The sequence below is a fragment of the Paucibacter sp. Y2R2-4 genome (genome assembly GCF_025717535.1).
Taxonomy (GTDB): Bacteria; Pseudomonadota; Gammaproteobacteria; order Burkholderiales; family Burkholderiaceae_C; genus Paucibacter_A.
In genome coordinates this window covers 225,730-282,611 of record NZ_JAJIRO010000006.1, presented here as the reverse complement: position 1 = coordinate 282,611, position 56,882 = coordinate 225,730, and the positions used below count along the sequence as shown (strand labels likewise).

The 56,882-nt window shown below is 63.4% G+C and carries 47 protein-coding genes (2 of these 47 only partly in view); 27 read left to right on the top strand and 20 right to left on the bottom strand.

The features are described from left to right. Both LNV06_RS22215 and LNV06_RS22210 read right to left on the bottom strand, forming a co-directional pair. Positions 1-2,010, bottom strand: the 5' portion of a protein-coding gene (locus LNV06_RS22215) for a 3-hydroxybutyrate oligomer hydrolase family protein (protein WP_263540554.1). The gene continues 132 nt to the left of window position 1, outside the view; the window shows 2,010 of its 2,142 coding nt (coding positions 1-2,010); the start codon lies at positions 2,008-2,010; its stop codon lies off the left edge, out of view. A gap of 295 nt (positions 2,011-2,305) precedes the next feature. After that, positions 2,306-3,802 carry a sigma-54 interaction domain-containing protein gene (locus LNV06_RS22210; RefSeq protein ID WP_263540494.1) on the bottom strand — a complete coding sequence of 499 codons (1,497 nt, stop codon included), beginning with the start codon at positions 3,800-3,802 and terminating at the stop codon, positions 2,306-2,308. Between the two features lie 185 nt (positions 3,803-3,987). Between LNV06_RS22210 and LNV06_RS22205 the strand changes: the two genes are divergently transcribed. The 3 genes from LNV06_RS22205 to LNV06_RS22195 are packed head-to-tail and all read left to right on the top strand — an operon-like array spanning position 3,988 to position 7,159. Further along, positions 3,988-5,517 carry a malonate--CoA ligase gene (locus LNV06_RS22205; protein WP_263540493.1) on the top strand — a complete coding sequence of 510 codons (1,530 nt, stop codon included), beginning with the start codon at positions 3,988-3,990 and terminating at the stop codon, positions 5,515-5,517. After that, positions 5,514-5,729, top strand: a complete 216-nt coding sequence (locus tag LNV06_RS22200; protein ID WP_263540492.1) for a cysteine-rich CWC family protein — start codon at positions 5,514-5,516, stop codon at positions 5,727-5,729. Before LNV06_RS22205 ends, LNV06_RS22200 begins: the two co-directional genes overlap by 4 nt. Then, on the top strand, positions 5,726-7,159 hold the full coding sequence (locus tag LNV06_RS22195) for an aminotransferase-like domain-containing protein (RefSeq protein ID WP_263540491.1): 1,434 nt from the start codon (positions 5,726-5,728) through the stop codon (positions 7,157-7,159). Before LNV06_RS22200 ends, LNV06_RS22195 begins: the two co-directional genes overlap by 4 nt. On the opposite strand, the gene LNV06_RS22190 is transcribed toward LNV06_RS22195, so the two are convergent. The 3 genes from LNV06_RS22190 to LNV06_RS22180 all read right to left on the bottom strand — a co-directional run bounded on the left by LNV06_RS22190 (position 7,114) and on the right by LNV06_RS22180 (position 10,610). Beyond that, the gene (locus tag LNV06_RS22190; RefSeq protein ID WP_263540490.1) at positions 7,114-8,358 is read right to left on the bottom strand and encodes a benzoate/H(+) symporter BenE family transporter; all 1,245 of its coding nucleotides are present in this window, start codon (positions 8,356-8,358) and stop codon (positions 7,114-7,116) included. The two genes, LNV06_RS22195 and LNV06_RS22190, sit on opposite strands and share 46 nt — an antisense overlap. Before the next feature lie 116 nt (positions 8,359-8,474). Then, entirely contained in the window at positions 8,475-9,845 is a 1,371-nt protein-coding gene (locus LNV06_RS22185) for an NRAMP family divalent metal transporter (protein ID WP_263540489.1), read from the bottom strand. 18 nt (positions 9,846-9,863) lie between these two features. Beyond that, positions 9,864-10,610: a TetR/AcrR family transcriptional regulator gene (locus tag LNV06_RS22180; protein WP_263540488.1), complete on the bottom strand. Its 747-nt coding sequence runs from the start codon at positions 10,608-10,610 to the stop codon at positions 9,864-9,866. 223 nt (positions 10,611-10,833) lie between these two features. Here LNV06_RS22180 and LNV06_RS22175 point away from each other — a divergent pair, with 223 nt between their 5' ends. Both LNV06_RS22175 and LNV06_RS22170 read left to right on the top strand, forming a co-directional pair. Beyond that, positions 10,834-12,231 (top strand): parallel beta-helix domain-containing protein, encoded by a 1,398-nt coding sequence (locus LNV06_RS22175; RefSeq protein ID WP_263540487.1) that lies wholly within the window; start codon positions 10,834-10,836, stop codon positions 12,229-12,231. A 36-nt stretch (positions 12,232-12,267) separates the two neighbouring features. Beyond that, positions 12,268-13,494 carry an SO2930 family diheme c-type cytochrome gene (locus LNV06_RS22170; protein ID WP_263540486.1) on the top strand — a complete coding sequence of 409 codons (1,227 nt, stop codon included), beginning with the start codon at positions 12,268-12,270 and terminating at the stop codon, positions 13,492-13,494. 51 nt (positions 13,495-13,545) lie between these two features. On the opposite strand, the gene LNV06_RS22165 is transcribed toward LNV06_RS22170, so the two are convergent. Next, on the bottom strand, positions 13,546-13,986 hold the full coding sequence (locus tag LNV06_RS22165; RefSeq protein ID WP_263540485.1) for a universal stress protein: 441 nt from the start codon (positions 13,984-13,986) through the stop codon (positions 13,546-13,548). Positions 13,987-14,089: 103 nt separating this feature from the next. Between LNV06_RS22165 and LNV06_RS22160 the strand changes: the two genes are divergently transcribed. After that, positions 14,090-16,717, top strand: a complete 2,628-nt coding sequence (locus LNV06_RS22160; protein WP_263540484.1) for a diguanylate cyclase domain-containing protein — start codon at positions 14,090-14,092, stop codon at positions 16,715-16,717. A 16-nt stretch (positions 16,718-16,733) separates the two neighbouring features. On the opposite strand, the gene LNV06_RS22155 is transcribed toward LNV06_RS22160, so the two are convergent. Then, on the bottom strand, positions 16,734-17,270 hold the full coding sequence (locus tag LNV06_RS22155) for a 3'-5' exonuclease (protein WP_263540483.1): 537 nt from the start codon (positions 17,268-17,270) through the stop codon (positions 16,734-16,736). 104 nt (positions 17,271-17,374) lie between these two features. Further along, positions 17,375-17,953 carry an EcsC family protein gene (locus LNV06_RS22150; protein WP_263540482.1) on the bottom strand — a complete coding sequence of 193 codons (579 nt, stop codon included), beginning with the start codon at positions 17,951-17,953 and terminating at the stop codon, positions 17,375-17,377. 299 nt (positions 17,954-18,252) lie between these two features. Here LNV06_RS22150 and yfiR point away from each other — a divergent pair, with 299 nt between their 5' ends. The 3 genes from yfiR (at position 18,253) to yfiB (ending at position 20,840) form a co-directional block, all read left to right on the top strand. Further along, positions 18,253-18,897 (top strand): regulatory sequestration protein YfiR, encoded by a 645-nt coding sequence (gene yfiR, locus LNV06_RS22145; protein ID WP_263540481.1) that lies wholly within the window; start codon positions 18,253-18,255, stop codon positions 18,895-18,897. Between the two features lie 10 nt (positions 18,898-18,907). Next, the gene (locus LNV06_RS22140; protein WP_263540480.1) at positions 18,908-20,287 is read left to right on the top strand and encodes a sensor domain-containing diguanylate cyclase; all 1,380 of its coding nucleotides are present in this window, start codon (positions 18,908-18,910) and stop codon (positions 20,285-20,287) included. An 85-nt stretch (positions 20,288-20,372) separates the two neighbouring features. Then, positions 20,373-20,840, top strand: coding sequence for an outer membrane lipoprotein YfiB (yfiB, locus tag LNV06_RS22135; protein WP_263540479.1), 468 nt, complete (start codon positions 20,373-20,375; stop codon positions 20,838-20,840). Between the two features lie 53 nt (positions 20,841-20,893). Here the strand turns inward: yfiB and LNV06_RS22130 are convergent, their stop codons facing one another. The 3 genes from LNV06_RS22130 to LNV06_RS22120 form a co-directional block, all read right to left on the bottom strand. Continuing rightward, positions 20,894-23,869, bottom strand: coding sequence for an adenosylcobalamin-dependent ribonucleoside-diphosphate reductase (locus LNV06_RS22130; RefSeq protein ID WP_263540478.1), 2,976 nt, complete (start codon positions 23,867-23,869; stop codon positions 20,894-20,896). Between the two features lie 238 nt (positions 23,870-24,107). Beyond that, positions 24,108-25,136: a 2-dehydropantoate 2-reductase gene (locus LNV06_RS22125; protein WP_263540477.1), complete on the bottom strand. Its 1,029-nt coding sequence runs from the start codon at positions 25,134-25,136 to the stop codon at positions 24,108-24,110. Positions 25,137-25,185: 49 nt separating this feature from the next. Next, positions 25,186-25,731: an Mpo1 family 2-hydroxy fatty acid dioxygenase gene (locus tag LNV06_RS22120; RefSeq protein ID WP_263540476.1), complete on the bottom strand. Its 546-nt coding sequence runs from the start codon at positions 25,729-25,731 to the stop codon at positions 25,186-25,188. 121 nt (positions 25,732-25,852) lie between these two features. On the opposite strand from LNV06_RS22120, the gene LNV06_RS22115 reads away from it, so the two are divergent. From LNV06_RS22115 to LNV06_RS22065, 11 genes are all read left to right on the top strand, one after another. After that, positions 25,853-26,593, top strand: a complete 741-nt coding sequence (locus LNV06_RS22115; protein ID WP_263540475.1) for a YceI family protein — start codon at positions 25,853-25,855, stop codon at positions 26,591-26,593. A 214-nt stretch (positions 26,594-26,807) separates the two neighbouring features. Next, positions 26,808-28,082, top strand: a complete 1,275-nt coding sequence (locus tag LNV06_RS22110; RefSeq protein WP_263540474.1) for an efflux RND transporter periplasmic adaptor subunit — start codon at positions 26,808-26,810, stop codon at positions 28,080-28,082. A 40-nt stretch (positions 28,083-28,122) separates the two neighbouring features. After that, positions 28,123-28,845: an ABC transporter ATP-binding protein gene (locus LNV06_RS22105; RefSeq protein WP_263540473.1), complete on the top strand. Its 723-nt coding sequence runs from the start codon at positions 28,123-28,125 to the stop codon at positions 28,843-28,845. Between the two features lie 14 nt (positions 28,846-28,859). Next, positions 28,860-30,239 (top strand): TolC family outer membrane protein, encoded by a 1,380-nt coding sequence (locus LNV06_RS22100; protein ID WP_263540472.1) that lies wholly within the window; start codon positions 28,860-28,862, stop codon positions 30,237-30,239. After that, positions 30,236-31,546: an ABC transporter permease gene (locus LNV06_RS22095; protein ID WP_263540471.1), complete on the top strand. Its 1,311-nt coding sequence runs from the start codon at positions 30,236-30,238 to the stop codon at positions 31,544-31,546. Before LNV06_RS22100 ends, LNV06_RS22095 begins: the two co-directional genes overlap by 4 nt. Before the next feature lie 33 nt (positions 31,547-31,579). Then, positions 31,580-32,800, top strand: a complete 1,221-nt coding sequence (locus LNV06_RS22090) for an ABC transporter permease (RefSeq protein WP_263540470.1) — start codon at positions 31,580-31,582, stop codon at positions 32,798-32,800. 18 nt (positions 32,801-32,818) lie between these two features. After that, positions 32,819-34,183: a sigma-54-dependent transcriptional regulator gene (locus LNV06_RS22085; protein WP_263540469.1), complete on the top strand. Its 1,365-nt coding sequence runs from the start codon at positions 32,819-32,821 to the stop codon at positions 34,181-34,183. 1 nt (position 34,184) lies between these two features. Next, positions 34,185-35,624, top strand: coding sequence for a sensor histidine kinase (locus LNV06_RS22080; RefSeq protein ID WP_263540468.1), 1,440 nt, complete (start codon positions 34,185-34,187; stop codon positions 35,622-35,624). Between the two features lie 79 nt (positions 35,625-35,703). After that, a complete protein-coding gene (locus LNV06_RS22075; RefSeq protein WP_263540467.1) occupies positions 35,704-36,381 on the top strand; it encodes a GGDEF domain-containing protein in 678 nt (225 codons plus the stop codon). A 109-nt stretch (positions 36,382-36,490) separates the two neighbouring features. Further along, positions 36,491-36,946 carry a hypothetical protein gene (locus LNV06_RS22070; protein ID WP_263540466.1) on the top strand — a complete coding sequence of 152 codons (456 nt, stop codon included), beginning with the start codon at positions 36,491-36,493 and terminating at the stop codon, positions 36,944-36,946. Positions 36,947-37,061: 115 nt separating this feature from the next. Then, positions 37,062-37,370, top strand: coding sequence for a PilZ domain-containing protein (locus tag LNV06_RS22065; protein WP_318013551.1), 309 nt, complete (start codon positions 37,062-37,064; stop codon positions 37,368-37,370). Between the two features lie 40 nt (positions 37,371-37,410). Here the strand turns inward: LNV06_RS22065 and LNV06_RS22060 are convergent, their stop codons facing one another. Continuing rightward, a complete protein-coding gene (locus LNV06_RS22060; protein ID WP_263540465.1) occupies positions 37,411-38,259 on the bottom strand; it encodes an alpha/beta fold hydrolase in 849 nt (282 codons plus the stop codon). 373 nt (positions 38,260-38,632) lie between these two features. Here LNV06_RS22060 and LNV06_RS22055 point away from each other — a divergent pair, with 373 nt between their 5' ends. Next, positions 38,633-38,839 carry a cold-shock protein gene (locus LNV06_RS22055; RefSeq protein ID WP_058720877.1) on the top strand — a complete coding sequence of 69 codons (207 nt, stop codon included), beginning with the start codon at positions 38,633-38,635 and terminating at the stop codon, positions 38,837-38,839. A 406-nt stretch (positions 38,840-39,245) separates the two neighbouring features. Beyond that, positions 39,246-39,464, top strand: a complete 219-nt coding sequence (locus LNV06_RS22050; protein ID WP_263540464.1) for a hypothetical protein — start codon at positions 39,246-39,248, stop codon at positions 39,462-39,464. A 405-nt stretch (positions 39,465-39,869) separates the two neighbouring features. Here the strand turns inward: LNV06_RS22050 and LNV06_RS22045 are convergent, their stop codons facing one another. The 3 genes from LNV06_RS22045 to LNV06_RS22035 are packed head-to-tail and all read right to left on the bottom strand — an operon-like array spanning position 39,870 to position 45,654. After that, on the bottom strand, positions 39,870-41,261 hold the full coding sequence (locus tag LNV06_RS22045; protein WP_263540463.1) for an efflux transporter outer membrane subunit: 1,392 nt from the start codon (positions 41,259-41,261) through the stop codon (positions 39,870-39,872). 3 nt (positions 41,262-41,264) lie between these two features. Then, the gene (locus LNV06_RS22040) at positions 41,265-44,393 is read right to left on the bottom strand and encodes an efflux RND transporter permease subunit (RefSeq protein WP_263540462.1); all 3,129 of its coding nucleotides are present in this window, start codon (positions 44,391-44,393) and stop codon (positions 41,265-41,267) included. A 16-nt stretch (positions 44,394-44,409) separates the two neighbouring features. After that, positions 44,410-45,654 (bottom strand): efflux RND transporter periplasmic adaptor subunit, encoded by a 1,245-nt coding sequence (locus tag LNV06_RS22035; protein ID WP_263540461.1) that lies wholly within the window; start codon positions 45,652-45,654, stop codon positions 44,410-44,412. Between the two features lie 251 nt (positions 45,655-45,905). Between LNV06_RS22035 and LNV06_RS22030 the strand changes: the two genes are divergently transcribed. Further along, a complete protein-coding gene (locus LNV06_RS22030) occupies positions 45,906-46,646 on the top strand; it encodes a TetR family transcriptional regulator (protein WP_263540460.1) in 741 nt (246 codons plus the stop codon). Positions 46,647-46,775: 129 nt separating this feature from the next. Then, positions 46,776-49,196 (top strand): YgiQ family radical SAM protein, encoded by a 2,421-nt coding sequence (locus LNV06_RS22025; RefSeq protein WP_263540459.1) that lies wholly within the window; start codon positions 46,776-46,778, stop codon positions 49,194-49,196. A 1-nt stretch (position 49,197) separates the two neighbouring features. On the opposite strand, the gene LNV06_RS22020 is transcribed toward LNV06_RS22025, so the two are convergent. Continuing rightward, positions 49,198-49,449, bottom strand: coding sequence for a hypothetical protein (locus LNV06_RS22020; protein WP_263540458.1), 252 nt, complete (start codon positions 49,447-49,449; stop codon positions 49,198-49,200). Between the two features lie 2 nt (positions 49,450-49,451). Further along, a complete protein-coding gene (locus tag LNV06_RS22015; RefSeq protein WP_263540457.1) occupies positions 49,452-49,853 on the bottom strand; it encodes a phage holin family protein in 402 nt (133 codons plus the stop codon). Positions 49,854-50,039: 186 nt separating this feature from the next. Here LNV06_RS22015 and LNV06_RS22010 point away from each other — a divergent pair, with 186 nt between their 5' ends. After that, the gene (locus LNV06_RS22010) at positions 50,040-52,292 is read left to right on the top strand and encodes a GGDEF/EAL domain-containing response regulator (RefSeq protein ID WP_263540456.1); all 2,253 of its coding nucleotides are present in this window, start codon (positions 50,040-50,042) and stop codon (positions 52,290-52,292) included. Between the two features lie 66 nt (positions 52,293-52,358). Here the strand turns inward: LNV06_RS22010 and LNV06_RS22005 are convergent, their stop codons facing one another. Continuing rightward, positions 52,359-52,670 carry an ElaB/YgaM/YqjD family protein gene (locus LNV06_RS22005; protein ID WP_411970148.1) on the bottom strand — a complete coding sequence of 104 codons (312 nt, stop codon included), beginning with the start codon at positions 52,668-52,670 and terminating at the stop codon, positions 52,359-52,361. A 122-nt stretch (positions 52,671-52,792) separates the two neighbouring features. After that, entirely contained in the window at positions 52,793-53,908 is a 1,116-nt protein-coding gene (gene ald, locus LNV06_RS22000) for an alanine dehydrogenase (protein ID WP_263540455.1), read from the bottom strand. A 181-nt stretch (positions 53,909-54,089) separates the two neighbouring features. On the opposite strand from ald, the gene LNV06_RS21995 reads away from it, so the two are divergent. Then, a complete protein-coding gene (locus tag LNV06_RS21995; protein WP_263540454.1) occupies positions 54,090-55,307 on the top strand; it encodes a 6-phosphofructokinase in 1,218 nt (405 codons plus the stop codon). A 58-nt stretch (positions 55,308-55,365) separates the two neighbouring features. Beyond that, positions 55,366-56,028, top strand: a complete 663-nt coding sequence (locus LNV06_RS21990; protein ID WP_263540551.1) for a dienelactone hydrolase family protein — start codon at positions 55,366-55,368, stop codon at positions 56,026-56,028. A 5-nt stretch (positions 56,029-56,033) separates the two neighbouring features. Here LNV06_RS21990 and LNV06_RS21985 read toward each other — a convergent pair whose 3' ends face one another. Further along, positions 56,034-56,882: the 3' portion of a hydroxymethylglutaryl-CoA lyase gene (locus LNV06_RS21985; RefSeq protein WP_263540453.1), read on the bottom strand. 66 nt of this gene lie beyond the right edge of the window; 849 of the gene's 915 nt are visible here — the last part of the coding sequence; its start codon lies off the right edge, out of view; the stop codon is at positions 56,034-56,036.

Sequence of the window (56,882 nt, the reverse complement as noted above, 5' to 3'; positions counted from 1 at the left end):
GCGCACCACTTGGCTGGGCGGCAGCGCCTTGCCGTTCTTAAGCTTGTCATAGACCGCGTCCAAGGCCCGATTCAGATACACATGCAGGGGGATGTAGCGACTGTCGTAACCCGGCAGCGCGGCAGGCAGGCCAATAAAGGTGTCGAAATGCTGGGCATTGGTGACCTCCATATAGCTGAGCTGGCTGGCCGCCCCCTCCACCGTCTTGTTCAGCGCGGTATAGGGCCGCGAGGTGTGGTTCACCGGCAGCAAGGCGTCATTGCGGCCATGCACGATGACGGCGGGGCGGCCCCGCAAATTGCCATTGCGGCGGGTTTCATCCACACCGGTCTGCACCGCGCGGGCCGCGGTGTCGGTACCGGTCAGCAGATCACGCAGGCATTTGGCGCCGTCGGTATTCAAGTCCGGCACGGTGTTGCTGGCCGAGATCGAGAATTGATTACGGGCCGGTCCGCCCAGGGCGTTCTCATTGATCAGGGTCACGCCGGCCGACGGCGGCACGCCATTGCCCTTGGCAAACATATCGGCCAAGGCTGCGGGTGCCACCACGGTCGGCAGGCCGGCGGCGGTGGCCGCGGCAAAACCATAGCCACAGAGCTTGTCTTTCACGCTGGCGCGCGAGTAGGCCATGGCATAGGTGGCAGCCACTGCCGCCGACACCTCATAGTCAGCATGCGAGGCATGCAGGGCATCGGATTCCGCCTCCCAGCCATGGTCACGCAGCTTTTGCAGCGCATCGGCCGCCAGCTCGGCGGTGTTGTTGCCGCTGATCAAGCCCTTGGCCTTGAGCGCTGCACAACGATTGGCGTTCCAGGCGCCATAAGCCCCGACGGCGCCCGGCGAGCCTACAGTCGCCAAGCCGGCGCAGTTCTGAAACAGATTGGCCTGGGTGATGTAGTCGTACAGCGGCTTGCCAAAGGTCTTGGGCGTTGTGCTGCCGCGCTGCACCGAGACCGTCAAGCTGCTGGGCATTTGCACTGCCGGCTCGGACACGGCCACGCCGTCGATCAGGCCGGCATTGTCCAACTCAGCCGCAGCCACCGCAGCGCCGCCACCGTTCGACAGGCTGGAGGCGATCACCAGCGTATTGGCAGGCGTGATCGTGACCCGCTTGCGGCCGTCGCTCTGGGCTTCGCCGAACTGTTCATTCAAAACATAGAAAGCAAACTGCACGGCATGCAGGGTGAAAGTGCCCCAGTCCTTCTCAGGATTGCGTTGCGAATGCGCATGCTTGAAGGCCAGGCGATTCGGCGTGGCACTGTTGATGGCAGCCAGTTCGGCCGCGCTCAGCTTGGCCTTGAAGGCCGCGCCGGTGCCGGCGGCGCTGGCAGTGGCACGGGTGCCGTCGATCAGCGGCACGGTGTCGGTGGCCAGGTCATGGCCGGCGGCATGCGTGCCCTTGTCGGAATAGGCCACCGCACAGCCCTTCTTCAAGCCCCATTCGCCGGTCGAGATCGCACCGTAAACGCTGCGCGAGCCGCTGGAGGTGGCGGTGATGATGCACGGCTCCGCCGGGTTGAAACTGGCAGGCACCTGCACCATCAAGCTCACATTGCGCTCGCCGCTGCCGTCGTCGCTGACGCCGATGTACTCGGTCCCGGCGATCTTGCCCTCACCCGAGCCAACCGTGCCATCGGCGCCCACATTTGGCCCGTACAGCAAGCCATAGCCGCCATTGGCCGTCATGTCGACGATGGCGCGGTAATTGGTATGGATGGCGCTGCGGCGCAACTCGGCGGCCGTGGGCTTCAAGGGGTCGGCGTAGGCCGGTGGCGCTGCGGCGGCCAGGCCTGTCTTGCCCAAGCCTGCGGTCAGCAAATCGTCGCTATTGCCGTCGTAGCTGGCGGACTTCATGCTGGCGAGGAAGTCGGGCTTGAGATTGATCTCGATCGACTCGTCGCTCTTGGAGCAGGCGGCCAAAGCTGCCATGGCCGCCATAGCCAAAAGACTCAGCGGGATCAGGCGTCCGCCTTGGCGCGTTTGGGCGCGGGAGAAATGCGATGGGCTCATCTTCACAGCGTGCTCCTCTAAAGGGTGTCAAGAAACTCAATGCGCCTCGTACAGCACCTGGCAAGGCTTGGAAAAGGCGGCGAGACTTTGGCACTTGCACGCAAAGAGCATGCCTTGATGCCCAACCCTGGTGCAAACACTGAGCTTCATCGGTGACAAGCAGATGACGCCGCGGCAACTTGGTGCATCTGCACCATAACGAAACAGCGAGACGGTACGCACCAACCCCGGAAACGCCCAGGTTTCAGGCGCCCTGCGGGGCAAGACTGTCTATTTCTTGAACACTGTCTTTTTTTCAGGCAGCAAAAGACGCCTGCGCCAGCTCGGGCCAGCGGGCCAAGCGCTGGTAGAGCGAGGCGCGCGAGATTTGCAGCAGTCGAGCAGCGGCCATGCGATTGCCTGCCGTAGCGCTGAGTGCCTTGGCGATGGCTTCACGCTCCACCCGGTCGATCAACTCGGGCAAGGCCCGCATGGGAGATTCAAGCGCGCGCCCCGCTGGTGGCATCGAGCCGGCTGAGTTGCTGGTCTGCAAGCGGCTGGTCGCGGCAAAAGCTGCGTACGCTGTAAAGCTGACCTCAGTCAGCTCGACCTCGTCGCTCATCAAGGTCGCCTGCTCCAGCGCATTGCGCAATTCACGGGTGTTGCCCGGCCAGGGCTGCGCCGCCAGCCAACGCAGGGCGCCAGGGCTCAGCAGCTTGTGCGGCAAGCCGCTGCGGCGAGCGATGTCTTCCCCAATGGCATCGACCAAAACCTCGATGTCCTGCGCGCGTTCGCGCAGTGGCGGCACATGGATGGGCACGACGCTGAGGCGGTAGTACAGATCCGCCCTGAACTGCCCGGCGGCCACCATCGCCGCCAGATCGCGGCTGGTGGCGGCGATGACTCGCACATCCACCTGCACAACCTGGTTGCTGCCCAGTGGCTCCAGTTCTTGCTCTTGCAAAACCCGCAGCAGCTTGCTTTGCAGCGCCAGCGGCATATCGCCGATCTCGTCCAAAAACAGAGTGCCGCCGTCCGCAATCTTGAATTTACCGTCGCGGCCCTTGCGCTCAGCGCCGGTGTAGGCACCCGGCGCCACGCCGAAGAACTCGGCCTCCAACAAGCTGTCCGGAACGGCGGCGATATTGACGCTCACCAAGGGCTTTTGGGCGCGCCGCGACGCCGCATGGATGGCGTGGGCCAGCAACTCCTTGCCGGTACCGGTTTCGCCCAGCAGCAGCACGCTGGCATCGGTCTGCGCCACCCGCCGGGCTTGGCGCTTGACCTCCATCGCCGCCGGGCTACTGCCGATGAAGCTGGCGATGGTGTGCTTGGGGCGACGTTGCGCGGCGAGCTGCTGGCGGGCCTCGCACAGTTCGTGCTGCAAGGCCGCGAACTTGCCCATCAGCGGCTGCATGGTGGTCTCCGGATGATCCAAAAGTACCAGGCCCACCGCGCCGACCACCTCCCCCTGCGGATTGCGCAGCGGCAAGCGGCTGACCAAAAACGTGCCCGCCTTGTTGCTGAGCAGATCCACCAAGATGGCCTGCCCGCTGTCCACCACCTGCGGCATCAAGGAGTTAGGCACCACCTCGACAATCCGGCGGCCGATGATTTCATGCACATCGGCAAAGCCCAGGGCCGGCAAGAGGCGTTGATAGCCTTCGCTCATCCAGACGATGCGGTGCGCCCGGTCCACCACCAACATGCCCTCGGTGCTGCGGGCAAAGGTGTCAAACATGGACTGCGCCGCCAGGCGCAAGACGCCGTCGACGTCAAAGGGCAGCTGTGGCAAGCCAGAGGTGGAATCCATGATCAGAGGCAGCCTCGCGAAAAGAACCGAGCAAAGCAAACATTCGGGCCAGCGCAATGTAGCAGCGCCCCAGTAAAGCGCGCACCGCTGAATCCCGAAGTCAGCATCTTGGCTCCCCCACGCTTGGAGACACAATCGGGGCTGAAACCCATTGCCAAAGCACAGATCACCCTTCGCTTCCTGCCATGAACGCCAATCTCTTTGCCGCCCTGCAATCGGCCTTCCCCCAAGATCTGGACGCCTGCGCCATCGAATGCGCAGACGGCGCAGAGTTGCGCTACAGCTGGCGCGACCTGGAACGCGGCACCGCCATGCTGGCCAATCTGCTGGTCTCGCTGGATCTGCCGCCCGGCAGCCGTATTGCCGCGCAGACCGAGAAGAGCGTCGAAGCCCTGATGCTCTACCTGGCCGTGCTGCGAGCCGGTTATGTCTATCTGCCGCTGAACCCCGCCTACCAGGCGGCCGAGCTGAGCTACTTCATTGAGAACGCCGAGCCTGCCGTGCTCGTTTGCTCAGGCCAGCATTTCGGCTGGGTCTCCAAGCTCGCCTTTCTGGCGGGCACAAGCTATGTGTTCACGCTCAACGAAGACCGCAGCGGCAGCCTCTTGGACCGCGCCGCGCAGATGAGTGACCAGCACACCGTGGCGGAAAAGGCCCCGGACGATTTGGCCGCCATTCTCTACACCAGCGGCACCACCGGGCGCAGCAAGGGCGCGATGCTGAGCCACCGCAATCTGCTCAGCAATGCGCAGATGCTGAAGGACTTCTGGGCTTGGCGCAGCGACGATGTGCTGATCCATGCCCTGCCCATCTTTCATGTGCACGGGCTCTTTGTCGCCTCCCATGGCGCGCTCTTGGCCGGCGCCAAGATGATCTGGTTCGCCAAGTTCGAGCCGCGGGCGGTGATCCGTCGCTTGGCCGAGGCCAGCGTCTTCATGGGCGTGCCTACGCTGTATGTGCGTATGCTCAACGAAGCGGCGCTGACGCACGAGGCCTGCCAGCACATGCGCTTGTTCATCAGCGGCTCGGCGCCTTTGCTGATCGACACCTTCAGCGACTGGCAGACCCGCACGGGCCACACCATTCTGGAGCGCTACGGCATGAGCGAGACGCTGATGCTCAGCTCCAACCCCTGCCGCGCGCTGGACGGCGAACGCATCGGCGGTACCGTGGGCCCGGCCCTGCCCGGCGTGGAGATCCGTGTCGTCGACGACGAAGGCAAGCCCTGCGCCAGCGACGAGATCGGCCATGTGCAGGTGCGCGGGCCCAATGTTTTTGCCGGCTACTGGCGCATGCCCGAGAAAACGCAGGAAGAGTTCACCGCCGACGGCTGGTTCAAAACCGGCGATGTGGGTCGTTTCGATGCGCAGAATTACCTCACCATCGTTGGACGAAGCAAGGACCTGATCATCTCCGGCGGATTCAATGTCTACCCGGCCGAAATTGAGTCCTTTTTGAACGAGATGGAGGGCGTGGCCGAGTCGGCCGTGGTCGGCGTGCCGCACCCAGATTTTGGCGAGACGGTGGTAGCCGTGCTGGTGGCCCAAGCGGGTGCACAGGTGGACGGCGCCGCTCTGATAGCCACGCTGAAACGCCAGATCGCCGGCTTCAAAGTGCCCAAGCACATCTTTGTGGTGAGCGAGTTGCCGCGCAATGCCATGGGCAAGGTGCAAAAAAACTTGTTGCGCGAGCAGCACCGGAGCTTGTTCGCATGAATGACTCTTCGGCCTTGAAACCAGTGCTGGACGACCGCTGCCCACGCTGCGGCGGCAGCTTTCATTGCGGCGCAGCCGACGCGCATTGCGACTGCTTTGACCTGCAGTTGAGCCCCGCCTTGCGCCAACAATTGGCGGCGCAGTACAGCAGCTGCTTGTGCATTGCCTGCCTGAAGAGCCTTGCGCAAGCCGAGGGCGAGTCGGGCCGATGAAAGGCAGGCCAGTGCTGCGTTACCAAGCCCTGGCGCAAGACCTGAGCCTGCGCATCCATCAGGGCGAATGGGCGGCCGGTGAGCGCCTGCCCTCGCTGCGCGACATCTGCCTCGCCCATGGCGTCAGCATGGCCACGGCCAAGCGCGCCTTGGAGTGCTTGCTCGATGAGGGGCGGGTAAAGGTGCGGCCTCAGTCGGGTTTCTTTGTGACGGAGCCGGCCGATCCGGGTGGTGCCTCCGAGCCGGCCAAAGCCTGCCTGCCCGACCTGGACCAACTGCGCCACCAACGTGAGCGCATGCTGAGCTTGATGCAACTGGCCGAACAGCCACTGCCGGTCTCGCTGCAAATGGCCGGGCCAGCCGCCAGCCTGCTGCCTACCGAAGCGATGGCGCGCCAAGTCGGCCGCCTGCTGAAGCGCGCACCCGAACTCTTGGCCGAAAGCGCCCCGCTGGCCGGGGTGGCGATGCTGCGCGAAGCCTTGTGCGAGCGCTACGCCGCGCTGGATGTGCAGGCCTCGGCCGATGACTTGCTGATCACCCAAGGCGCCACCGAGGCCCTCAGCCTGGCCCTGCGAGCGCTGACTCAGCCGGGCGACAAGGTGCTGGTGGAAAGCCCGGTGTACTTTGGTCTGCATCAAACGCTGGCCACCTTGGGCCTGCTGCCGGTAGAGCTGCCCTGCCCGGCCGAGGGTGGGCTGAGCCCGGAGGCGGTTGACCAGGCTCTGCAGGATTGGCCCGAGATCCGCTGCCTGATCGTCTCGCCCAACTACCAAAACCCGACCGGGGCCTTGATGCCGGACGAAGCCAAGCGCCGCTTGCTGAAGGTCGCTGCGGCGCACAAGCTGACCATCATCGAGGACGACATCTTTGGCGATCTGCACTTTGGCAGCGCCCGGCCGCGCCCGCTGAAGGCCTGGGACCGCCATGAGCAAGTCATCCTCTGCGCCTCGGTCTCCAAGACCCTAGGCCCCAGCTTTCAGATTGGCTGGTGCCTGAGCCGGCCTCACGCCAAGCGCTTGCGCAGCCTGAAGTTGAGCGCCAGCCTCGGGGGCGGCGTTCTGATGCAGCGCGCGCTGGCCGAGTTCATCCGCGATGGCCAGTACGAGGCCCAATTGCAGCGGCTGCGCCGGGCGCTGGCCGAGAGTGCCCGGCAGTACTTGCAGGCCCTGCATCGCCATTTCGGCGCCGCGGTCGACATCGTGCCGCCGAGCGGCGGCATGCTGCTCTGGGTGGGACTGCCCCGCGGCGTCGACAGCGTCGCCCTGCTGGACCGTGCCCTGCCCTTGGGTCTGGCCTTCAGCCCCGGCACGGTGTTCTCCAGCCAGGGCCGGCATGCCCATTACCTGCGGCTGAACATCGGCCGGCCCTTTGATGCCGAGCTTGATCAGGCCTTGGCGCGGCTGGCGGAATTGGTGGGCGCAGCCAACTGACCGGGTCGCTGTGGACCCCGCCAGGCCATCACCGCATGGGTCAGCAAGCCCAGAGCCAGGCCCCAAAACGCCGCTGACAGGCCCAGCAGAGACAGGCCCGAGGCGGTGGCCAGCAGCGTCACCAGGGCCGCCTCGCGCTGCGTCGGCTCGGCCATAGCGCCGCTGAGCCCACCGGCAATCGCCGCCAGCAAGGCAAGCCCCGCCAGGGCGGCAATCAAGGCCGGCGGCAGGGCCGCAAACAACTGCGCCAGCGTGGCTCCGAAGCTGCCGATCAGCAGATAGAAAACTCCACAGGCCAGACCCGCCACATAACGGCGACTCGGATCGGCATGCGATTGCGGGCCGGTGCAGATGGCGGCGGTGATGGCGGCCGGGTTGATCGCATGGGCGCCAAAGGGTGCGAGCAACAGCGACACCAGCGCGGTGCCCCCGACCAGGGCTTTGGCCGGCGGGGCGTAACCTTCACTGCGCAGCACGGCCAAACCAGGCACATGCTGACCGCTGAGCGTGACCAGGGCCAGCGGCAGGGCCAAATTCAAAAACGCATCGACCGTGAAGCGCGGCCAGACCGGCAGCGGCGTGGCCAGATGCAGGCTCAGGTCTGCCAGCTGCAGCTGCCCTTGCGCGGCGCACAAGCTGAGTCCGACACCCAAGACCCAGACCACCGCATAGCGCGGCTGCAGGCGCCGCGCCAGGATGTAGACGCCAAACATCAGGCCCACCAAGACAGGCTGGCCCTGCATCCCATTGAACACATTGAGCCCGAAACGCAGCAGAATGCCGGCCAACATGGCGGCCGCCAGCGGCTTGGGCAGCCAATCCATCCAGCGGTCAAACAAACCGCTGAAGGCCAGCAGCGCGATCAGGCCATTGGCCATGATGAAGGCCCCGACCGCTTCGGCAAAAGGCAGGTTCGGCAGGGCCACCAACAAGAGCGCCGCGCCCGGCGTCGACCAGGCGGTGATCACCGGCATGCGAAGCCGCCAGCTGAGCAGCAGGCCCGACAGACCACTGCCGATGCTGATGGCCCAGATCCATGACGCCGTTTGCGCTGCACTCAGATGCGCCGCCTGCGCGGCCTGCAGCACGATCACCAGCGGCCCGGCATAGGAAATCAGCACGGCAATCAGGCCGTTAATAAGCGCAGGTGAGTAGCCGGCCAGGCGGCTGGCTCTTGCGGATATGGGTTTGTTCGACATCGCGGCTCCTGTTGAGCCTCGAGACTAGGGCTGGAGCGCGATGCGCAACAGGACCAGCACAGTGACGCAGGATGTCGGCGCCGCAACTGTGCTGCAGCACAGTCGGGCTAAGCGCATCAACGCAAAAGCCCCGCTTCGCTCGCCGCCAAGGCCGCCACACAGGCGATGATCAAGGCCACACTGACCCAACCGGCCATGGCGGCCCAACGGCCGCTGCGCGCCTCGCCCATCACCCGCACATCCCGCGCCAGCAATTGCAGCGCGATCACATGCAGCGGTAGCAACACTGCGTTGACGACCTGGCTGCTGTAGATCAGCGGAATCAAGGGCAGGCCTGGCAGCGAGACCACAGCAGCGGCGGCCACCGTGAGACCGACAAAGGCGGCGTAAAACCATTGGAAGTGGCGCGAGTCCAGATCCAGCGAGGCCGGCGCGCCGACGCCCTCGGCGATTGAATAAGCCGTGGCCAAAGGCACGATGGCCGCTGCCAGCAGCGAGGCGCCCAAAAGCCCAGCACCGAAGAGCACGGTGGCGAACTGAACGGCCAGCGGCTGCAGCGCGGCAGCGGCATCGCGCGCGTCTTGGATATGCACGCCGGCGCGGTGCAAGGTGGCCGCACAAGCCACCGCGATGGCCAGACCAATCACCCCGGTCAAGACCGAACCAATCACCACATCGACCCGCTCCCAACGCAGCTGAGCCACGCTGATTTTCTTGTCCACCGCATAAGACTGGATGAAGGCCAGCCCCCAAGGCGCCAGGGTCGTGCCCAAGGTGGCGGCAATCACCACCCAGCCGGCCGGGCTGTCGGGCAGATGCGGCACGAGCGAGTGATGCCAGACCAAGCCCCAGTCGGGGGCGGCCAGAATGCCGTCAATGATGTAGAGCGCCAGCGTCGAGGAGATCAGCAACAAGACCCGTTCGACACGGTGGAAGGAACCCAGCACCACCAGCAGCGAGATCAAAACCGCCGCGATCGGTGTACTCAGCCAGTTCGGAACGCCGATCAGCGAGCCCGCAGCAGCAATGCCGGCGTACTCGGCGCAGATGGTGCCGAAGTTGGCGAACAGCAGGCCCAAGACGGCCAAATAGCCCACAAGCTTGCCCCAGCGCAGCCGAATAGCGCCGACAAAACCCAGGCCGGTGACGGCGCCAATCCGCACCGCCAGCAAATGGAACTGCACCAGCAAGAGCGTGGACGCGGGCACGATCCAGAGCAGGCGGTAGCCGAAGTCCGCCCCCAAAACAGAGTAGGTGGTGATGCCGGCCGGATCATCATCCGACAGCCCCGCCAACAGTCCCGGCCCCAGGACCGCCAGAAAAGCAGCAAACGCGCCAGCGCCGGCCTGGCGGAAGCGCTCAAAGCGTTGGCCGATGCCGCGCCGGTGATGAGCCAGCGCATGCGGTGGTGCGCCAACCCGCTGACGGCGCTGAGATGCGGCTTGATGGGCTTGCTGAACCCGGTGGGCCTTGTGGTGGGCTGGCATCGATTCAGCGTCTGAGCACTAAGTGCGCGCCCGGGCCTTGGGCTTAGGCTTGGGCGCGGCCTTGCGCGGCGCGGGCGCTGAAACTCGCAGCCGCATCATCTGCCCACTGACCATCTCAGCCATGGTGCGAGCGACGGCTTGTGGGTCCAGGCTGGGGTCATCAAAAAGCAGTTCTTGCGCGGCGTAGAGCGCGTCAATGGCCAAACGAATGGTCAGCCGCGCTTGCGCCGGCTCGGCCTGCGGCCAGGCTTGCAAAAAAGGCTGCAAAAGCAAGTCGGTGACCCCATCATGCGAACGGTTGCGCACCTCTTGCAAAGACGGCACCGCACGCAGGGCACGCGTGACCCAAACGCCGGCCGGCATCTGCTCGGTGATCAGCAAGGTCTGCATGAAGAGATCGGCCACGCTGGCCGCGAACTCGGCCTCGGGCAGTGCCATGGTTTCGGGCAGGGCCCAGGGCATCAACAACTCGTTTTGCACTTGCATCAGGCGCTGGCCCAACTCATGCAGGATGGCGTATTTGTTCGGGAAGTATTGGTAGAGCGCCGGCGGCGAGATCGCCAGACGCTGGCAGATCAGATTGGTGGAGAGCCGCTCGATCCCCACTTCCCCCAACAGTTCGGCGCAAGCGCCGAGGATGCGTTCATAGGTTTCTTGGGCACGCTTTTGCGTCGGCTGCTTCTTCGGCTCCAAAACCGGTGGCGGGGCTTGTGGACCCTCGGCCTCTTTGCCGGCATCCAACAAGCGCTCTTCAACTCTGTTCATGAAGCCAGTCTAGCCCGGCCACAAGTCAGCGGCATGCACTGAATCAAAAGCACTGCGGGATGTTGCGCCGCGAGCGGTCGTACAGGGCTTTCCATATTAGCGAAACCCCCTGTTCATCTTCTATTCATGTATACATAGTATTCACTAGCTTTTAAACCAAAAGGCTGAGCCACGGGCAAGCGCGACTTGCCCGACTCGTGGACTCAAGCCAGGAGACACAACGATGCATCGAACCCTTCCTCCCTACCGGCTGAAAGCCCTGGGCGCGCTCGTGGCGCTGCTCAGCCTGGTGTCTTGCGGCGGCAATGACAACCCCGCGCCCGGGCCGACTGTGACCGCGCCCTCGGAGATCCGCGTGGTGACGGCGGCCGAAATGAACGACGAGGACCTGAACACCATCTTGTTCCAGGCCCGCGCAGGCCAGACCATTTCGCTGCCCAGCGGCCGCTATGTGTTCAAGAAGCCGCTGAAGTTGAACGTCAACAAGATCACCGTGGAGGGCACGGGCAACGGCAGTGACCCCGCCAAGGACACCATCTTGTCCTTCAAAAACGCCAGCGAGGGAAATGGCTTCGAGGCGCGCTTCGTCAAAGGCATCACCTTGCGCGGCTTCGCGGTGGAAGACGCGGTGGGCGACGCCATTCTGGTGGCCGACTCCACCGATGTGTTGATGGACCGGGTGCGTGCGGAGTGGACCACCGACCCCGTGCACACCTCGCGCATGGCTTACGGCCTCTACCCGGTGGCCTCGGACAACGTCACCATCGTCAACAGCAAGGCCATTGGCACCCGTGATGCGGGCATCTATGTGGGCCAGTCCAAGAACATCACCGTCTCGGGCAATGAGGTCTATTACAACGTCGCCGGGATTGAGATCGAGAACTCGCAAAACGCCGTCGTCGAGAAAAACAATGTGCACGACAACTCGGGCGGCATCTTGGTCTTCGCCCTGCCCGGCACCTATCGCTTCAAAGACAATATCAACACCGTGGTGCGCGACAACCAGGTGCGCTCCAACAACCAGGCCATCGCCGACAACGCCACCGGTTTTGTGCGTTCGGTGCCGCCCGGCACCGGCATCATGGTGCTGGCCTCACAAAACACCGAGGTCAGCAACAACATCATCAGCGACCACCAGACCACCGCCTTGCTGGCGGTGAGCTTCCAGGCCACCGGCATTTACTTCGACCCCAAGGTCTACGACCCCTATCTGCGCGGCTACCAGGCGCGCGGCAACATCATCACCAACTTCGGCAGCAAGCCGGGTGGCGCTTTCGCCGACCCCGCCGGTCTGGGCCAGGTGGTCAGCGGCCTGTTCACTAACCTGAAATCCAATCTGATGCCGGAGAAGCTCCCCGCCGTGGTCTGGGACGGCATCGTCGACCCCGCCACCGGCAGCACCGGCAGCCAAGGCCAGGGCGGCAACTACAGCGGCAACCAAAAGATCTGCGCCGGCGGCAACACGCTCGACACGCCGAATCTGCCCGGCCTGATCTCGTACGAAACCATCGACCTCGACTTGCTGGCCTTGCTGCAAGGCCTGTCGGCGGCGCCTAACTTCCCCTTCCCGGAGCGCATGAACTGCACGATCACGCTGCCCACCGTCACAGGCAAGCCCTGATCTCTGCACATCCGAGGACCTCGAGGAGACCCCATCATGAACAGCCCATCGACCCTACGCCGCCCCATCGCCCTGCAATGGATCTTGAGCCTCAGCCTCAGTATCAGCGCCAGTGCCCTATTGGCCGCCTGCGGCGGTAGCAGCAGCAACACCGAAGAAGCTGCCGCCAGCAGCAAGCCCCAGGTCTTTGAGCAAAGCACCGCGCCGAAGAAACTGTCCGAGTGGCGCCTGCTGATCAATGACGGCAAGACGCTCAGCTTGAACGCCGGCCTGGTGCCTTATGACCTGAACTCGGCCCTGTTCTCTGACTACTCCAGCAAGCTGCGCTCGATCTATGTGCCGCCCGGCAAGCAGATCGCCTACAAGGCCGATGGCACGCTGGAATTCCCCATCGGCTCGGTCATCACCAAAACTTTCTACTACCCCAAAGCCACGCCCAGCGATGCGGCCAATCTGGGCGTCGCCAAGCAAAGCGGCAAGGCCCAGGGCAGCAGCCTCGATTTGGCCAGCAATGTCTTGATCGAAACCCGCATCTTGGTCTTGCAGCCGGACGGCACGTGGTCGGGCCTGCCCTATGTGTGGGACGCCGACCAGAAGGACGCGCAACTCAAGGTCGGCGGCAAAGATGTGGCGATGGAATTGGTCAGCGCCGGTGCTCCGAACCAAAAGTTCACCTACAGCGTGCCGACGGCACAAAGCTGCCAGCAATGCCACTCCACCGCCACCGCCGGCGGCGCCGGCATCCTGCCGATTGGCCCCAAGGCGCGCAATCTGAACAAGAGTTATGAGTACAGCGCCGGTGTCAGCAAGAACCAACTGGTCAATCTGGATGAGCTCAAGCTCTTGAGTGGCTTCACCGGCTTGGCCGCAGCGCCGGTCAATGCCGACTGGCGCGACAGCGGCCAAACGCTGGAAGCGCGCGCCAAAGCCTATCTGGATGTCAACTGCGCGCATTGCCACAGCTCACGCGGCGCGGCCTTCCAAAGTGGCTTGATGCTGGACTTCAACAGCGTAGGCCAGACCACCGCCTCCACGGTGCAATGGGGCGTGTGCAAAAAACCGCTGGCCTATGGCGGCCCCGGTGCGCCCTACCTCTACGGCATTGAGCCCGGCCAGGCCGATGTGTCCTTGCTGCTCTACCGCATGAGCCACACCACGACCGGCGATGTGATGCCCGCCATCGGCCGCCACCTCAACCATGAGGAAGCCAATAGCGTCGTCAAGGACTGGATCAACAGCCTCAAGCTGCCGGCCTGCCTCTGATCGCCAAGCCCTCATCAAAGCCAGTCGGGTGAGCACCTGACTGGCTTTTTCTCATTTCACGACCAGGACCGGCACTTTGGCCAGAGTCAGCACTTTTTGCGCCACGCTACCCAGCAGTACCGCATCCATGCCGCGTCGGCCATGCGAGCCCATCACGATCAACTGGCTGCCGCTGCTCAGCGCATGCTCACAGATCGCCTGAGCCGGCCCATGCTCGCGCAAGACATGGCTTGAGAAGGGCAAACCAGCGGCCCGCGCACCCGCTTCCGCCTGGGCAATGCCTTGCTTGGCCGCGGCCTCGGCGGCGTCTTGGTAGCAGGCCATGGCTTCGGCCCCGCCGCCACCGTCCGCAAAGTAGACGAAGGGCAAGGGATCAACCACGCTGACAATCTCCAACTGCGCCTGGTACCGGCCAGCCAGATCCATGGCCACTTGCAGCGCCCGCGCTGCGGTTTCAGACCCATCGGTGGGCAAAAGAATTTTTGTGAACATCGGGGACTCCTGGCCATGAAATTTGGGATGATCATCCATGGCAGCGCGGGTGCACGACTTGCCCCAAGTCAAAGCAGAGACAGCCGGCGCTGACCGATATCGAATGAACCCGACTCCACTGCCTCCCTCCAACGAAGCCAGTTTTTTCGCCAAGCAAGGCCGCTATGAGACCCTGGGCCCGTTTGCGGCCATCGGTCTGGTGCTTTTGCTGCTGTGGAGCTTTGTCGCCTGGTTTATCTGGGTCTACCCAGAAGCGCTGCTCAATGCCAAGCGCCAGGAGTTGGCCAGCGACACCCAAACCGCCACGGTGCAGACCGAGACGGTCTTGCATCATGCCGAAGACGGCCTGCGCACCGTCGACCTCTGGCTGCTCACCCGTGGACGCAACGCCCCCTTGCAGGACGTGTCCCTGGCGCAACTGGCCGAGACCTTGCGCGATGGTTCACGCGGCTTGGTGGACATCATGCTGGTCGACCGGCAAGCCCAGGTCTACCGTATCCCTTCGATCAATGGCCAGCCCTATGCCAGCATTGCCGGGCAAGAGTTGTTCGAGCTGATGACGCGCCCCTCGACAGAGGGTGTGACGATTGGCGTGCCCTTCCGGCTGCGCGAAGGCCTGCCCATGGTCTTGCCCATCGCCATGCGCTTGAGCGCTCCGGCCGAGGGTTTGCAAATTGCCCTGGCCTTGATTGACCTGGACCGCCTGGGGCAGATGCATCAGCTCTTTGCCCATGGACAGGACGGTGCGGTAGCCTTGCTGCGCGGCGATGGACTGGCACTGTCGCGGGTGCCCGCGCTGCCCAATTTCGTCGGCCGGGATGTGTTTGCCAACGCGAAACCAGGGCGCCGCGAAGCCTTCAATGGCCCCGAAGGTTGGTTCGTCACCGATGGCCTGGCCAGCGATGGCGTCCGCCGCATCGGCGCCTTTCGAGCCCTGGAGGGCTATGGCGCCAAGCTCTTGATTTCAGAAGCCGAAGGTGCCAGCCTGACTGAGTACTTCCAGCAGCGACGCGTGGTGCTCTTGTTCAGCAGCTTGGTCAGCGCCGCCGCCTTGGCCTTGACCTGGATGCTGGCCCGCTTGCTGAAACGCGCCCGCGTCGAGAAGGCGCTGCAGATCGCCGCGTCTGACGCCTCACCGTTGGGCCTGTTCCGCTGCGATGCGCAAGGCCAGGTCATCTACAGCAATCAAACCTATTTGAATCTGCAAACCCTCCAAGCGGAGGAGAAGGCCTGGGGATGGCTGCAAGTCGTGAGCCCAGAAAAGCGTGAGGCCGCCAAGGCCAAATGGCAGGAACTGATTGCCAAGGCGGAGCCTTTCAGGACGGTGGGTCGCATCACGCGGCGCGACGGTGTCAGCCGGCTCTTGTCGGTGCGCACCGCACCGCTGCGGGTGGACGGCCGCTTCCTGGGCCAAGTAGGCACGGTGGAAGACATCACCGAACTGGCCGAGCAGCAGCGCGCGGTGCGCGCGCTCAGCGACATCTTGGACCTCACACCCGAGTACGTGGCCCAATTCGATCGGCAAGGCCATATGGTCTACCTCAATCCGGCAGCGCGGCAGCGCCTGGGCGTGGCCAAGGATGCCGACCTGGGCTCGCTGGACCTGCGGCGCTTTTTGAACGCCGAAACCCTGCATGACTTCCGCCAAGAGGTGCTGCACAGCACCCAAGAGTCTGCCCAGTGGCAAGGCCGGCGCACGCTGATCGACGGCCAAGGCCAAACCATGGTCTGCGAATGCACGGTCTTACGCCATCGTGGCTCTAGCAGCAGCGGCAGTGCGGACGCCAGCGCCAGCCTGTCGGTGATCCTGCGCGACATCAGCAGCGAATTGCAACACCAGCGCGAGCGCCAGCGCAGCGAGGCCTTGCTGGCCGCCATTGCCCACACCTCGGAAGCGCTGATCTCGGTGGTCGATCTGGACGAACGGCTCTTGTTCGTCAACCAAGCCTATCTGCGTCGCTTCCAAATCGAGGCGGAAGCTTGGACCGGTCGGCCTTTGCGCGAATTTCTGGGCGAGCAAGAGTACGCCCGGCGCCAACCCGCCTTGCTGCGGGCCCTGGCTGGCGAAAGCCTGGGCCTGGAGTTGGACTACGGCGAACGTGGCGAAACCACAGTCTTCGACCTGCAATACGCCCCCTTGCGCACCGCCGGTGCGGCCGTGGAAGGGGCCATCTGCATTGCCCGCGACATCAGCAGCGCCAAGCGCGAAGAGCAACGCCTGCGCGACGCCTCCATGAGCTGCCCCTTGACCGGTTTGTTGAATCGCGCCGGTTTTGCAGATCATGTGCAAACCAGCCTGCAGCAAGCTCGCCAGAGCGGGCTGCCGGTGGCTTTGCTGTATCTGGACTTGGACAAGTTCAAGCCGGTGAATGACCAATTTGGCCACCCAGTCGGCGATGCCTTGCTGCGCGCGGTGGCTTTGCGCCTGCGCAATGTGCTGCGTCCCCAAGACTTGGTGGCACGCCTCGGTGGCGATGAGTTTGCAGTCTTCTTGCCGACGATTCACCAAGCCGAAGACGCGGCCGTGGTGGCCCACAAGATCGTGCATGCCATCGGCCTGCCCTTCATGATCGACACCTTGGAACTGCATATCGGCATCAGCGTGGGCTTTTGCGTGCGCGCCGGCAGTGAGGCCGAATTGGAGGCCATGGTCGAGGTGGCCGATGCCAAGCTGTATGAAGCCAAGCGCGCCGGTCGCAGCTGCGCTCGCGGCAGTTTGCCCGAGGCCTAAGCCGAAGACGCCGCCCTCAGGCTGCGCCGCGCAATTGCTGAACTTGTTGTTGGCCTTGTTGCTGCTGATGCAGCTGCTTGACCCGCATCAGCGCCAGCTGCAGCACCATGGCATCACTGCTGGCGCGGTGGCGACGTAACTGCATTTCTGAGCGCACCTGATCCAACACCGGATGCCAGCACTCCACCTCGTTCTCATTGAGCAAGGAGCGCATATCGGCCAGCTTGAAGCTCGGGCTCATATCGACCGCATCAAACAAGCGGCAGAGCCAGGGATAGTCATGGCCCCAGGCGTCGCAGTAAACGGTTTGCCCCGCCAGACGTCGGTTGATCTGCTCAGCCACCCAAGCCGGCGGCTTGCCGTGACGCATGAGGATCTCGCGGCTGATGCCGTGCAAGGCTTCGGCCGAGCTGTCCCAATGTTGCCAATCGGGCTCGGGCTGAATCAAGCAGCAAAAGGCGGCGCCGCCGGACTCGACAAAGCCAATCTCGATCGGATAACTGCCGCGCCCAAAGCCCGAGGCTTCGACATCAAGAATGGTGGGCGGCGTCATGGGGAGATGCGTGGTGGACAAGCAGGCGACGGGTTGAGGGTCAGCCCGAGTGTAAGCGTCTGTAAGCGCCGCACAAGAGCCGACAAGCCCAGATACGCGACCTGTTAGCCAGGGTTTTCGATGATCTGTTCACGCTCAAACATCTCGATTGCCGCTTTGGCCACCTGCTGGGTATCGTAATAGGCATAGGCGCTGACCGCGGCCGCGCCGACCATGGGCACCCAGCGCGACACGCTTTTGCTCAAGACTTTTTGACTCAGCTGCATGCCCACGGCGCCCACCACTCTTTGCATCAAGGCCGTGGTGGCTGGTCGCACCAGCATGCGCTCACCCACCCGCACCGCCAAGTCACGCACCGCCTGCGCCGCCGTGTGGCGGAACAAGCAATACAACATCTGCGCCTGGCCGAGCTCGGCGGTTCGGCCGTACAGCGCCGCGATATCCGCCACCAACTGCGACTGAATGCGCCAGACCGCAGCCATCTCCGGCACGATGGTCAACCAGCCCAAGGGTCCGGGCGGCAATGCGAAGGCGCCCGCCGCCATCGCTGCTTTCTTGGCCGCATCCGCCGCGGCCGCCTGGGCCGCCTGGGCCGCCAGAGAAAGGCTTGGGCGCGCCGTGGCTTTGGACTCTGGGCGGCTGCCGATCAAGCCCAGCAAGGCCTTCCCCATGCGCTCTGACATTTCGGAACTCAAAGCTCCCACAGGCACCAAGGACGAGGAGCCCCCAGAAGAATCGGATGCTGAAGAAGTGGGTTTGCGCGGGCTGGACATGCGGCAAGGATAGCGCGCGAGCAGCAGACCCCCGAACTCACGCGCTGTCGCCTCCTCGCAACCTGCCCCGCATTCATGGGGGGTAAGCGGCGCCGGTCGGCAAGGTCGGCGTCAAGGCCATGCCTATACTGAAACGCCCACGCTGACTTCCATGCGTCAACTTCGAGTTCCATGGCTGAAGCGATCGGGGCACTGTATTTGGAATCTGAATGCCCATTGCCTTTGTCGCCTGGCCCCAAGCCGTCACCGCGCTGCACCCGCTGCAGGGACGGGCGCTGCAAGGCGCGCAAAGTCCGGCAAAGCGGCAAGGACTGCGCCATGCACTCGCTGTGTGCTTGCTGTTGAGCACGGCCTGGGGCTTGGTGCCCAAGTCGGCGCTGGCGCAGGCCTTGCCTGTCGTTGCCCAATCGGCGCTGCCCACCGGCGCCATCCTGCAAGGCATCATCAGCTACACCGCCTGGCCACAACGTCCTCAGCCACTGGGTTTGTGCATCAGCCGCAGTGCCCCCGACGCGCAAGACATCGCGCGCCAAGTCCAAGCCCTGCATGACGGCCGTACGCTGGAGATCAGCCTGATCGAGGCCAATCAGCCCTTGCCCGCCTATTGCCACGCGGTGTTTCTGGACGGATGGAATGCCGAGAGCTTGCGTACTGTGCTGCGCAGCTTGGCCCATCAAGCCGTGTTGACGCTGGGCCGGGGCCCCGAGTTTTGCAGCGATGGCGGCATGTTCTGCCTCGATGCTGTTGAAGGGCGAACCCGCTTTGAAGTCAATTTGGATGCCGTCGCGCGCAGTGGTCTGCGCGTGCATCCCCAGGTCTTGCGCCTGGCCAAGCCCACGCAGCGCAAGGTCTAAAGAGGCGAATATGGTCAGCCTTCGCCCCCACCCCAAGCGCCCCGGCAAGTCCGGAGCCTTTGTCTCGCCAGCCCCCACCACTTTGCTTGCGCTGATGCGGGCGGCCACTTGGCGCATCGGTCTGTTCTCGGTGCTGAGCGTGGGCTTGGTGCTGGCGGCCGCTGCGAGTTTGATGTTGCACCTGTCCACGGTCCGCAATCTGGAGTTGCAGGCACGCTCGCTGGCCTATTCGGTCGAAGCCGCCGTCATGTTCCAAGACCGCGAGGCGGTGGAGAGTTTGCTGCAAGACCTGCTGCGCCATGAGCCGGTATCCGCCGCACGCGTTCATCTGGGCGCGGCCAGCTTGCGAGACTCCGGTCCGGCGCAGGACTTTGCCGCCTACCGCAAGCCCGGTTCCGAGCAAGGCTGGGGCGCTGCGGCCGAAGCGCTTTGGCCGGTCAGGGCCGAGGTCCCGGTGCAAGCTCAAGGTCGCGTCTTGGCCATGGTGCAACTGCAGGCCGATGCCAGTGCCATGCTGCAATTGCTGGCCTGGATTGCCGGTGGTGTGCTGCTGGCCATGGTCTTGTCCGGTTTGGCGGTCATGCAAATTTCGCGGCGCTTTGCCGATCGCTTGGCCATGCCTTTGCAAGCCTTGGCCGAGCACACCCAGCTGATGCGCCAAGTTCGACCTGCCGGTCGGGCACCTTTGCCTGCGCCCCGCGCCGGTGTCGTGGAGCTGGACCAGCTGAGCAGCGACTTTGATGCGCTGCTGCAAGACCTCAGCGCCCACCAGCTGCGCTTGCTCAGCGAACATGATGCGCTGCGCCATGCCCACGCCAGGCTGAACGACCAAGCCAGTCGCGACAGCCTGACCGGCGTGGCCAGTCGCGCCCATTTCGAAGCCATGCTGGCTCGCCAACTGGAACAAGCCCAGCGCGAGGACGGCGGCTTCTTGCTCTACTTTGTCGACGCCGACCATTTCAAAGAAATCAACGACGCCCATGGCCATGAAGCCGGCGACTGCGTCTTGATTGCCCTGGCCCAGCGCCTGCGACGCAGCGTCAGAGCCGAGGATCTGGTCGGACGCCTCGGCGGCGATGAGTTTGTGGTGCTGGTCAAGGGCCGCTACCCCGGCAGCACCGCCCAACAAATTGCAGAGCACTTGCGCACTGCCGTGGCCGAAGTGGTGCATCTGCCCAACGGCTTGACGGTGATCCCCGGCATCAGCGTCGGCCTGGCCGTCTACCCCGAGCATGGCCGCACGAGTACCGAACTGATGAAGGCGGCCGACCTGGATATGTATGAGCACAAGCGGGCCAGCCGCTCGCCCGCAACGGGCACCAACGCGGCCCCCTCGACTACCAGGAGTGAACTTGAAACCGACCCTGCGCCCAAGCGTCTCCCCAGCTGATCACCCCAAGCTTTGTCAGCACCAGCGGCGAAAGCTCAGCACCTCGCTCACGGCGGCGTGCCTGCTGGCCCCTTTGTTGCCGTTGTTGAGCGCATGCCAAACCCCGGCTGCGCCGGCAACTGCCGCGGCAAGCCCAAAGAAAAGCACATGGAGTGAGCATCAAGCCCAGGCGCTCAAAAGCCTGGGCTTTGTTCAAAACGGCGAGGAGTGGACGCTGAATTTGGCCACCAGCCTGCTCTTCAGCTTTGACTCTGACCGTTTGCAGCAAGCGCAACTGAAGCAACTGAGCGAGCTGGGCCAGCAGCTGCGAGAGCTGGAAGTGCCCAGTCTGCGCATCGAAGGCCACAGCGATGCGCTCGGCGAGGCCGCTTACAACAAGCAACTCTCGCAGCGCCGCGCCAATGCCGTCGCTCAAGCGCTGCAGAGCGCGGGCTGGCCCGCCTCAGCGCTGAAGATCCTGGGCTTTGGGCGCGAAAAACCGATCGCCGACAACGCCAGCGAGGCCGGCCGCGCCCAAAACCGGCGCGTCGTTTTGATCGCCATGGCGGACTGAAAAAACAAACGGCCTTGCGCGATGCAAGGCCGTTGGTTCAACGCACCCAGGCCTTAGCCGCACTGCCCCACATAACCACAAGCGGTGCAGAAGTCGCAGCCGTCTTTGTGAATCATGGTGCTGTTGCCGCATTCCGGGCAGGGCTTGCCGGCCATGGCAGGCACGGCAGCCCCGGTCTGGGCGCGGGTCACCGGCGCTTGCAACAAGCCCATCTCCACCAGCGGCAGGCCCTGCTCGTCCAAGATGCCCAGCATGGCATAGCGATGGATGATCAAGCGCGCCACATAGGCCACAGTCGACGGCCAAATCTGCTGGCGACGCTCGCCGCTGAGCGTCGGCACCGGTGCCATGAAGTGGCCGAGCGGCTCGCCCACATTGAGCAGCTTGCGCAGCTTCATGCCGATCCAAGCCGGGTCCATCACCCGCATGTCCAGGCTCAGCAAACGCGCCATGCCGTCCAGGGCCTTGGGGTAGTTGCCCGAAAAACCCATGGCGCAAGGACGAGTCACAAAGCCGCCGTCCGGCGTAGGCAAGCTGACCTCTTTCAGGGTCAGTGTGAATTGCTCGTTGGTGGCCGGGTTGTCCACGTCCACCGCCCAGGCCAAGGTACCCATGGTGCTGGTGCGCGGCTCTTCGCGGCTGAACATGGCGTCAATCACCGGCGTGGCGCCGCCCTCGGACAGCGCACCGAGTTGCTCACAGCGCCAGCGAATGACGGCCGCCGTGGCGGCCACCACGCCGGGGAAGAGGCGCTGTTCACCGCCCGGAGGCATGGGCATCTCAAAGGCCCGCTCTTCGGCCACAGTGGCCAAGGCATCGAGCTTCAAGCGCAGCCAGGCCGCATCATTGCTGCGCAAATCCATGGACAAGGTCTTGGCCACGGCGGCCAGGCCGCGCGGCTGCTCGGCGCCATTGACCCAGACTTCAAAGGGCAGGTTCTTGCCGAACAAGCCTGCATCCGGCCCCACCGCCGGCAACTCGCCGACGAAGAGCGCAAAGTCGCCGTGCGGGTGACGAATCATGTAGCTCCAGGCCGGGTTGCCGCCGGGCAACTCGGGGCGGCTGGGCCAGCGCAGCGAGGCCAGCACCGCGTTCGGCAGGCGCGACACCAACATGCGCTGGTTGCTGCCGTCCGCCGGCACCGGCTTGAGCGGCTCAGGCTTTTGCACCGCAGCCGGCTCCACGCTCAGCACCGAACCCAGAATGCTGTTGGGCCGATAGGTGGCCAGGCCCTTCAGTCCGCTCTTCCAAGCCTGGGTGTAGAGGTCTTGGAAGTCCTCGTACAAATAGTCGGCCGGCACATTGACGGTCTTGGAGATCGAGGTGTCCACAAAAGGAGCCACCGCCGCCACCATGGCCGCATGGTCGGCCGCGCTCAACTCCAGCGCGGTGACGAATGCAGGCGTCAATGCCGTATCCGTGCCGAACATATGGCGATACAAGCGCCAAGCATGGTCCTCGACCGCGTACTCCTTGTAGCTGCCATCGGCCATGCGCTTCTTGCGGGTGTAGCTCCAGCTGAAGGCGGGCTCAATACCGTTGGAGGCGTTGTCGGCAAAAGCCAGGCTGATGGTGCCGGTGGGCGCAATCGACAGCAGATGCGAGTTGCGCAAGCCCTGCACGCGAATCTTGTCCTTCAAACCCTGCGGCAGGCGCGAGGCAAAGTTGCCACCGGACAAATAAAGGTCGGCATTGAAGAGCGGGAAAGCGCCGCGCTCAACAGCCAGATCGGCCGAAGCCTCATAGGCCGCGTTGCGCATCACTTCGCTCAAACGGCGCGCCACATCGCGCGCGGCTTCGGTGTCATAGCGCTGGTTCAGCATCACCAAGGTGTCGCCCAGGCCGGTAAAGCCCAAGCCCACACGGCGCTTGTTGCGCGCCTCTTGCTGCTGCGCAGGCAGCGGCCAAGGGGTCACATCGAGCACGTTGTCCAGCATGCGGGTAGCGACGCGGCAGACCTCGGAATAGCCCTCTTCATCGAAGCTGGCGTTCGGGCCGAAGGGGTCGCGCACAAAGGTGGTCAGATTGACCGAGCCCAGGCAGCAGCAGCCATAGGGCGGCAGCGGCTGCTCGGCGCAGGGGTTGGTGGCGGCAATCGCCTCGCAGTAATAAAGATTGTTGTCGGCGTTGATGCGGTCCAGGAAGAGCACACCCGGCTCGGCATGGTCATAGGTGGAACGCATGACCTGATCCCAGAGCTCGCGAGCGCGCAGCTTGCGGTACACCCACAAACCATCGCCGCGCTGGTAGGCGCCGGCGGCGCGCTGCTTCTGGCCGGGCTCGGCCTTGTGAGTCAGCTCAATCTCAGCGTCAGCTTCCACCGCATGCATAAAGGCATCGGTCACGCCCACCGAGATATTGAAGTTCTTTAAGTCGCCCTTGTCCTTGGCGTGGATGAACTCCTCCACATCCGGGTGATCGCAGCGCAGCACGCCCATTTGCGCGCCACGCCGGCTGCCGGCGCTCTCCACCGTTTCGCAGCTGCGGTCAAACACGCGCATATAGCTGACCGGGCCCGAGGCGCTGCTCTGCGTCGAGCCGACCCAAGCGCCACGCGGGCGAATGCGCGAGAAGTCATAGCCCACACCGCCGCCGCGCCGCATGGTCTCGGCCGCCTCGGTCAAGGCGGTGTAGATGCCGGGGTGGCCATCTTCATCCGAAGCGATGGAGTCGCCCACCGGCTGCACAAAGCAGTTGATCAGCGTGGCCGTCAACTCGGTGCCTGCGGCCGAATTGATGCGGCCGGCCGGCACAAAACCGCGCCGCTGGGCGTCCAGAAAGCGCGCTTCCCATTCGGCGCGAGCCTCCGGCGCTTCGGCCTGAGCCAAGGCGCGGGCAATGCGTTGACGCAACTCATCCAGCGTTTGTTCTTCGCCCTTGGCGTACTTCTCCAGCAGCACTTCGGCGCTGATTTCTTGAGCCGGCAAAGCCGAGGCCGGCGCGAGCGCCACACGCGGGCTGGGGCTGCTGAAAATATCCCCTTGCAAGGCAGGTTCGGATGCGTTCTTGGCAGGGCTGGGCGAGGTCATGCAGGTCTCCGCAAAAGGCTGAATCTGGGTCGGTGCGCGATGGTGCTGGCATCTTAGCGAGCGCAGCTTAACCTGGGTCAGGCGGGGCTCAGGGTCACCCCTCACAAAGCCTTTTCAGACGCTCCGATTGTGAGCAGCCACTCACGAGATAGGCCTCAAGAGGGCGAGCCGGCTGGGAACAAAACCCGGTCAAACTTGGCTGCAAAAAAAGATCTTTCAGCCCTGACAAAAACCAGACTCAAGCCTGTGTTAGAGCGACCCACAATTCCGCAGGGCCATAGGGGTTTTGGCGCTGCGGCCAGGCCTTTATCAAGGCCAGCATGCGGGCATTCAGCGGTGCCGAACGGCCCACATGCGCGGCCAGGCGAAGCACCTCGCCGCACAGGGCCTCGATCTCGGTCACACGACCCAAAGCCAGGTCATCCGCCATGCTGGAACGGGCCTGAGCATCGATCTTCAACATGCGTGCCGCCAGCAGACGAAAAAGCGGCGTCGGCAAGCGCAACAAGCGGGGCACGAGGCGCGGCGGCAATGGCGTCAGCTTCGCCGGCCGGATGCCCGCGACCTGCAGCAAGTCCAAGGCCTCCTGCTGCAAAGCCGCCAGGCAGCGCCGGTAGCCGCGCTGCAAAAGCTCCGCCCGCAAGGCCTGCCCGGACAAGGCATTGACCGGATTGTTCAAATTGAGCAGGAGCTTGCCCCACTGCAAAGCCCGCATATCTAGTGGGTCAGCGAGCAAGTCCAGGGCCAAACCCTGGCTCGCCCAAGCCTGCTGCAGCGCCAACAAAAGCGGCTCGCGGCTCTGCCCTTGTACGACCAGCGCCCCTTGAGTGCCCCGGTGAAAGCGCCCCGGCCCCAACTCGGCCACATTGAAGGGCACCATGCCGGCACGCCAGTCCAGCTGCGGCGCCGCTTGCCGCCCATGTTCTGCGTTAGCGATGCCGTTCTGCATGGACAGCACCAAGCTTGCAGCAGGCAAGGCCGCCCCCAGCAGCGCGGCCGCCTCGGCGGTGGCGCCGCTCTTCACGCACAGCAAGGTGATGTCGGGCCGCAGCTCGGCCGGCAGGGCCTCATGCAGATACAAGCCCGTTACGGGCAGATGCTGCTGACGCCCCTCCAGGTCGCTCGAACGCAGGCCCTCGGCGCGCAAGGCGTCCAGCACCCTCGGCCGCCCTACGAAATGGACTTGCAGGCCTGCGGCGGCCAGGGCACCACCGAGATAGCAGCCGACCGAGCCGGCGCCCATCACCAGGACGGTCAATGCCGCCATGGAGACCTCAGCAAGACCCGAGCCCGGCCGCCGGCTTCAGCGCCGGCCTTCAAGCGGCCGGATGTGCCAGATCGCGCAGGTGGGTGGGGCCGGCGCGACGTTCGATCTCGCCCAGCAAGTCACGCCCCCAGCCCAGCGAGAACAAGGCCTCGCCGACGACAAACATCGGCCCGACCAAAAGCCCCACCAGATCATCCACAAAGGCCGGCTTCTTGCCCTCGTAGTAATGACCGATGAACTGGATCACCCAGCCCAGAACAAAGCTGCCAATGCCCCAACTCAACCAGCTGCTCTGGCTGCCGGCGGCCAGCGGTTCGGCCAGCGCCATCAAGACGCCATTGACCAGGCTGACAGCCAGTCCTAAGACCAAATTCCCACGGGTGAGATACCAAACAGTGCTCAAGCCCCAGAGCAGCCAAGCCGCCGTCAGCGACACCCCACCGAGGCTGAGCTCGGCACGCGCCAGCAATATGCCGATGGCAAAGACGATCAAGGGGATGCCGACAAAGTGGGTAGCGATATTGCGCCGGTCGCGGTGATAGCTGGCGTATTGAGCCATCAAATCAATGGCGGAACGAAAAGGGCTGGCGGCCATGCGAGTCTCCGTTGGATAGAGGCGATTGTTTTGCCTGCTTCATGCTAGTTCAGCACGGCAGGCCCTGGCTGTCAAAATTGAGACATATTCTGTGGCTCATTTCCCGACAACAAGGATGCGGATGACCTCTTTGCGCACACGGCGGCTCTTGCTCTTGCTGGTCTCCTTGCCGATCTTGGCTGCCTGCGCAAGCGCCCCCCAAAAGTCGAGAGAGGCAGAGCCGGCCAGCCCCTGGCCAGCGGACTTTGGCGCCATGCGGCAACAGGCCCAAGATCAACAAGAGCGCCTGCTGACGATTGACGCGGCCGCCTCAGCGGTTCGCATCCATGTCTTTCGCGGCGGGCGGGCCGCGCGGCTGGGCCACAACCATGTGCTGAGCGTGCCGGCTCTGCAAGGCTTGGTCTTTGCCCCATCAACGCCGGAGCAAGCCCTTGACGGGGCCGCCTTTGAGTTGGCCTTCCGCCTCGATGAATTGGTCTTGGACGAGCCGACCTCCCGCGCTGCCCTCGGGCCGGGCTGGGCTTCGACTTTGTCGGCCGAGGCGATTGCCGCCACGCGCAGCAATATGCTGGGCGCGGCCGGCCTGCAAGCCGAGGCCTATCCACGGGTGCGCCTGCGCTCGCTGAGCATCCGCGGGGCGGCGCCCAAGCTGGCCGTGTTGCTGGAGATCGAGTTGCACGGGCAAAGGCGTCAGCAATGGCTGGCCCTGCACGCGGAAGTGCAGGCGGAGCGCTTGCAAGCACGCGGCGCCCTGGTGCTGCGACAAAGCGACTTTGGCTTGCAGCCCTTCTCGGTGGCGGGTGGCTTGCTGGCGGTGCAGGATGAATTGCTGATCGAGTTCGACATCGTCGCCAAGCGCTGAAGCATGCTGTCCACTCGTGGCGGGCCGTGTCCGGCGCTGTCCACCCACTGTCCGCCCCCTGTCCGCGGACACTCAGGCCCAAGCGAAAGCCACGCTAAGCCCTTGATTTACAAGGCGTGGCAGGGCTGATCTCACTTGGCACGCCGCTTGCATTCTTGAGAGCCAAGGCCGCCACAAGCGCCTTTGCACCCAACAAGGAAAGCCAAGCGACACCATGATTCGAGACACCTCCGCCCAGGACCAAATCTTGGCCCCCAGCTCCGGGCGCCGGCGCCGCTTGAGCCTCGCGGCCTTGGCTCTGGCCAGCCTCGCCCTGCTGGGCTATGGCGGGCAGCAACTCTTCAAGCAACTCGGCGGCGGCGCCTCGGTCAGCCTGGCCCGGCTCTCTCTCGGGACGGTGGAGCTCGGCCCGCTGACGCGCGATATCGCCGCCGAAGGCCGGGTGGTTGCGGCCAACAGCCCGACGCTGTACGCCGGCAACGCCGGCACGGTCGCCTTGAGCGTGCAGGCCGGCGATCAGGTGAAGCGGGGTCAGGTCTTGCTCAAGATTGCCAGCCCGGAGCTGACGGCGCGACTGGGTCAGGAGCGCGCCAACGCCGATGCCTTGCAAAGCGAATGGCTGCGCGCCCAGGCCGACTCACGCCAGCAACGCGCCCAAGACCAAAGCCAGTTGGACACCGCCAGCATCAGCCACAAAGCAGCCGAGAACGAGTTGGCCCGCCAAACCCAGGCCTTCAAAGCCGGCGCCACGGCGGCCGCGCAAGTGGACCAGGCGCGCGACACCCTGGCCAAGGCGCAGGTAGCCTTGAAGCAGGCACGCGAGCTGCTGGGGCTGAAGGACGATGCCGTCAAGTTTGAGCTGCAGGCCAAGCGCCAGGCTTTCGAGCGCCAAGCATTGGTCGTGAAGGATGTGGAGCGTCAACTGGACGAATTGAATCTGCGCTCGCCGGTGGACGGCCAAGTCGGCCAGCTCTTTGTCAGCGACCGCGCCAGCGTGGCCAAGGACGCCAAGCTGCTGTCGGTGGTGGACCTGTCGGCGCTGGAGGTGCAGATTCAGGTGGCCGAGAGCCTGGCGCGTGAGCTGCAGCCGAATATGGGCGGCGAGATCAGCGGCGGCAGCGACCAGCGCTGGAAGGGCCTGCTCAGTTCCGTCTCACCCGAAGTTGTGAGTGGCGAAGTGGCAGCACGCCTGCGCTTCGAGGGCAAGCAGCCTGAGCAGCTGAGGCAGAACCAGCGTCTCTCGGTACGCATGCTGCTGGACCACCGCGACAAGGTGCTGACGCTGCCGCGCGGCAGCTTTGTCGAAGAAGGCGGCGGCCACTTTGCCTATGTGCTGCAAGGCGATCAGGCCGAGAAACGGCCCATTCGCTTAGGACTGCAAAGCCTGGCCAAGGTCGAGGTGCTCGAAGGCCTGAAGGCCGGCGAACAAGTCGTCATCTCGGGCGCCGACAACTTCAAAGACGCGCAGCGCGCCAGCATCAGCCGCTGAGCGCCCGCTACTCCATTCCCTTTCACAGGAGCCACACACCATGTTGAAGATGAAATCCCTGGCCAAGGTCTACCGCACCGAAATGGTCGAGACCTATGCCTTGCGCGACTTTCACCTCGAAGTGAAACAAGGCGAGTTCGTCGCCGTCACCGGGCCCTCGGGCTCCGGCAAGACCACGTTTCTGACCATCGCCGGTTTGCTGGAAGCCTTCAGCAGCGGCAGCTACGAGTTGGACGGCGTGGACGTCAGCCGCATGAATGACGATGCCCGCTCCAAGATCCGAAATCAGAAAATTGGCTTTGTCTTTCAGGCCTTCAATCTGATCCCGGACCTGAACGTTCTGGACAATATCGAAGTGCCACTGCGCTATCGCGGCATGGGAGCAGCCGAGCGCAAGAAGCGCGCCTCGGACGCGCTAGCTCGGGTCGGCCTGTCGGCCCGCGCCAAGCATTACCCGGCCGAGCTGTCCGGTGGACAGCAGCAACGCGTGGCCATTGCCCGCGCCCTGGCCGGCGAACCCAAGCTGCTGCTGGCCGACGAGCCCACCGGCAATCTCGACAGTCAGATGGCCCGCAGCGTGATGGAGCTGCTGGAAGAGCTGCACCGCGACGGCGCCACCATCGTGATGGTCACCCACGACCCGCAGCTGGCCGCACGCGCGCAGCGCAATGTGCATGTGATCGACGGCCAGGTGGTCGACATCGCCGCCGAGTTGGCGCTAGACCCGGCCTTGTTCCAGGGCCAGCGCGCCCGGGTCGATTGAGAAAGCTCGGCTTGATGAACAAGACCCTCAAACAAGGGCTTCTGCTGGTGCTCGCCGCCTGGAGCTGCCAGCAGGCGCAGGCGCAAGTACAAGCACAAGCAGGCGGAAGCGATCTGCTCAGCATCTACGCCCAGGCGCGCGCGGCCGATCCGCTCTTGGCCTCGGCCCAGGCCCAGCGCGGCATCCAGCAAGAATCCACCGAGCAAGCCCGCGCTGCAATGCTGCCGCAATGGCGTCTGCAAGTGGAGCAAAACCACGCCGAGACCTCAGGTCTTCCGGGCCATGTGGAGAGCCGCTTGCTCGGCAGCCGACTGAGCCAAAGCCTGGTCGACGTGGCGCAGTGGCGCACGCTGCAGGCCGAGAACGAGCGCCTGTCGGCCGATGAAGCACGTCTGCGCGCCGCCGAACAAGAGCTCTGCGCGCGCGTCGCCAGGGCCTATTTCGGCGTGCTGCTGGCACGCGCCGGCGTCAGCACCACGCAGGCCAATGAACGTGCCTTTGCCGATCAAGTTCAGCAGGCGCAGGCTCGCTTCGCAGCCGGACTGTCCGCCCAAGTCGACGTCGACCAAGCACGCAGCTTTCATCAATTGGTGCGCGGCCAGCTGGTGCAAGCTCAGCAAGACTTTGCCGATGCCCAGCAAGCGCTGGCGCAAATCATCGGCCAAGAGCCGGGCGCCCTGGCCACGCTGGCGAGCGAGCTGCCGGCTCTGCCGCCGCAACCGCAAGAACCACAGGCCTGGGTGGAGCGCGCGCTCAGCAGCAACCCCACGCTCAAGGCCAGCGCCGCTGAACTGAGCGCCAGCGAGCGACGCATCGAAGCGGCGCGCGCCAGCCATCTGCCCAAGCTCAGCCTCGGTTTGGACAGCGATCGCCAAAGCGGCTCCGGCGTGACGCCGAACTTAAGCGGGCGCACCGTCAACACCCTCGGCGTGCAGCTGACGATTCCACTTTTCGCCGGTGGCGCCACCGCCTCCCAAGTTCGTCAGGCCAGCTACCGGCGCGATGCCATCCAAAGCGAGCAAGAAAGCGCCAAGCGCGCCCTGATCCGCGAGACGCAGGCGAAATTCCAAGCCGTGCTCTCCACCTTGGCGCAGATGGAGACTGGCCGCATGGCCGTGCAGGCCGCCGACCAAGCCTTGGCCTCCACCCGCGCCGGCCAGGCCCTGGGCACGCGCAGCATGACCGATCTGCTGCTGGCCATCCAGACCCAGGCCTCGGCACAAAACGCCTATGAGCAAGCCCGCCACCGCCATGTGCTGGCCAAGCTGCTCTTGAGCCAAGCGGCCGGCGCCTTGGATGAGACCGAGTTGGCCGCAGCCAATCAATGGCTGCGGCCGGACAAGCCCAAGCAAGACCCAACAGACACGCAACAAGCCCCTGGAGCTTCATCATGATGATGTTGAGCTATTACTTTGATTTGGCGCTGCGCAGCTTCAAGTCATCCCGAGGCCTGACCGCCTTGATGCTGCTGACCATCGCCATGGGCGTGGCCGCCTGCATGACGACTTTGACGGTCTTCCATGTGCTGTCGGGAGACCCCATTCCCAGCAAAAGCAGACAGCTCTTCAACATCCAACTTGATGCCAGCCCCATGCGCGGCTACAAGCCGGGCAATGAGCCCAATTTGCAGCTGACCCGCTTTGATGCCGAGAACTTGCTGCGCGAGGCTCGCGCAGACAAACAGGTCATGATGTCGGGCGGCAATGTGCCCATCACACCGCCGCAGGCGGGTCAGCAGCCCTTTATTGCCCTCTCGCGCAACACCTCGGCGGACTTCTTCCCGATGTTTGAAGTGCCTTTTCTCTACGGTAAGGGCTGGACCGCGGAAGACGACAAGAGCGAAGCCCGTGTCGCGGTGATCTCCAAGTCTCTGAATGAGCGCTTGTTCGGTGGCATCGACAGCCGTGGCAAGACGCTGCGGGTGCGGGACAAAGACATCACCATCGTCGGCGTGATGAACGACTGGCGCGTCGTGCCCCGTTATTTCGATCTGACCAATGGTGCCTTCTCCAGGATCGACGACATCTACATCCCCTTCAGCACCGCGATGGTGCTGCGCTTTGGAATCTCCGGCAATTTCCAATGTTGGGGAGACCCGGCCGGCGGCGATGCGCGAGCCCTCAATGCCCCTTGCTCATGGATTCAATACTGGGCTCAAGTCGACAGTCCTGAAAAAGCCCGCAACTACCGCGCCTATCTGAACCAGTACTCAGAGCAGCAGCGCAGCAGCGGCCGTTTCGAGCGGCCCAGCAATGTGCGAATGCGTGATGTGATGACTTGGCTCAAGCAGCAGCAGGTGGTGCCCGAGGACATTGGTTTGCAGCTGTGGCTGGCCTTCGGCTTCCTGGCCGTTTGCTTGACCAATACCGTCGGCTTGCAATTGGCGAAGGCGCTGCGACGCTCGGGCGAGATCGGCGTGCGCCGCGCCTTGGGTGCACCGCGCCGCCAGATCTTTGCGCAGTTTCTCGTCGAGGCTGGCAGCCTTGGCTTGCTGGGTGGCTTGTTGGGCCTGGGTCTGACCTGGCTGGGTGTGCAGGCAGTGCGCGTGGGCGCCAGCAACTATGGCTCGCTGATCCAGATGGACAGCCTGATGCTGCTCAGCACCTTGGGCCTGGCCCTGGTCGCGAGCTTGATTGCCGGCATCTTGCCCGCATGGCGCGCCTGCCAAGTCACCCCCGCGCTGCAACTGAAGTCGCAGTAAAGCCCTCTGGAATCGAATAAGGCCCGCCCCATCATGGACATCTTGCCCATCCTCGCCACCTTGAAGCGCCACAAAACCGCCTCAGGCTTGATCGTGCTTCAAATCGCCTTGACTTGTGCCATCGTCTGCAACGCGCTGTTCTTGATCCTGCAACGCATCGAGAAGATCAATGAGCCCTCGGGTCTGGCCGACCAAGAAATCATCGCCCTCAATCTCGGCGGGATTGGCCCGATTGAGAACCCTCACGCCCTGACCCACTCCGACCTGCAGGTGCTGCGCGCCCTGCCCCAGGTCAAGGAAGCTTCGTTCCTGAACCAGTTCCCCTTCAGCGACCACATGACGATGAGCGGCATGCGCACGCAAGAGAAGGAAGACAGCGAGTCGGTGGTGGCATCCACCTATCTGGCCAGCGAAGGCTGGCTCAAAACCACCGGACTGCGTCTGATTGCCGGCCGCGACTTCGAAGCGGACGAGTACCAAAACCAAAACGACTTCGAGACTGCGCAGACGCCGGTGGTGCCTGCCATCATTCTCAACCGCGAGATGGCCCAGAAAATGTTCCCCAAGGGCGATGCCTTGGGCAATGTGGTCTATGGCTTTGGCGACAAACCGGTTCGCGTCATTGGCATCTTGGAAACTTTGGCCTCGTCTCAGCCGGGTGGTAAGGATGAATCACTGCGCTACAACATGGTGCTGCCGATTCGCGCCAGCTTCCGCAACGGCTACTACCTGCTGCGCACCGATCCCGCCAAACGCGACGAGGTCTCGAAAGCTGCCGCCGCCGCACTGAGCAAGAACGGACCCAATCGCATCGTGGTTGAAAACCGCCTGATGTCCGATATGCGCGACCGCTACTACCGCCAAGACCGCAGCATGATCCATCTGCTGGCCGGCGTCTGCCTGGCGCTGCTGGTGGTGACCGCTTTTGGCATCGTCGGCCTGGCCAGCTTCTGGGTGCAGCAGCGCACCCGCATGATTGGGACTCGCCGCGCGCTGGGCGCCACTCGGGGTCAGATCTTGCGCTACTTCCAGACCGAGAACTTCATCCTCTCGACGGTCGGCATCGTGCTCGGCATGGGCGCGGCCTATGGCATCAGCGTGGCCCTGATGAAGCAGTACGCCATGCCGCCGCTGCCGCTGGCCTTCCTGCCGCTGGGAGCACTCATTTTGTGGGGCTTGGGCCAACTGGCCGTGTTGGCTCCGGCGCGGCGTGCCGCCGCTTTGCCGCCGGTGGCGGCCCTGCGCGGCGCTTGATTGCTATGCTGCCGCCCCATGCGCACTGTTCTGATCATTGATGACAACCCCGGCGTCGGCGAGGCCCTCTCGCTGCTGCTGTCACTGCATGACATCGAGCCGCTCTACGCCGCCACGCCCGAGCAAGGCTTGGCCCTGCTGGCGCGCGGCAACGTCGACCTGGTGATCCAGGACATGAACTTCAGCGCCGACACCACCTCCGGCGCCGAGGGCGCGGCGCTGTTCAAGGCGATTCGCGCGCGCCACAGCGATCTGCCGGTGATCCTGCTGACCGCCTGGACCCGGTTGGAGGCAGCGGTTGAACTGGTCAAGGCCGGCGCGGCAGACTACCTGGCCAAGCCTTGGGACGATGCCAAGCTGGTGCTGACCGTGGAGAACCTGTTGGAGCTGTCCGAGTCGGCAGCTCAGCTACGCCGCCACCACCAAGAGCGCCAGGACCGCCGCCAAGCTTTGCAAAGCAACTTTGATCTGCAGGGCTTGGTGTTTGCCTCCGAGGCCATGCAATCAACTTTGGAGTTAGCGGCCCAAGTGGCTCGCACCGACTTGCCGGTCTTGGTGAGCGGTCCGAACGGCTGCGGCAAAGAGCGGCTGGCGGCCTTGCTGCACGCCAACTCCACGCGCCGCAAGGGTCCGTTTGTGGCGCTGAACTGCGGCGCCTTGCCGGCGGACTTGATTGAAGCCGAGTTGTTCGGGGCCGACAGCGGCGCCTTCACCGGCGCGCACAAAGCACGCGAGGGGCGCTTTGAAGCGGCCGATGGTGGCACCCTCTTCCTCGACGAGATCGGCACCCTGCCTTTGGCCGGCCAAGTCAAGTTGCTGCGCGTCTTGGAAACCGGCCGCTTCGAGCGGCTCGGCTCCAGCCGCACCCGCGAAGCCGAGGTGCGCATCATCAGCGCCACCAATGCCGACTTGAAAGCCATGGTGGCGGCCGGCAGTTTCCGCGAGGACTTGTACTACCGACTGAATGTGTTTGAGCTGCGCTTGGCTGCGCTGGCGCAGCGCCGTGAGGACATCTTGCCGCTGGCCGAGCATTTCTTGGCTGCTTCTGGCTCTGCCAAACCCGCGAGCCTGAGTGATGCAGCCCGCGCCGCGCTGCTCAGCCACAGCTGGCCGGGCAATGTGCGCGAATTGAAGAACGTGATGGCGCGCGCCGGCCTGCTGGCGGCAGGCGGCCCCATTCAGGCCAGCCATCTGGGCCTAGAGAGCAGCAGCGCGCTTCCGCCCAGCAATACGCGCAACTTGGATGAACCCAGCCGAGAGGCCGTCATCAAAGCGCTTGCGAACGCCAGCGGCGTGGTCAGCCGGGCCGCCCAGGATTTAGGCTTATCGCGTCAGGCTTTGTACCGTCGAATGGAACGTTACGGCCTTGACACTGCGGCTTGAGATGGGTTCACCAAGCCAGCGCCCCAGATTCAAATTGTCCTTGCAGCTGCGCCTGAGCCTGCTGCTGCTCTTGGCTGCTTTGGCAGGAGGCCTGATGCATGCGGCCCTGGTGGTCTGGCCGCTGCCAGCTCTCTTGACGGGATTGGGACGCCCGGACTTGATACCTCAAGCCTGGAGCGTCACGGCGCTGGGCTGGAGCCTCTTGTTACTTCTGCCCTTCGTGCTGCTGCTCTCTCAGCTGATGCTGGCGCCACTGCACAAATTGCTTCGTGCCCTGCAAGGCTCGGTCTTGAGCTACCGCGATGGAGACTTCAGCCTCTCGCTCGCCGCCGAGGGTTCTCAACGTTACGGTGAGCTGGGCGACTTGCTGCGCTTGCACAATGAGTTGGGCCTTGCCCTGCGCGAGCAACGCCAACATCTGGCACAGCGAGAGCTGCTGCTGGACAGCGTGGTGCAAAACACGCCGGTGGCCATGCTTTTGTGTGGCAGCGACGGCCTGGTGGCCTATGCCAATTTGGCGGCCCGCCAGTTACTGGCGGAGGGGCGCAGCCTGAGTGGGGCTGAGTTGAAGCAGATCCTGACCACAGCGCCCACCGTGCTGCGCGAGGCCTTGCAGAGCGGACAAGATCAATTGGTCTCCATCACCGAAGTGGGGCAGGAAGAGCACTTCCATTGCTCGCAACGCGCCTTGATGTTGCAGGGCCAGCCGCATCGGCTGCTGCTCTTGCGGCGCATGACGCGTGAGTTGTCGCGCCAGGAAGTGGCAAGCTGGAAGCGCGTGATTCGCGTCATCAGCCATGAGCTGAACAACTCCTTGGCGCCGATTTCCTCGCTGGCGCACAGCGGCGCAGAACTGGCTCGGAGAGGTCAGATTGAACGTCTGGAAGGGGTATTCCAAAGCATTGGCGGTCGCGCCAAGCATTTGCACAGTTTCTTGTCCGGCTACGCCCGTTTCGCAAAGCTGCCGCAACCGCAGTGCGGCCTGGTGAATTGGCCGGAGTTCTTGGCCAATCTCGCGGCACACAGCCCCTTTCAGCTGCGGGGCCAGGCGCCCGAGCAAGCGGGCTTTTTTGATGCAGCGCAGATTGAGCAAGCGCTGATCAATTTGATCAAGAACGCGCATGAGGCCGGCGGCCCCGCCGAGGAAGTCAGCCTCAGCCTGATGCAGCAAGGTTCAGAACTCCATATGACGGTGGCCGACCGTGGCCCGGGCATGAGCGACACCGTCTTGGCCCAGGCCCTGCTGCCCTTTTACTCGACCAAGCGCAGCAGCGAAGGCGGTGGCACCGGACTGGGCCTGGCCCTGGCTCGTGAGATCTCCGAGGCGCATGGCGGGCGCATTGCCTTGGCCAATCGGGAGGGCGGTGGACTGAGGGTCAGCTTGATGCTGCCGGCCGGCCCCAGCATGGCCAGCGACAGCCCGCCCCTGACCAGACCGTAAAGCGATATTCTTTGGGCTGGCATTCCGCCGCCCCCACTTTTGCCCTCCACTGAATCATTGCCCAGGCATGCAAGGCCACATGACCGCTTCAATCGACAGCAATGCCTCTGCACCGCAAGGCCGCGAGGCTTTAGAGCTGGCTATCGCCGAGCTCGAAGCGCTGCCGCATCTGTCGGCACAGCAGCAAGGCCAGCTCGCGCATTGCTATGAGGCCCTCAGTGCCGCCTCCGAGCAAGCCGGCGATCCGGCCGCAGCCCTGCGGCAGTACCAGCGCTTTCATCAGCTGAGTCTTTTGTCGCTGGCACCCGAGGTCTTGAGCCGCGATCAGCTGCGAGATCACTTGAGCGCGTGGCTGCAAAAGCCTGAGCGCTTGGCCGGTGGCTTTTGCCTGGTCGCCTTGAGCGTGGACGCAGCGGCCAACGAGTCGCTCGGCACTGTGTCTGCGCAAGAACAAACCCAGGCCAGCTTGTCGGCACTGTTGCGACTGCAATGTCGCCCCGATGATTTGATGGCGCAGCTGGGTCGCGGTGGCGGCGTCTTGCTGGCCTTGCCCGATGTCGATTTGCCTTCGGCCCGCAAGGTCTGCGAGCGGGTGCGCGCGGCCTGGGCGGCGCATCAATCCGGCACGCTGAGCATGGGCTTGAGCGCTTGGCGCGGCCCGATCGACGAACCCAGCCGCTTGATCGAGCGTGCAGAAAGTGGTTTGGCTGCGGCCAAACAATCCGGCGGCAACTGCCTGCGCAGCGGCACCGCGTGATTTGTTGCACAAAGCCTAAGCCTTGAGACCGACGGCAGCCTCATAAACTGGCGCCCGTCCAGGCCCGTCCAAACACAAGCAAACGCTTTCGCATTCAAACGATCCATACATGAGCAGCACAGAGCACGATCTGCCCAAACTGGCCATGGCCCTGGAATACGCCGACTTGGCGGCCGCCCACTACCTGGCTGGCGGTAGCGACTATGCCGCCCGCTTGTTGGCCGCCGCCGCCGAGCAGGTGCTGGGAGATCTGGCCCGCCTGCTGGGCCCGCATCACGCACAAAGCGACGAAGTTCAAACCCTGCTGGCGCGCATCGCCCTGCGTTACAAGGCCCCCACCGTGGAAAGCCGCAACCCGAGCCAGCGACACAAGGGCCAGCTGCCCAGCATGCAAGTCCACCCCAGCGCCGCCTCGCATTGCAGCAATGAAATTCGTGAGGCCACAGCGGCCTATCTGCGAGCCGCTTGGTACACACTGGAGTCCATGGGGCTGGAGGCGGTGGTGCCGGTGCGACTGCAAAAGGCGGTCGATCAAAGCACGATATACGCCGGGAATGTGGTCTAACAAGGCCTGACAGCCCCGACGCGCTCTGCTAGCATCAAAACTCGAGCATCAGGAGCTTGCCATCAATACAGAACGCCGCCAGTTTGCCCGCGTTGCCTTCGGAGTCGCGGCCGAGCTGATCACCACCCAAGAGCACTTGAATGCTCAAGTGCTTGATCTGTCGCTGAAAGGCGCCTTGCTGAGCCTGCCCGGCGCCTCCGAGTTGGCCTTGGGCATGCCCTGTCTGCTGAAGGTCAAGTTGGCCGATGAAAGCACCATCATCGCCATGGCGGGTGAGTTGGCTCATGTCCAAGGCGAACAAGCTGGCTTTTTGTGCCGCAGCATCGACATCGAGAGCATCACCCATCTGCGCCGCTTGATCGAAATGAATCTGGGCGACGCCACTTTGGTGGAGCGCGAACTCGCCGCCTTGATCAGCGGCTGACGAGCAAGGTCAGCGGCAGCGAATGCCGCCGACACAGGCCTCAGGCCAAGATGAACTCGCGCAACACCGCAAACGCGGCTTCCGGGTCATCGCGCCAGGCACCATGCCCCACACCGGGGAAGCTCACCAGCTTGGCCCATTGCGCCGGCAAGGACGCAGCCATTTCTTGCGCATCTTGCAGCGGGCACACCGGATCATCCTCTCCCGCCATCACCAATACCGGGCATTGAGCGCTCGCCAGTCCCGGCAGCAAATTCAAACCCTGCTTTTCGCCCGCCACGAAGTGCAAAAGGATCTCTTCGCGGATCAGGGTGCGCGAACCCGCCTGCGGATCGAGCGGCGGACGGGTGTTGTAGAGGTGTCGGCAAGAGGTCCAGTACGCCGCCCAGTGTTCCGGCGTCGGGTCGGACCAAAAACGCAAGGCAGCTTCACGTGCCTCAGGCCCGCCGCGCTTCTCAAACATAGCCAGTTTTCGCTCCATCGCCATATGCGGCGAAGTGCTGGACAGAATCACCTTGGCCGCATGCTCGGGATGCCGCTCGATATAACGCTGCGCCACAAAGCCACCAAATGACTGGCCGAGCACGATGGGCTTGCTGATACCCAGCGCGTCACACAGGCGCACCACATCATCAGCCCAGGTGTCGAGGTTCCACTCGGACGAAGGCCTCGCATCACTGCGACCATGGCCGCGATGATCGTAGTAGACGATTTGCGCAATATCGGCCAGCACCGAAAAGCCCGGTTTGAACGCACTGTGGTCAAAACCAGGGCCGCCGTGCATGCAGATCAGGGTTGGCTTCTCGCGCATGCCGGCCCCATCGGGCACCAGGCCCGGGCCTTCTACATCGACAAACAAACGCACGCCGCCACCGATATCGATCTTCATTGGAGAGCCCCTTTTTTTGAATGACCTTCAGTATCTCCGCAGTGGCTAGCACTCCTTTCTGCCGCAGAACAAGGACCGCCCTTTGCTTTGGCACATCGAAACCGCACAGACGCTCCGCTTCTGTGTTACATTAGCCGCATAGATACGCACAAGACCGTTTCTTCAAGGTCTTCAATCTGCAGCCCCCGCGGCTGGTTCGATGTCAATATCGCACCCGACCGCAACAGTTCGCTTCAATGCGCACTTGGGCTCGCTTCAGTTTCAACTCCCCGTTTGACTGTTCTTGAGTGTTTCTGTCTCCGCAGAGCCGCGCCTGTGTGCGCGTCGCGGAGTGTTTTTTTAATTGTTTCCAAAGGAACACATCATGACAACAATGCAAACTGGCACCGTGAAATGGTTCGACGACGGCAAGGGCTTCGGCTTCATCACGCCTGAAGACGGCTCCAAGGACCTGTTCGCTCACCACAGCGAAATCCGCAATAACGGCGGCTTCCGCACTTTGGCCGAAAACCAAAAGGTTGAATTCGAAGTCAAGCAAGGCCCTAAGGGTCTGCAAGCTTCGAACATCCGCGCTCTGTAATTGAGCTCGGGCGGCGCCCTTGTGGCGCTGCCAACCGATGGGTTGACGCGCAAGTGTCAACCCATTGTTTTTGCTAGACGCGTGAGCGTCGGCCAAAGAAGAATAAAAAACATCGCCAGGCAATTCATCGCGCGCAACACGCCGATCGATTGACCCAGCACACTGCAAATGCCTTGCCTCACCCAGGCAAGCCGGGACGGCCCGCCACGGCCGCGCATCATCCCGAAGCCAAGCCGGGCACCCAAGCCCTGCCCCGCGATCGATAGAGGCCCAGAAGACTCTCGATCCACTGCGTCACTACCGCTTTGCCCGTCAGCAAAGCGCCAAGATTCGCGGCAGCACAAGCCCTTCTCCATTCGCGTCTGGACTGCTAACGCTGCGTCAAGACGCACACCTCTTTGAAAAAATGCAAACTACAAAAAGCATTGAGGTGGGCAAATATCTTGTCTCACCCATGATCAAACCGCAGGACGATGGCAGCTACGCCGCGTCCGTTTCTATCCGCTCTGGCCGCGGCATGGCCAGCCATGACCGGGTCATGCGCTTCACACCGCGCTTCATCAGCCAACGGGCTGCGATTCGCTACGCCACCGCAGAGGGCTTGGCTTGGGTGCGCTCGCACTGAAGCTGCGCTCCATAAACGACAGGCCATAGAGCAAACATTCACAGCACGGCAGGTGCCGAGTGGTGCTGGGGGCGCAATTTCGCTCCTGTCCCCCGCCGTCGCCTTCCAGGCTCCGGCTCCTCCTTTACCTCGCGAAATCACACCCCCGACGCCACCCGGCAGTTCGATCAGTGCTCGCGCTCTTCGAAGTAGCGCAGACGTCCAGGATCAGGGCGCTTGGGGGCTCTGTGACGCGAGGTAAAGGAGGAGCACTGGGCACAAGCCCAGTGCGGGGGACAGGAGCGGCGCAGAGCCCCCAAGTGGCCTGATCACCGCCAAACCATGTGTCGCGCCCATCAAATCGCAATGAAAAAAGGCGCCGAGTCTCTCGACACCGGTGCCCTGAATTGCGTGGAACTCTCAGCCTCAGCTCTTGGCCAAGCCTCCACCCAAGGCTTTGTAGAGCTGCACATGGTTCTGCAGCTGACCCAAGCGCACCTGCAACACGGCCTGCTGGGCAGCATAACTCGCACGCTGTGCGTCTAGCAGTTCCAGGCTGTTGGACGCGCCATTGGCGAAACGCAACTCCACCAACTTCAGGCGCTCAGCCTCGGCGCGAGCCTGGGCGGTCTGCGCTTGCAGTTGATCGCTAAAAGTCGCCTTACCGGCCAAAGCATCGGCCACTTCGCGGAAGGCGGTTTGCACCGTCTTCTCGTACTGCGCGACCGCAATGCCTTGCGCAGCCTTGCTGGCTTGCAAATTGGCTTGGTTGCGACCGGCGTCAAAGATGGGCATCAAAGCCTGCCCCGCCACACTCCACACCGTATTGGTGAACAGCTGCGAAAGTTCGCTGCTGGCCGTACCCAAACTCGTTGTCAAACTGATGGACGGGAAGAAGGCCGCGCGGGCTGCTCCGATATTGGCGTTGGCCGCGATCAGCAATTGTTCCGCTTGCAACACGTCGGGACGCTTGACCAAGACTTCGGAAGGCAAGCCAGCCGGCAACTCCAGCGTGCGTTGCAGCGCTAAGCTTTGCGCCTTGGGCAAGTCCTTGGGCAAAGGTTGAGCAATCAAGAGCACCAGGGCGTTCTCGCTGAGCTCACGCTGACGCTTGGCTTGTGCCAGGCTGGCCTGAGCCGCTGCGGCCGCGGAGTCTGCCGAATTCAGCTCGAGTGAAGAGCTGGCACCTGCATCGAAGCGCAAGCGGGTCAAGCGCAGGCTGTCTTCACGCGCCTTGGCGGTTTGCGCCGCCAGGGCCAGCAATTCTTCGTCAGCCTGCAAAGCAAAGTGCGCCGAGGCCACGCCGGCGATCAAGCTGATCTGCGCCGCGCGGCTGCCTTCGGCACTGGCCAGATAGCGGGCCGTGGCGGCATCGCTTTGGCTCTTGACCTTGCCGAACAGATCCAACTCATAGGCACTGATTTGCAGGCCGGCTTGGTAGCTGTTCTGGTTGCCACCCTTGCCATCGGGCTGGCGGCTGGCGTTCACGCCGGCGCCGACCGTAGGCCAGCGATTGGCCTCGGCCACGCCCGCCAAGGCACGCGCTTGCTCCACGTTCAACAAGGCCACGCGCAGATCGCGGTTGTTGTCCAGCGCCAGCTGAATCAACGCCTGCAAGCGCGCATCGCCGGCATAAAAGCTCTGCCAGGCCAGATCGCTGGCGGCCACGCCCTGCGCCGAGCCCGCCGGGGCCGACCACTGTTCGGCCAGCGCGGGCGCCGGCCTTTGGTGCTCAGGGGCCAGCGAGGCGCAAGCGCTCAGCATCAGGGCCGCCGCGGCGGCAATCAGGTTCTTGCTCATGCTTGTTCTTGTCATCATGGTTTACTCCTGCGCAGCCGGGTTCGTCACCGGGGCAGCCTTGCCCTTGAAGATGCGACGCACGACCAGGAAGAACACCGGCACAAACAAGACCGCCAAAACGGTGGCCGAAATCATGCCGGACATCACGCCGGTACCGATGGCGCGCTGGCTGGCCGAGCCCGCGCCACTGGCAAAGACCAGCGGCATCACGCCCAGGATGAAGGCCATCGAGGTCATGATGATGGGGCGGAAGCGCAGGTGGCAGGCCTCCAGAATCGCCTCCACCAAGCCCTTGCCTTCGGCTTGCAAGTCCTTCGCGAACTCAATGATCAGAATCGCGTTCTTGGCAGAGAGGCCAATGATGGTGATCAAGCCGACCTTGAAGAACACGTCGTTGGGCATGCCTTGCAGCGTCGCCCCGGCCAATGCGCCCAAGAGCCCCAAAGGCACCACCAACAAGACCGAGAGCGGAATGCTCCAGCTCTCATACAGCGCCGCCAAGCAGAGGAACACCGCCAAGAGCGAGAAGGCCAAGAGGATGGTGGCTTGCGAGCCGGAGAGCTTTTCCTCCCGCGACATGCCGGTCCATTCATAGCCAATGCCTGCCGGCAATTGCTTGACCATTTGCTCCAGCTCGGCCATGGCCGCACCCGTGGAGGCGCCCGGTACCGCATCGCCCGCCAAACGCATGGCCGGGTAGCCGTTGTAGCGCACGGCCTGCATTTGGCCGGTGATCCAGTGCGTGGAGGCAAAAGCCGACAAAGGCACGCTCTGACCCTTGGCATTGCTGACGTTCAACTTCAGCAGATCTTCCGGCTGCATACGTGCAGCCGCATCGGCCTGCACCACCACCCGTTGCAGGCGACCTGCATTCGGGAAGTCATTGATATAGGCTGAGCCCAGCTGGGTGCCGATCACATTGGCAATCGCCTCATAGCTGACGCCCAGGGCGTTGGCCTTGTCGCGGTCGATATCGACCTGCAATTGCGGCGCGTCTTCCAAGCCATCAGGGCGCATGCCGGTGATGACCTTGCTCTTGCTGGCCATGCCCATCAGCTGATTGCGGGCATTCAGCAGCGCCTCGTGACCGAGGCCGCCGCGGTCTTGCAAACGCAGGGCAAAGCCGGTGGCGGTGCCCAACTCAGGAATCGGCGGGGGCGAGAGCGGGTAGATGAAGGCATCCCGCACGCCCATGAAGACACCAAAGGCACGACCGGCCAACGCTTGCGCACTGTGTTGTGGGCCCTTGCGCTCCTCCCAAGGCTTCAAAGGCACGAACACCAGCGCGGCGTTCTGGCCTTGGCCCGAAAAAGAGAAGCCCAGCACACCCACCGTGGACTGCACCTCGGGTTGCTTCAGCATGAAGTCTTCCACCTGCTTCACCGCAGCCTGGGTGCGATTCAGCGTCGCGCCCGGGGGCAGCTGCACATTGACGATCAGATAACCCTGGTCTTCATTGGGCAGGAAGGAGGTCGGCATGCGGGTGTACATCAGGCCCACGGCGCCAATCACCACGCCGTAGACCAGCAACATGCGGCCGCTGCGCTTGAGCAGCTTGGCCACCCAGCCTTCATAACCCTTGGCGGTGCGCGAAAAGCCTCGGTTGAACCAGCCAAAGAAGCCGGTCTTGGCATGCGCCTCGCCGGCTGCCACTGGCTTGAGCAAGGTCGCGCACAAGGCCGGAGTCAAGGTCAATGCCATCAGCGCCGACAGCAGCATGGAGGCCACCATGGCCAGCGAGAACTGGCGATAGATATTGCCGACCGAGCCGGCAAAGAAGGCCATGGGCACGAACACCGACACCAGCACCACGGTGATACCGATGATGGCGCCCGAGATCTGGCTCATCGCCTTGCGGGTGGCTTCGAGCGGGCTCAGGCCCTCTTCGTTCATGATGCGCTCGACGTTCTCCACCACCACGATGGCGTCGTCCACCAAGATACCGATGGCCAGCACCATGCCGAACAGGGTCAAGACGTTGATCGAGAAGCCCAGGCCCAGCATGATGGCAAAGGTCCCCAGCAGCGCGATCGGCACCACGATGGTCGGGATCAAGGTGTAGCGCCAGTTCTGCAAGAACAGGAACATCACCAAGAACACCAGCACCACCGCTTCCACCAGTGTGTGCACCACCTGGGTGATGGAGATGTTGACGAACTTGGACGAGTCGTAAGGGATCTCGTAATTGATGCCTTCCGGGAAGAAGCGCTGCAGTTCGGCCATGCGATCCTTCACGGCGGTCGCGGCCGCCAGCGCATTGCCGCTCGGCGCCAGCTGAATGCCGATGCCGGTGCTGGGCTTGCCGTTCAGGCGCGAGTAGGAGCCATAGCTTTGGCCGCCGAGTTCAACGCGCGCCACGTCTTTCAAGCGCACGCTGGAGCCGTCGGCATTGGCGCGCAACACGATATTGCGGAACTGATCGGCGCTTTCCAACTGGCCCTTGACCACGACGGTCGCGGCCATGGTCTGGGTCGACACATTCGGCAGCTCACCAATCGAGCCGGCCGGCACCAGGGCGTTTTGAGCGCGGATGGCGGCATTGACTTCGGCCGTGCTGATGTTGAAGGACTGCAGCTTGGCTGGGTCCAGCCAAATGCGCATGGCGCGCTCGGTGCCGAAGAGCTGAGCCTGGCCAATGCCGGGCAGACGCTGCAACTCGGGAATGATGTTGCGAGCCGCATAGTCGCCCAGCGCCACCGGGTCGAGCTTGCCTTCCTTGCTGGACAAGGTGACGAAGAGCAGGAAGTTGTTGCCCGCCTTGTCGATGCGCACCCCTTGCTGGGTCACGGCCGCCGGCAAACGCGGCGACGCGCGACTCAGGCGGTTTTGCACCTCCACTTGAGCCAGCTCCAGATTGGTGCCCGGCTCAAATGTGACGGTGATGGCGCCCGTGCCATTGGCCTGGCTGACGGACTCCAAATAGGCCAGCTTGGGCGCGCCGTTGAGCTCCTGTTCGATGACGGAGATCACGCTCTCATCCAAGGTCTTGGCGGAAGCACCGGGGTAGACGACGCTGATGGACAGCGCCGGCGGAGCCACGGTCGGGTACTGCGCGATCGGCAGCTTGGTGATCGCCACCGCACCGAAGACCAGGATGAACAAAGCGATCACCCAGGCAAAAATCGGTCGGTCAATGAAAAAACGTGCCATTGCTTAAACCCTCGCCTTACTTCGCTGCGGCGCTGGTGGCCGATGCCGGGGCTGCAGGCGTTGCTGCAGCATCGGAGGCAGGCGACCAAGGCACCGGCGTGACCGGCGCGCCGGGCACAAACATCTTCTGGAAACCGTCAACAATGACTTGCTCGCCGACCTTCAGGCCATCCAAGACCACCCATTGATTGCCCGCTGCCTGACCGACCTTGACCACGCGGGGCAAGGGCTTGTTGTCCGGGCCAACCACCAACACGGTGTCGCCTTGGCTGCCGCGCTTGACGGCTTGCTGCGGCAACAAGATGCCGGCCGGCAATTCGCCTTGCGTCAGGCGGACTCGCACATACTGGCCGGGCAAGAGCAGGCCTTCGGCATTCGGCACTTCAGCGCGCAGGGTCACTTGGCCCGAACCGGCGTCCACGCTCAGGTCGGTGAACAAGAGCTTGCCGGGCTTGGCCAACTCGCTGCCATCGTCCAACACCACGCGCACCTCGGCGGCTTGTCCATTGCTGCCACTGGCCTTTCGCAGCTGGCCCGTACTCAAGGCGCGGCGCAGCTGCTGCACCTCGTTGGCGCTTTGGGTGAAGTTGATATAGACCGAGCTGGTTTGCTGAATCAGCGCCAGCTGCGTGGCCTCAGCAGCACTGACCAGCGCGCCTTCCGTCACCAAAGCACGACCGATGCGGCCCGAGATGGGGGCGCTGACATGGGCGTATTCCAGATTCAGTCGCGCACTCTGCACCGCCGCACGGCCGGCGGCCACATCGGCCTCGGCCGCCTTGGCGGCCGCCACCGAAGTCAGGTATTCCTGCTGCGAAATCGCCTTGCCCTCAAACAAGGGCTTGTTGCGCTCGGCCTGGGCGGCCGCTTGAACCAAATTGGCTTGCGCCTTGGCCAAGGACGCTTGCGCGCTGTCCAGAGAAGCTTGATAAGGCGCCGGGTCGATTTGGAACAAAGCCTGGCCAGCCTTGACCTCGCTGCCCTCAGTGAACAGACGCTTCAAGACCACGCCATTGACGCGGGCACGCACCTGCGCCATACGCTGGGCCTCCACACGGCCGGGCAATTCGGTTTGCAGCGCGACCGCCTGGCTTTGCGCTTGGACCACACCCACTTGCGGTGGCGGAGGCATGCCGCCACCCGGGCCTTGCGCGGCAGCCGACTGACCGCCACCGCAAGCCGTCAGGCTGGCGGCAATGGCGATGACCAAGGGCGTCCAGTACAGCAGACGAGCACCGGTCCCCAGACGGGGTGAGTTCATTGGAGAAGCAGTGGGGTTCTTCATGGCTTGATGAGCATTCGGGCGCCCGCTGGGCGCAGATTGATAAAAAGGACTTCGAGACGACTGAGAATTCAAATCTTGAGACAACAAAGTTCGTTGACGAGGAGCGGCAGCGGCGGCGTGCCGGGGTGTTCTGGTGCCTGATCGGCATTGCTCGACCAGTTCAACATGCCTCGCAGTATAAACATACATGCGCGAATGTATGTTAAATCGTCTAAAATAACCTCACGATGGCCAGGAAAACAAAACAGGAAGCTGAAGAGACCCGCACCCGACTGCTGGACGCTGCCGAAATGCTGTTCCAGCAACGCGGGGTGTCGCGCTGCTCGCTGCAAGATATCGCCCAAGCCGCTGGCGTCACACGCGGCGCTGTGTATTGGCATTTCCAAGACAAGGCCGAACTCTTCAACGCCATGATGGAACGCGCCACCATGCCGCTGGAAGAGGGCATGAACCCGCCCAGCATGGTGGAGGGTCACCTCAGTTTGGCCGAGTTGCGTTGGGGTTTGGTGAATGTGTTCTACACCGCCATGCACAACGAGCGCACCCGCCGCGTGTTCGAGATCGCCATGCAAAAGGTCGAGTACAGCGGCGAAATGCAAACCCTGCATGAACGCAAACTGGCCTCGCACCGCGAATGGCGCGGCCAAAATCAAGCCGCGTTTGACCATGCCGTCAGCATCGGGCAACTGCCTGCCGGGCTCAACACCCGGGTCGCTGCCGTGGCCTTGGTGGCCATGGTCGATGGCTTGCTGCACCAATGGATCATGGACCCTGACTCTTTTGACCTGTTGGAAGTGGGCCAAGCCACTGTCGAGGGCTATTTGAGCAGCCTGGCGATGGGCGGCGCCCCCCTGCTGCCGCCGCTGACACCCGAAGAACGCGCCCGCCTGGGGCAAGAAGGTATTTGTCGCCGTAGCTCCGTGCCATCTTCCAGCGCAAATCCGGCGCCTGAATCCGCCCCGAAGTAAAGCACCCCGGCTTTCGCGCCCCGATTTGAGAACTTTTTGCGCGCCTAAGCCCTTGATTTTTGTCGGTATTCCCCGGGTTTGCCCCAAGTCAGAGACAATCGCGGGTTGCCCATTTCCCGAGCCGCCGCCGTGTCCGCACACCCGACCCTCACCGCACCGAAGCCTGCCAAAGCCCTGACGGCCTATCGCCCGTTCTGGGCCAAACGCTTTGGACATGCGCCATTTCTGCCGATGAGCCGGGCCGAAATGGAGCAACTCGGCTGGGATTCCTGCGACATCATCATCGTCAGCGGCGACGCGTATGTCGACCACCCCAGCTTCGGCATGGCGGTGATCGGGCGCACGCTGGAGGCACAGGGCTTCCGCGTCGGCATCATCGCCCAGCCAGACTGGCAAAGCGCCGATCCTTTCAAGGTGCTCGGCAAGCCGAATCTGTTCTTCGGCATCGCGGCCGGCAATATGGATTCCATGATCAACCGCTACACGGCCGATCGAAAAATCCGCAGCGACGACGCCTACACACCCGGCGGCCTCGGCGGCGCTCGCCCGGACCGCGCCACCCTGGTCTACACCCAGCGCTGCAAAGAAGCCTGGAATGATGTGCCGATCGTGATCGGCGGCATCGAGGCCTCACTGCGCCGCATTGCCCATTACGACTACTGGCAAGACAAGGTGCGCCGCTCGGTGCTGGTGGATTCCAAGGCCGATCTGCTGGTCTACGGCAATGCCGAACGCGCGATTGTGGAAATCGCCCACCGCTTGGCGGCCAGACAAAAGGTCGAGACCATCACCGATGTGCGTGGCACCTCGTTCATGCGACGCACCGACGACCCGACCTCGCACGAGTGGTTCGAACTGGACTCCTCCGAGGTCGACATGCCGGGCCGCATCGACGCCCATATCAGCCCCTACCAAACGATTGAAGAAACCGCCGAGAGCAAGGCAGCGTCTTGCGTGACCGGCCAGGTCAAAGCGCCGGGCCTGGACGACGGCGTCAAGCCGATCAAGATCGTGCGCAATGCGGCCAGCCCGGCCACAGCGCCGGCTGCAAGCGCCTTGGTGGGCAAGATTCAAATGCCGCCACGCGAGCGCACCGTGGTGCGCCTGCCCGCCTACGAGCAGGTCAAGAGCGACCCGGTGCTCTACGCCCACGCCAACCGCGTGCTGCATTTGGAGACCAACCCCGGCAATGCCCGTGCCCTGGTGCAGCGCCATGGCGACCGTGATGTCTGGATCAACCCACCGCCGATCCCGCTCAGCACGGCCGAGATGGACCATGTCTTCGACCTGAACTACGCCCGTTCGCCCCACCCCCGTTATGCCGACGAGAACGGCAGCCACGACGGCGCGACCAAGATCCCGGCCTGGGAAATGATCCGCTTCTCGGTCAACATCATGCGCGGCTGCTTCGGCGGCTGCACCTTCTGCTCGATCACCGAGCATGAAGGCCGCATCATCCAGAGCCGCAGCGAGGACTCCATCATTCGAGAAATCGAAGAGATGCGCGACAAGGTCAAGGGCTTCACCGGCATCGTCTCCGACCTCGGCGGCCCGACCGCGAACATGTACCGCCTGAGCTGCAAGTCGCCCGAGATCGAGGCGGCCTGCCGCAAACCGTCTTGCGTCTACCCCGGCATCTGCCAGAACCTGAACACCGACCATGACCCGCTGATCAAGGTGTATCGCCGGGCGCGCGCCTTGAAGGGCGTGAAGAAAATCCTGATCGGCTCGGGCCTGCGCTATGACCTGGCCATCAAGTCGCCCGAGTATGTGAAAGAGCTGGTCACCCACCACGTGGGCGGCTATTTGAAGATCGCTCCTGAGCACACCGAGGGCGGCCCGCTGTCCAAGATGATGAAGCCCGGCATCGGCACCTACGACAAGTTCAAGCAAATGTTTGAGCAGGCCAGTGAAGAAGCCGGCAAGAAGCAGTATTTGATCCCCTACTTCATCGCTGCCCACCCCGGCACCTCGGACGAGGACATGATGAACCTAGCGGTTTGGCTGAAGAAGAATGGTTTCCGCGCCGACCAGGTGCAGACCTTCTACCCCAGCCCCATGGCCACCGCCACGGCCATGTACCACTCAAGCAAGAATCCGCTGAAGAAGATCACCCGCAGCGCTGAGACCAGCGAGACCGTGGACATCGTGCGCGGCGACCGCCGGCGCCGCCTGCACAAGGCCTTCTTGCGCTACCACGACGCCAACAACTGGCCGATGCTGCGCGAAGCGCTGAAGGCCATGGGCCGTGAGGACTTGATCGGTAACGGCAAATACCATCTGATCCCGACCTTCCAACCGGTGACCGATGGCAGCTACGAAAGCGCCCGCCGCAAGAACTCCACGCCCAGTGGCGTGAAGACCTCGGTGGCCAAGCCCTTGGCGAAGCGCAGCGCCGGCGGCGCGCCGCAAAAAGGTCAAATCCTGACGCAGCACACCGGCCTGCCCCCCCGCGACAAAGGCAATCGACCCGCCCCCGCTCGCAAAGCCACTTCACTCAGCGGCGGTGGTCTGCGCAGCGGCGCGGGCAAGAAACCGACTGGCCGCTGACTCAGGCGCGGGTGAACAAGCGCATCACCCGCAATGCCAGCTGAGTCAAGCCCAGCAGTCTTGAGGCGCGATCCGGCCGGCGCATGCTCGTCAGCAACAGCACCAAGCCGGCGATTCCCCCGGCCAAGCCCAGCCATCCGGCCGGGCGTGCCAAGCTGCTGAGTTCGGCCTGCATTTCACTGCGCAACTCGATATTGCGCAGCTTCAAAGCCAGCTGGCGTTGCTTCAATTCGGCGAGTTCACGGCTGAACATGATCAAGACCCCAGAGCGCTGCGATCCCGCGCCAGTTCCGCGGCGCTGCTGGCGAAGGGGCCGCCCGGTTGCCGCAAATGCTGGCCCGCAGCACGCCACAAGAGCAGGGCCGACACCGAATACAAGAGGCACAAGGCCAAAGCCGTCAGCCAACGCCAGGACTCTGGCGTGATCAGGAGCAGGCACAAGCTCAGCATGCCCAGCGCCGCCGCGGCCAGCAAAAGCGACAAGAAGCCCTGAGCCAAGGCGGCAAACAGGCGCAGTTTTTCGGCCTCTAACTCGCTTGAAAGCAGCTCCAAACGCGTTTGCAAAAGCTCAAGGCCATGCCCAAAAAGCCGCTGCGCCCGACCCGCAAGCCCCAGCCCCCCTTCACTTGGCGATGCTGATTTTTCTTGCTGGCTCATCCCGTCCTCCCGGAAATTCGTTTCTATCTCACTGTTTGCCAGACCGATGCTGATGCAAATCGTCTATAACCGCAAACAATCCTTTCGCAATCCGCGCCACATAGGCAATTGCGCGCATAGCGACTCGGTGCACAATCCAATACCCTTACGCAATTGTCAATTCATCGGCTGGAGCACAGGCCCCTCATGCGCGAGACAAACAGTCCGGCTTTGCCCGACCCGTCGGGTGATGATGATCTGCTGGAATTCTTAGATGGCCCGGAACATGGCGATGCCGATGGTGACCATCAAATTCGGCCATGGCGCATCCTGATCGTTGACGACGACAGCGACGTACACAAAGCCACTGAGTTGGCGATGCAAGGTCTGCAGGTCGAAGGTCTGCCCCTGAGCTTTCTGCATGCCACCTCTGCGGCCGAAGCCCGCCAAGTGCTGGCCACCGAGCCTGACTTGGCGGTGGTGCTGCTGGATGTGGTGATGGAATCCGAAGACGCCGGCTTGCAGCTGGTGCGCTTCATCCGCACCGATCTTCAGCTAGGTGCGGTGCGCATCGTGCTGCGCACCGGTCAGCCCGGCTATGCGCCCGAAATCGAAACGGTGCAGGCCTACGACATCAATGACTACAAGACCAAGTCCGAGCTGACCCGAACCCGGCTCTACACGGTGCTGACCGCAGCGATCCGCTCTTACAAGCAGATTTGTGCACTGGAAGCGAACCGTCGTGGCCTGGAGTTGATCGTCGAGGCCAGCACCGAGCTGAGCGGCATGCGCGGCCTGCATCGCTTTGCGGAAGGCGTGGTCACACAGCTTTGCGCCATGCTGGGCATCCTGCCCGAAGGCTTGGTCTGCGCTCAGGTGGAACATGATGCCGATGCCGAGGTGCGCATTGTTGCCGCCGCCGGCCAGTACAGCGGCCTGATCAACAGCCCGCTGTCGGCCGTGCAGATCAAGTCGGTGCGTGAGCGCCTGCAACGCTGCCTGACGCTCAAAGAGAACCTCTACGACGACGGCACTTGCCTCTACTTCGGTTTGTCCAATGGCCGACCGATGGCGGCCTTGGTCGATGTCGGCCGCACGCTCAGCTCGATGGATCAGCAGCTGCTGCGCGCGTTTTGCTCGAATATTTCGGTCGGTTTTGAAAATGTGGTGCTGTACAGCAAGCTGCTGGACCAGGCCTACAACGACCAGCTCCTGCACCTGCCGAACCGCAACCGCTTTGTGGAGTTGCTCGACAAGAACCTGAAAGACCCGGCCGGCGTGACCTTGGCGCTGATCGACATCGATGATTTCTCCGACATCAATGATGCCTTCGGTCACCACTTCGGTGACCAGGTCTTGCAGGCCGTGGTGATGCGTTTGGCGGCCAAACTCGGTTTGAGCACCGCCATGGCCCGCGTCGGCGCCGACACCTTTGGCCTCTTGGGCCCAAATGAGCAGGTCTGCGCAGAGACGATTGCCGATGTATTCCTGGAGCCTTTTGATGTGTCGGGCGAGCGCTTGCAGCTGTCCGCCACCACCGGCTTGGTGCGGCTGACCGAGTCGGCGGCCGTCGGCTCAGAGCTGCTGCTCGATGCACAAATTGCCCTCAAGCAAGCCAAGCAACAGCACCGCGGCTCCTCGCAATACTTCTCGCCCGCCATGGGCACCGATGCACGCGAACGATTCAAGTTGCTGAAGGGCCTGCGCGCCGGCTTCGAGGAAAACCGCCTCTTCGTGGTCTACCAGCCGCAGGTGGATTTACCCTCGGGCAACACTGTGGGGGCCGAAGCGCTGCTGCGCTGGCGCACCGAAGAAGGCACCTTTGTGCCGCCCGATCAGTTCATCCCGCTGGCGGAAAAGTCCGGCCTCATCATCAGCATCGGTGAGTTTGTACTTCGCACCGCCTGCCACCAGCTCAAACGGATGCTGGAGCTGGGCTTTGCCGACTTCCGCATGTGCGTGAATGTGTCGCTGGCGCAGTTCCGCCACCCGGATTTCATCTCGGTGTTGACGCAAGCCATGCGCGACATCGGTGTCCTAGGCCGCAATCTGGAGTTGGAGATCACCGAGTCCATGGCCATGGAAGACACCGAGCTGGTGATGCATGTGCTGGCGGACATCAAGCGCCTGGGCATCACGGTCGCCATTGACGACTTTGGTACCGGCTTCTCTTCCTTGAGCCATCTGCGCCAATTGGATGTGGACCGACTCAAGATCGACCGTGCCTTTGTGCGCGAGGCTCAAACGTCCAGCGCCGGCTCGACGATTGCACAAATGGTCATCAATCTCGGCCGTGGCCTGGGCCTGACCGTGATCGCCGAGGGCATCGAGACCGAAGAGCAACGCCAGTTGCTGCTCGGCCTCGGCTGCCATGAAGGTCAGGGTTATCTTTTCGCCCGGCCGATGCCTGCCGATCAGCTGGAGCGCTGGATGGCTCTGCCCCAAGGCAGTAAAGAGTAAGCGAATCAGACCTTGGCAAGTGCCCGAGCTCGCGGCCGGGTCTTGGCTTTGCAGGCCTTGCAGGCTTTAGCGACGGCTGATCAACAAGCCCAGCAGCAGGCCCACGCCGGCAGCCACACCCATGGACTGCCAAGGGTTCTCATGCACATAGGCATCGGTGGCGCGGCCGGCCGCCTTGGCTTTCTCAAGCGCAGCATCTTGCAGATCGGCCAAATTGTGTTTGGCCCGGTCAAGGCTCGCCTGCACCTTGGCGCGCAACTCCGAGGCGCCCTCACCGGCTTGGCCGGCGGTGGCGCGCAGCAGGCCTTCGGCCTCGGCAACCACCGAGTGCAAATCCTTCATCAGGCGATCTTTTTGGGACTGGCTCAGATCAGACATGGTTTTCTCCTAGGCAAGGCTTGAGGGAACTTCAACACTAAGGCTTTTGAGTGCCGACGCCATGATCCACATCAATAGCGTCGGCGGCAATCCCAAACCCTGCATCTCACAAGGTCTGTCGCTCAGTCCAGCAGACTTTCCGCGGGCACATACTCATAGCCCAAATCGCGGGCGACGGCTTCGTAAGTCACCTGCCCCAGCGCAACATTCAGGCCCGAGCACAAATAGGGGCTGTCATTCAAGGCCTGACGCCAGCCCTTGTCGGCCAGAGCGACGGCATGCGCAATCGTGGCGTTATTGAGCGCGAAGGTGGAGGTGCGCGCCACGGCGCCCGGCATATTGGCCACGCAGTAATGCACTACACCGTCCACCACAAAAGTCGGGTCGGCATGGGTGGTGGCATGCGAGGTTTCAAAGCAGCCGCCTTGATCGATGGCCACATCCACCACCACCGCGCCCTTCTTCATGCGCGAGACCATATTGCGGGTCACCAGCTTGGGCGCCGCCGCTCCAGGGATCAGCACGCCGCCGATGACCAGGTCCGCTGCCAGCACCGATTCCTCCACGCTTTGCACATTCGAGTACAGCGTGCTGATGCGGTTGCCGAACACCAGATCGAGCTGACGCAGACGGTCCACGCTCTTGTCCAACACCGTCACCCGCGCGCCGAGACCCACAGCCATCTGCAGCGCATGGGTGCCGACCACGCCGGCGCCGATGATCACCACATGCGCAGGGGCAACACCTGGCACCCCGCCCAGCAAGACGCCCATGCCGCCCTTGCTCTTCTCTAAGTGAGCCGCACCGGCCTGGATGGACATGCGCCCCGCCACCTCGCTCATTGGCGCCAGCAAGGGCAGGCCGCCGCCGGGGCCGGTGACGGTTTCATAGGCAATGCAAATCGCCTTGGACTTGACCAGCGCTGCCGTTTGCTCCGGGTCCGGCGCCAGATGCAGGTAGGTATAGAGAATCTGCCCCTCGCGCAGCATGGCGCATTCCTGCGGCTGCGGCTCTTTGACCTTGACGATCATTTCGGCCTGGGCAAACACGCTGGCTGCATCGGGTGCAATGCTGGCACCGGCCGCCACGTAATGCTCGTCCAGCAGGCCAATCGCCGCACCGGCGCCGGTCTGCACCAGCACCTGATGGCCGCGCGAAGTCATCTCGCGCACACTGGCTGGCGTCAAGCCGACGCGGTACTCATGATTCTTGATTTCCTTCGGGCATCCGATCTTCATGGCAGGTCTCCGTGGCTTGTACAAGCCTTGTTGTGGTGGCCTTGGTTGTACGACCATCGCGGCGGGCATGCAAGCAAGATTCAAGACACTTCAGCGCCATTAGATTCTCTTATGCTGCGTCACCTCGGACGCGATTGCTAAGCCACAATCACCACGCACCCAAAAGCCAACAGGAGCCCCCATGTCGAGCTGCAAGATTCTTGTCGCACAGGGCGGCGGCCCCACCGCCGTCATCAATCAATCCTTGGTCGGCGTCGTGCTGGAGGCGCGGCGGCAGCACCGGGTCGGCCTGGTCTACGGTGCGCGCCACGGGGTGCGCGGCATCATCAACGAGGACTTTGTCGACCTGACCCAGGAAACCAGCCACAACCTCGAGTTGGTCGCCCAGACGCCCTCCTCTGCCCTGGGCTCCACCCGCGACAAGCCGGATGCCGCCTACTGCCACAAGATCTTCAAGGTGCTGCAAGCCCATGGCATCACCCACTTTTTCTACATCGGCGGCAACGACTCCTCCGACACGGTACGCATCGTCAGCGAAGAGGCGGCAGCCGCCGCCTATCCGCTGCGCTGCATCCACATCCCCAAGACCATAGACAACGACCTGGTCGGCAATGACCACACGCCCGGCTTCCCCTCGGCGGCCCGCTTCGTGGCCCAGGCCTTTGCGGGCGCCAATCTCGACAACGCGGCCCTGCCCGGCGTCTATGTGGGCGTGGTGATGGGCCGGCACGCCGGCTTTCTGACCGCCGCCTCCGCTTTGGGCAAAAAGTTTGCCGATGACGGCCCGCATCTGATCTACCTGCCCGAACGCGTTTTCGATCTCCCGCAGTTCCTGGCCGATGTGAAGACCATGTACGAGCGCCACGGCCGCTGCGTCATCGCTGTCTCTGAAGGCATTCATGACGCTTCCGGCCAAGCCATTGCGGCGCAGTTGGCCAAAGACCTGGAGCATGATGCCCACGGCAATGTGCAACTCTCGGGCAACGGCGCGCTCGCCGATCTGCTCTGCGAAGAAATCAAATCCAAGCTGGGCATCAAACGGGTGCGCGGCGACACTTTTGGCTATTTGCAGCGCAGCTTCATCGGCTGCGTCTCCGATGTGGACCAGCGCGAGGCCCGTGAGGTCGGTGAGAAAGCGGTGCAGTTCGCCTTCCACGCGGGGCGCGACGGCTCGGTGGCCATCCAGCGCAGCGGCACTTACTCCGTGGACTATGCGCTGCTGCCGCTGGAGGCGGTGGCCGGCAAAACCCGCGTGATGGAAGACGAGTTCATCAGCGCCAGCGGCACCGATGTGACCGATGCCTTCCGGCTTTATCTGCGCCCGCTGCTGGGATCGGGCATGCCTGACGCCTTCCGCTTGCGGCCCAACCCCGTGGCCAAGGTCTTGAATCCGGGTTGAGAGAAGGACAGCAATTCACACAAGCGAAATCGAAGCGGAGGATCTGCAATTGGGACGAATGATCGACTACCAACGCCCGGACGGCGCGCTCAGCCAAGCCTATCTGGCCGAAGCCACAAGCACCGATGGCCTGAAACGCCCCGGCCTGATCCTGATTCAGGAATGGTGGGGGCTAAACTCACACATCTGCGATGTGGCTGAGCGTTATGCCGCCGCCGGCTTCACCACCTTGGCGCCGGATCTGTACCGCGGCCGCCAGGCCAATACTGCCGACGAAGCCACGCACCTGAAGCAAAACCTCGACTTTGCCGATGCCACCCACCAGGACCTGGCTGGTGCGCTGAACTTTCTGCTGCAGCACTGCAGCAAAGTTGGCGTCAGCGGCTTTTGCATGGGCGGGGCGCTGACCATTGCCGCCGCCGTGCACTTGCCGGCCCTGAGCGCCGCCAGCTGCTTTTACGGCCTGGCTCCCGCCACACTCGCCAACCCTGCCTTGATCAAGATCCCCTTCCAGGGTCACTTCGCTGACCAAGATGATTGGTGCACCCCTGCGCTGGCGGACGCGCTGCAAGCCCAGTTGCCGGACTCAGCGGAAATGTATCGTTATCCCGCTGACCACGGCTTTTTCAATGATGCGCGTCCGGAGGTGTTTGATGCTGACTGCGCCAAGTTGGCCTGGGAGCGAACCCTGGCCTTTTTGCGTCGCCACCTGCAGGCTTAAGCTTCTTAGGCCGCTGCCCGTTTGGCCAGCAGCGCCCGGCCCACGCGCGAGACCGGCAAACGACCGAGTACGCCGGAGATAAAAGCGCCGGCGTCGACCAGTTTGTCGAGATCGATGCCGGTCTCAATGCCCAGACCATTGAGCATGAAGACCACATCCTCGCTGGCCACATTGCCGGTGGCGCCCTTGGCATAGGGGCAGCCGCCGAGGCCGGCCACGCTGGTGTCGAACTGGTGCACACCCAACTCCAGGCAGGCATAGATATTGGCCAGCGCCTGGCCGTAGGTATCGTGGAAATGGCCGCTCACTTCCACCAAGGGGTAATGCTTGAGCGCCCGCTCCATCGCAGCCTGCACCTTGCGCGGCGTGCCAACGCCGATGGTGTCGGCCACGCCCAGGTGTTCAACACCAATGTCCTTCATCAAACGCACCACGCGCTCGACCTGATCGGCGCTGATATCGCCCTCGTAAGGGCAGCCGACCGCACAAGACAGAGCGCCACGCACCTTGATGCCTGCAGCCTTGGCCGCCTCCACCACCGGGGCGAAGCGCTCGATGCTCTCGGCGATGGAGCAGTTGATGTTCTTCTGGCTGAAGGCCTCGCTGGCGGCGGCGAAGACCACGATCTCATCCGGTCGGGTTGGAATCGCCGCCTCCAGCCCCTTCATATTGGGCGTTAGCACCGCATAGCGCACGCCGGGCTGGCGCTCGATGGCGGCCATCACCGCCACGTTGTCGGCCATCTGCGGCACCCATTTGGGCGACACAAAACTGGTGACCTCGATCTCCTTCAGGCCTGCCGCTTGCAGCATGTGCACCAGCTGGGCCTTGTGCTCTGTTGCGACCGGCTCTTT

What these genes read in the sequence shown, in the direction of transcription:
- LNV06_RS21995 (WP_263540454.1), top strand. Translation starts at nt 54,090, where the DNA reads ATGTCGAGCTGCAAGATTCTTGTCGCACAGGGCGGCGGCCCCACCGCC.
- LNV06_RS22165 (WP_263540485.1), bottom strand. Translation starts at nt 13,986, where the DNA reads ATGTTCACAAAAATTCTTTTGCCCACCGATGGGTCTGAAACCGCAGCG.
- LNV06_RS22030 (WP_263540460.1), top strand. Translation starts at nt 45,906, where the DNA reads ATGGCCAGGAAAACAAAACAGGAAGCTGAAGAGACCCGCACCCGACTG.
- LNV06_RS22085 (WP_263540469.1), top strand. Translation starts at nt 32,819, where the DNA reads ATGCGCACTGTTCTGATCATTGATGACAACCCCGGCGTCGGCGAGGCC.
- LNV06_RS22110 (WP_263540474.1), top strand. Translation starts at nt 26,808, where the DNA reads ATGATTCGAGACACCTCCGCCCAGGACCAAATCTTGGCCCCCAGCTCC.
- LNV06_RS22190 (WP_263540490.1), bottom strand. Translation starts at nt 8,358, where the DNA reads ATGTCGAACAAACCCATATCCGCAAGAGCCAGCCGCCTGGCCGGCTAC.
- LNV06_RS22210 (WP_263540494.1), bottom strand. Translation starts at nt 3,802, where the DNA reads ATGGATTCCACCTCTGGCTTGCCACAGCTGCCCTTTGACGTCGACGGC.
- LNV06_RS21990 (WP_263540551.1), top strand. Translation starts at nt 55,366, where the DNA reads ATGATCGACTACCAACGCCCGGACGGCGCGCTCAGCCAAGCCTATCTG.
- LNV06_RS22185 (WP_263540489.1), bottom strand. Translation starts at nt 9,845, where the DNA reads ATGCCAGCCCACCACAAGGCCCACCGGGTTCAGCAAGCCCATCAAGCC.
- LNV06_RS22120 (WP_263540476.1), bottom strand. Translation starts at nt 25,731, where the DNA reads ATGGCCGCCAGCCCTTTTCGTTCCGCCATTGATTTGATGGCTCAATAC.
- LNV06_RS22170 (WP_263540486.1), top strand. Translation starts at nt 12,268, where the DNA reads ATGAACAGCCCATCGACCCTACGCCGCCCCATCGCCCTGCAATGGATC.
- LNV06_RS22180 (WP_263540488.1), bottom strand. Translation starts at nt 10,610, where the DNA reads ATGAACAGAGTTGAAGAGCGCTTGTTGGATGCCGGCAAAGAGGCCGAG.
- LNV06_RS22090 (WP_263540470.1), top strand. Translation starts at nt 31,580, where the DNA reads ATGGACATCTTGCCCATCCTCGCCACCTTGAAGCGCCACAAAACCGCC.
- ald (WP_263540455.1), bottom strand. Translation starts at nt 53,908, where the DNA reads ATGAAGATCGGATGCCCGAAGGAAATCAAGAATCATGAGTACCGCGTC.
- LNV06_RS22005 (WP_411970148.1), bottom strand. Translation starts at nt 52,670, where the DNA reads ATGTCTGATCTGAGCCAGTCCCAAAAAGATCGCCTGATGAAGGATTTG.
- LNV06_RS22055 (WP_058720877.1), top strand. Translation starts at nt 38,633, where the DNA reads ATGCAAACTGGCACCGTGAAATGGTTCGACGACGGCAAGGGCTTCGGC.
- LNV06_RS22080 (WP_263540468.1), top strand. Translation starts at nt 34,185, where the DNA reads ATGGGTTCACCAAGCCAGCGCCCCAGATTCAAATTGTCCTTGCAGCTG.
- LNV06_RS22125 (WP_263540477.1), bottom strand. Translation starts at nt 25,136, where the DNA reads ATGGCGGCATTGACCGTCCTGGTGATGGGCGCCGGCTCGGTCGGCTGC.
- LNV06_RS22100 (WP_263540472.1), top strand. Translation starts at nt 28,860, where the DNA reads ATGAACAAGACCCTCAAACAAGGGCTTCTGCTGGTGCTCGCCGCCTGG.
- LNV06_RS22105 (WP_263540473.1), top strand. Translation starts at nt 28,123, where the DNA reads ATGTTGAAGATGAAATCCCTGGCCAAGGTCTACCGCACCGAAATGGTC.
- LNV06_RS22160 (WP_263540484.1), top strand. Translation starts at nt 14,090, where the DNA reads ATGAACCCGACTCCACTGCCTCCCTCCAACGAAGCCAGTTTTTTCGCC.
- LNV06_RS22205 (WP_263540493.1), top strand. Translation starts at nt 3,988, where the DNA reads ATGAACGCCAATCTCTTTGCCGCCCTGCAATCGGCCTTCCCCCAAGAT.
- LNV06_RS22140 (WP_263540480.1), top strand. Translation starts at nt 18,908, where the DNA reads ATGGTCAGCCTTCGCCCCCACCCCAAGCGCCCCGGCAAGTCCGGAGCC.
- LNV06_RS22050 (WP_263540464.1), top strand. Translation starts at nt 39,246, where the DNA reads ATGCAAACTACAAAAAGCATTGAGGTGGGCAAATATCTTGTCTCACCC.
- LNV06_RS22150 (WP_263540482.1), bottom strand. Translation starts at nt 17,953, where the DNA reads ATGTCAGAGCGCATGGGGAAGGCCTTGCTGGGCTTGATCGGCAGCCGC.
- LNV06_RS22195 (WP_263540491.1), top strand. Translation starts at nt 5,726, where the DNA reads ATGAAAGGCAGGCCAGTGCTGCGTTACCAAGCCCTGGCGCAAGACCTG.
- LNV06_RS22155 (WP_263540483.1), bottom strand. Translation starts at nt 17,270, where the DNA reads ATGACGCCGCCCACCATTCTTGATGTCGAAGCCTCGGGCTTTGGGCGC.
- yfiR (WP_263540481.1), top strand. Translation starts at nt 18,253, where the DNA reads ATGCCCATTGCCTTTGTCGCCTGGCCCCAAGCCGTCACCGCGCTGCAC.
- LNV06_RS22095 (WP_263540471.1), top strand. Translation starts at nt 30,236, where the DNA reads ATGATGATGTTGAGCTATTACTTTGATTTGGCGCTGCGCAGCTTCAAG.
- LNV06_RS22015 (WP_263540457.1), bottom strand. Translation starts at nt 49,853, where the DNA reads ATGAGCCAGCAAGAAAAATCAGCATCGCCAAGTGAAGGGGGGCTGGGG.
- LNV06_RS22040 (WP_263540462.1), bottom strand. Translation starts at nt 44,393, where the DNA reads ATGGCACGTTTTTTCATTGACCGACCGATTTTTGCCTGGGTGATCGCT.
- LNV06_RS22060 (WP_263540465.1), bottom strand. Translation starts at nt 38,259, where the DNA reads ATGAAGATCGATATCGGTGGCGGCGTGCGTTTGTTTGTCGATGTAGAA.
- LNV06_RS22020 (WP_263540458.1), bottom strand. Translation starts at nt 49,449, where the DNA reads ATGTTCAGCCGTGAACTCGCCGAATTGAAGCAACGCCAGCTGGCTTTG.
- LNV06_RS22130 (WP_263540478.1), bottom strand. Translation starts at nt 23,869, where the DNA reads ATGACCTCGCCCAGCCCTGCCAAGAACGCATCCGAACCTGCCTTGCAA.
- LNV06_RS22045 (WP_263540463.1), bottom strand. Translation starts at nt 41,261, where the DNA reads ATGATGACAAGAACAAGCATGAGCAAGAACCTGATTGCCGCCGCGGCG.
- LNV06_RS22200 (WP_263540492.1), top strand. Translation starts at nt 5,514, where the DNA reads ATGAATGACTCTTCGGCCTTGAAACCAGTGCTGGACGACCGCTGCCCA.
- LNV06_RS22010 (WP_263540456.1), top strand. Translation starts at nt 50,040, where the DNA reads ATGCGCGAGACAAACAGTCCGGCTTTGCCCGACCCGTCGGGTGATGAT.
- LNV06_RS22115 (WP_263540475.1), top strand. Translation starts at nt 25,853, where the DNA reads ATGACCTCTTTGCGCACACGGCGGCTCTTGCTCTTGCTGGTCTCCTTG.
- LNV06_RS22075 (WP_263540467.1), top strand. Translation starts at nt 35,704, where the DNA reads ATGACCGCTTCAATCGACAGCAATGCCTCTGCACCGCAAGGCCGCGAG.
- LNV06_RS22070 (WP_263540466.1), top strand. Translation starts at nt 36,491, where the DNA reads ATGAGCAGCACAGAGCACGATCTGCCCAAACTGGCCATGGCCCTGGAA.
- LNV06_RS22035 (WP_263540461.1), bottom strand. Translation starts at nt 45,654, where the DNA reads ATGAACTCACCCCGTCTGGGGACCGGTGCTCGTCTGCTGTACTGGACG.
- LNV06_RS22175 (WP_263540487.1), top strand. Translation starts at nt 10,834, where the DNA reads ATGCATCGAACCCTTCCTCCCTACCGGCTGAAAGCCCTGGGCGCGCTC.